This is a genomic window from Pseudomonas soli (assembly GCF_900110655.1).
GTDB lineage: Bacteria > Pseudomonadota > Gammaproteobacteria > Pseudomonadales > Pseudomonadaceae > Aquipseudomonas > Aquipseudomonas soli.
Genome location: NZ_FOEQ01000001.1, coordinates 792,388 through 847,131, shown reverse-complemented (window position 1 = coordinate 847,131; position 54,744 = coordinate 792,388). Strand labels below are relative to the sequence as shown.

53 protein-coding genes and 2 pseudogenes (2 of these 55 cut by a window edge) are annotated in these 54,744 nt (G+C 64.8%); 33 read left to right on the top strand and 22 right to left on the bottom strand.

Annotation, left to right across the window (positions count from 1 at the left end):
* From BMY03_RS03890 to BMY03_RS03855, 8 genes are all read left to right on the top strand, one after another.
* Window positions 1-1,074, top strand: the 3' portion of a protein-coding gene (locus BMY03_RS03890) for a fatty acid--CoA ligase (RefSeq protein WP_094010287.1). 609 nt of this gene lie to the left of the window's left edge; 1,074 of the gene's 1,683 nt are visible here — the last part of the coding sequence; its start codon lies off the left edge, out of view; it ends in the stop codon at window positions 1,072-1,074.
* Window positions 1,075-1,404: 330 nt separating this feature from the next.
* Window positions 1,405-3,294: a DUF1302 domain-containing protein gene (locus BMY03_RS03885; RefSeq protein ID WP_023630622.1), complete on the top strand. Its 1,890-nt coding sequence runs from the start codon at window positions 1,405-1,407 to the stop codon at window positions 3,292-3,294.
* Window positions 3,295-3,319: 25 nt separating this feature from the next.
* The gene (locus BMY03_RS03880) at window positions 3,320-4,684 is read left to right on the top strand and encodes a DUF1329 domain-containing protein (protein ID WP_094010286.1); all 1,365 of its coding nucleotides are present in this window, start codon (window positions 3,320-3,322) and stop codon (window positions 4,682-4,684) included.
* Between the two features lie 210 nt (window positions 4,685-4,894).
* Window positions 4,895-7,612: a winged helix-turn-helix domain-containing protein gene (locus BMY03_RS03875; protein WP_094010285.1), complete on the top strand. Its 2,718-nt coding sequence runs from the start codon at window positions 4,895-4,897 to the stop codon at window positions 7,610-7,612.
* Between the two features lie 310 nt (window positions 7,613-7,922).
* Window positions 7,923-9,530, top strand: coding sequence for a tetratricopeptide repeat-containing response regulator (locus BMY03_RS03870; protein WP_038707358.1), 1,608 nt, complete (start codon window positions 7,923-7,925; stop codon window positions 9,528-9,530).
* Window positions 9,527-10,219 carry a sensor histidine kinase gene (locus BMY03_RS03865; protein WP_023631285.1) on the top strand — a complete coding sequence of 231 codons (693 nt, stop codon included), beginning with the start codon at window positions 9,527-9,529 and terminating at the stop codon, window positions 10,217-10,219. The genes BMY03_RS03870 and BMY03_RS03865 overlap by 4 nt, the downstream gene beginning before the upstream one ends.
* Before the next feature lie 69 nt (window positions 10,220-10,288).
* Window positions 10,289-10,933 carry an MBL fold metallo-hydrolase gene (locus BMY03_RS03860; RefSeq protein WP_094010284.1) on the top strand — a complete coding sequence of 215 codons (645 nt, stop codon included), beginning with the start codon at window positions 10,289-10,291 and terminating at the stop codon, window positions 10,931-10,933.
* Between the two features lie 95 nt (window positions 10,934-11,028).
* On the top strand, window positions 11,029-11,748 hold the full coding sequence (locus BMY03_RS03855) for a YiaD family glycine zipper/OmpA-like lipoprotein (RefSeq protein ID WP_023631281.1): 720 nt from the start codon (window positions 11,029-11,031) through the stop codon (window positions 11,746-11,748).
* A gap of 48 nt (window positions 11,749-11,796) precedes the next feature.
* Here the strand turns inward: BMY03_RS03855 and BMY03_RS03850 are convergent, their stop codons facing one another.
* The 4 genes from BMY03_RS03850 to BMY03_RS03835 are packed head-to-tail and all read right to left on the bottom strand — an operon-like array spanning window position 11,797 to window position 15,966.
* The gene (locus BMY03_RS03850) at window positions 11,797-12,921 is read right to left on the bottom strand and encodes an agmatine deiminase family protein (RefSeq protein WP_094010283.1); all 1,125 of its coding nucleotides are present in this window, start codon (window positions 12,919-12,921) and stop codon (window positions 11,797-11,799) included.
* A gap of 4 nt (window positions 12,922-12,925) precedes the next feature.
* Window positions 12,926-14,020 (bottom strand): extracellular solute-binding protein, encoded by a 1,095-nt coding sequence (locus BMY03_RS03845; protein WP_094010282.1) that lies wholly within the window; start codon window positions 14,018-14,020, stop codon window positions 12,926-12,928.
* A 3-nt stretch (window positions 14,021-14,023) separates the two neighbouring features.
* A complete protein-coding gene (gene aguB, locus BMY03_RS03840; RefSeq protein WP_038707359.1) occupies window positions 14,024-14,920 on the bottom strand; it encodes an N-carbamoylputrescine amidase in 897 nt (298 codons plus the stop codon).
* Window positions 14,917-15,966 carry an agmatine deiminase family protein gene (locus BMY03_RS03835; RefSeq protein WP_094010281.1) on the bottom strand — a complete coding sequence of 350 codons (1,050 nt, stop codon included), beginning with the start codon at window positions 15,964-15,966 and terminating at the stop codon, window positions 14,917-14,919. Before BMY03_RS03835 ends, aguB begins: the two co-directional genes overlap by 4 nt.
* 134 nt (window positions 15,967-16,100) lie before the next feature.
* On the opposite strand from BMY03_RS03835, the gene BMY03_RS03830 reads away from it, so the two are divergent.
* The 4 genes from BMY03_RS03830 to BMY03_RS03815 all read left to right on the top strand — a co-directional run bounded on the left by BMY03_RS03830 (window position 16,101) and on the right by BMY03_RS03815 (window position 20,162).
* Window positions 16,101-16,952 (top strand): LysR substrate-binding domain-containing protein, encoded by an 852-nt coding sequence (locus BMY03_RS03830; protein ID WP_094010280.1) that lies wholly within the window; start codon window positions 16,101-16,103, stop codon window positions 16,950-16,952.
* Window positions 16,953-17,102: 150 nt separating this feature from the next.
* On the top strand, window positions 17,103-18,302 hold the full coding sequence (gene fabV / locus BMY03_RS03825) for an enoyl-ACP reductase FabV (protein WP_094010279.1): 1,200 nt from the start codon (window positions 17,103-17,105) through the stop codon (window positions 18,300-18,302).
* Between the two features lie 167 nt (window positions 18,303-18,469).
* On the top strand, window positions 18,470-19,156 hold the full coding sequence (locus BMY03_RS03820) for a GNAT family N-acetyltransferase (protein WP_023630526.1): 687 nt from the start codon (window positions 18,470-18,472) through the stop codon (window positions 19,154-19,156).
* A gap of 97 nt (window positions 19,157-19,253) precedes the next feature.
* Complete coding sequence (locus tag BMY03_RS03815) at window positions 19,254-20,162, top strand: alpha/beta hydrolase family protein (protein ID WP_094010278.1); 909 nt, start codon at window positions 19,254-19,256, stop codon at window positions 20,160-20,162.
* A 36-nt stretch (window positions 20,163-20,198) separates the two neighbouring features.
* On the opposite strand, the gene BMY03_RS03810 is transcribed toward BMY03_RS03815, so the two are convergent.
* From BMY03_RS03810 to BMY03_RS03790, 5 genes are all read right to left on the bottom strand, one after another.
* The gene (locus BMY03_RS03810) at window positions 20,199-20,540 is read right to left on the bottom strand and encodes a HopJ type III effector protein (RefSeq protein ID WP_023630528.1); all 342 of its coding nucleotides are present in this window, start codon (window positions 20,538-20,540) and stop codon (window positions 20,199-20,201) included.
* On the bottom strand, window positions 20,533-20,829 hold the full coding sequence (locus tag BMY03_RS03805) for a DUF1244 domain-containing protein (protein WP_023630529.1): 297 nt from the start codon (window positions 20,827-20,829) through the stop codon (window positions 20,533-20,535). The genes BMY03_RS03810 and BMY03_RS03805 overlap by 8 nt, the downstream gene beginning before the upstream one ends.
* Window positions 20,830-20,840: 11 nt before the next feature.
* Entirely contained in the window at window positions 20,841-21,533 is a 693-nt protein-coding gene (gene folM / locus BMY03_RS03800; protein ID WP_023630530.1) for a dihydromonapterin reductase, read from the bottom strand.
* 76 nt (window positions 21,534-21,609) lie between these two features.
* A complete protein-coding gene (locus BMY03_RS03795; protein ID WP_023630531.1) occupies window positions 21,610-22,182 on the bottom strand; it encodes a putative antibiotic biosynthesis monooxygenase in 573 nt (190 codons plus the stop codon).
* 147 nt (window positions 22,183-22,329) lie between these two features.
* Window positions 22,330-22,953, bottom strand: a complete 624-nt coding sequence (locus BMY03_RS03790) for a PilZ domain-containing protein (RefSeq protein ID WP_038707362.1) — start codon at window positions 22,951-22,953, stop codon at window positions 22,330-22,332.
* Window positions 22,954-23,137: 184 nt separating this feature from the next.
* Between BMY03_RS03790 and BMY03_RS03785 the strand changes: the two genes are divergently transcribed.
* Window positions 23,138-23,593, top strand: coding sequence for a flavodoxin (locus BMY03_RS03785; protein WP_038707363.1), 456 nt, complete (start codon window positions 23,138-23,140; stop codon window positions 23,591-23,593).
* Window positions 23,594-23,630: 37 nt separating this feature from the next.
* Here BMY03_RS03785 and BMY03_RS03780 read toward each other — a convergent pair whose 3' ends face one another.
* Entirely contained in the window at window positions 23,631-24,518 is an 888-nt protein-coding gene (locus tag BMY03_RS03780) for a LysR family transcriptional regulator (protein ID WP_094010277.1), read from the bottom strand.
* 102 nt (window positions 24,519-24,620) lie between these two features.
* On the opposite strand from BMY03_RS03780, the gene BMY03_RS03775 reads away from it, so the two are divergent.
* The 4 genes from BMY03_RS03775 (at window position 24,621) to BMY03_RS03760 (ending at window position 27,793) form a co-directional block, all read left to right on the top strand.
* Window positions 24,621-25,007, top strand: a complete 387-nt coding sequence (locus BMY03_RS03775) for a CidA/LrgA family protein (RefSeq protein ID WP_094010276.1) — start codon at window positions 24,621-24,623, stop codon at window positions 25,005-25,007.
* Window positions 24,997-25,683 (top strand): LrgB family protein, encoded by a 687-nt coding sequence (locus BMY03_RS03770; RefSeq protein ID WP_094010275.1) that lies wholly within the window; start codon window positions 24,997-24,999, stop codon window positions 25,681-25,683. Before BMY03_RS03775 ends, BMY03_RS03770 begins: the two co-directional genes overlap by 11 nt.
* A gap of 173 nt (window positions 25,684-25,856) precedes the next feature.
* On the top strand, window positions 25,857-26,762 hold the full coding sequence (locus BMY03_RS03765) for an alpha/beta fold hydrolase (protein WP_094010274.1): 906 nt from the start codon (window positions 25,857-25,859) through the stop codon (window positions 26,760-26,762).
* A gap of 116 nt (window positions 26,763-26,878) precedes the next feature.
* Window positions 26,879-27,793: an SDR family oxidoreductase gene (locus BMY03_RS03760; RefSeq protein WP_038707367.1), complete on the top strand. Its 915-nt coding sequence runs from the start codon at window positions 26,879-26,881 to the stop codon at window positions 27,791-27,793.
* 287 nt (window positions 27,794-28,080) lie between these two features.
* Here the strand turns inward: BMY03_RS03760 and BMY03_RS03755 are convergent, their stop codons facing one another.
* Window positions 28,081-28,860 carry an IclR family transcriptional regulator gene (locus tag BMY03_RS03755; RefSeq protein WP_094010273.1) on the bottom strand — a complete coding sequence of 260 codons (780 nt, stop codon included), beginning with the start codon at window positions 28,858-28,860 and terminating at the stop codon, window positions 28,081-28,083.
* 190 nt (window positions 28,861-29,050) lie between these two features.
* Between BMY03_RS03755 and hmgA the strand changes: the two genes are divergently transcribed.
* From hmgA to BMY03_RS03735, 4 genes are read left to right on the top strand one after another with little or no spacing between them, the layout of a single operon-like run.
* On the top strand, window positions 29,051-30,352 hold the full coding sequence (gene hmgA / locus BMY03_RS03750) for a homogentisate 1,2-dioxygenase (RefSeq protein WP_094010272.1): 1,302 nt from the start codon (window positions 29,051-29,053) through the stop codon (window positions 30,350-30,352).
* 3 nt (window positions 30,353-30,355) lie between these two features.
* Window positions 30,356-31,648 carry a fumarylacetoacetase gene (gene fahA / locus BMY03_RS03745; protein ID WP_046857087.1) on the top strand — a complete coding sequence of 431 codons (1,293 nt, stop codon included), beginning with the start codon at window positions 30,356-30,358 and terminating at the stop codon, window positions 31,646-31,648.
* A 13-nt stretch (window positions 31,649-31,661) separates the two neighbouring features.
* The gene (gene maiA, locus BMY03_RS03740; protein ID WP_094010271.1) at window positions 31,662-32,291 is read left to right on the top strand and encodes a maleylacetoacetate isomerase; all 630 of its coding nucleotides are present in this window, start codon (window positions 31,662-31,664) and stop codon (window positions 32,289-32,291) included.
* Between the two features lie 51 nt (window positions 32,292-32,342).
* Entirely contained in the window at window positions 32,343-33,692 is a 1,350-nt protein-coding gene (locus BMY03_RS03735) for an MFS transporter (RefSeq protein WP_038707371.1), read from the top strand.
* Here BMY03_RS03735 and BMY03_RS03730 read toward each other — a convergent pair.
* Window positions 33,681-34,487, bottom strand: coding sequence for a SirB1 family protein (locus BMY03_RS03730; protein ID WP_094010270.1), 807 nt, complete (start codon window positions 34,485-34,487; stop codon window positions 33,681-33,683). The two genes, BMY03_RS03735 and BMY03_RS03730, sit on opposite strands and share 12 nt — an antisense overlap.
* Window positions 34,488-34,610: 123 nt before the next feature.
* On the opposite strand from BMY03_RS03730, the gene BMY03_RS03725 reads away from it, so the two are divergent.
* Window positions 34,611-35,630 carry a Leu/Phe/Val dehydrogenase gene (locus tag BMY03_RS03725; protein ID WP_094010269.1) on the top strand — a complete coding sequence of 340 codons (1,020 nt, stop codon included), beginning with the start codon at window positions 34,611-34,613 and terminating at the stop codon, window positions 35,628-35,630.
* A gap of 78 nt (window positions 35,631-35,708) precedes the next feature.
* On the opposite strand, the gene BMY03_RS03720 is transcribed toward BMY03_RS03725, so the two are convergent.
* The gene (locus BMY03_RS03720; RefSeq protein WP_023631474.1) at window positions 35,709-35,972 is read right to left on the bottom strand and encodes a YebG family protein; all 264 of its coding nucleotides are present in this window, start codon (window positions 35,970-35,972) and stop codon (window positions 35,709-35,711) included.
* 218 nt (window positions 35,973-36,190) lie between these two features.
* On the opposite strand from BMY03_RS03720, the gene BMY03_RS03715 reads away from it, so the two are divergent.
* Complete coding sequence (locus BMY03_RS03715; RefSeq protein ID WP_031315617.1) at window positions 36,191-36,661, top strand: phosphate-starvation-inducible protein PsiE; 471 nt, start codon at window positions 36,191-36,193, stop codon at window positions 36,659-36,661.
* A 3-nt stretch (window positions 36,662-36,664) separates the two neighbouring features.
* Here BMY03_RS03715 and BMY03_RS03710 read toward each other — a convergent pair whose 3' ends face one another.
* The gene (locus tag BMY03_RS03710; RefSeq protein WP_094010268.1) at window positions 36,665-36,964 is read right to left on the bottom strand and encodes a DUF3509 domain-containing protein; all 300 of its coding nucleotides are present in this window, start codon (window positions 36,962-36,964) and stop codon (window positions 36,665-36,667) included.
* Window positions 36,965-37,093: 129 nt separating this feature from the next.
* Window positions 37,094-37,441 (bottom strand): HPF/RaiA family ribosome-associated protein, encoded by a 348-nt coding sequence (locus BMY03_RS03705; RefSeq protein WP_023630676.1) that lies wholly within the window; start codon window positions 37,439-37,441, stop codon window positions 37,094-37,096.
* A 251-nt stretch (window positions 37,442-37,692) separates the two neighbouring features.
* Here BMY03_RS03705 and BMY03_RS03700 point away from each other — a divergent pair, with 251 nt between their 5' ends.
* Window positions 37,693-38,796, top strand: a complete 1,104-nt coding sequence (locus BMY03_RS03700; protein WP_094010267.1) for an NADH:flavin oxidoreductase — start codon at window positions 37,693-37,695, stop codon at window positions 38,794-38,796.
* Here the strand turns inward: BMY03_RS03700 and BMY03_RS03695 are convergent.
* The gene (locus BMY03_RS03695) at window positions 38,765-39,976 is read right to left on the bottom strand and encodes a glycosyltransferase family 4 protein (RefSeq protein WP_094010266.1); all 1,212 of its coding nucleotides are present in this window, start codon (window positions 39,974-39,976) and stop codon (window positions 38,765-38,767) included. The two genes, BMY03_RS03700 and BMY03_RS03695, sit on opposite strands and share 32 nt — an antisense overlap.
* A 56-nt stretch (window positions 39,977-40,032) precedes the next feature.
* On the opposite strand from BMY03_RS03695, the pseudogene BMY03_RS26885 reads away from it, so the two are divergent.
* Both BMY03_RS26885 and BMY03_RS26880 read left to right on the top strand, forming a co-directional pair.
* Window positions 40,033-40,878 (top strand): annotated as a pseudogene (locus tag BMY03_RS26885) (PAS domain-containing protein); the annotation flags it as partial.
* 162 nt (window positions 40,879-41,040) lie between these two features.
* Complete coding sequence (locus BMY03_RS26880) at window positions 41,041-41,472, top strand: methyl-accepting chemotaxis protein (protein WP_371041508.1); 432 nt, start codon at window positions 41,041-41,043, stop codon at window positions 41,470-41,472.
* 77 nt (window positions 41,473-41,549) lie between these two features.
* On the opposite strand, the gene cysZ is transcribed toward BMY03_RS26880, so the two are convergent.
* Complete coding sequence (gene cysZ / locus BMY03_RS03685; protein WP_038707376.1) at window positions 41,550-42,278, bottom strand: sulfate transporter CysZ; 729 nt, start codon at window positions 42,276-42,278, stop codon at window positions 41,550-41,552.
* A gap of 327 nt (window positions 42,279-42,605) precedes the next feature.
* On the opposite strand from cysZ, the gene trxB reads away from it, so the two are divergent.
* Window positions 42,606-43,568 carry a thioredoxin-disulfide reductase gene (trxB, locus tag BMY03_RS03680; RefSeq protein ID WP_038707377.1) on the top strand — a complete coding sequence of 321 codons (963 nt, stop codon included), beginning with the start codon at window positions 42,606-42,608 and terminating at the stop codon, window positions 43,566-43,568.
* Between the two features lie 107 nt (window positions 43,569-43,675).
* Here the strand turns inward: trxB and nadC are convergent, their stop codons facing one another.
* A complete protein-coding gene (gene nadC, locus BMY03_RS03675) occupies window positions 43,676-44,524 on the bottom strand; it encodes a carboxylating nicotinate-nucleotide diphosphorylase (RefSeq protein WP_094010265.1) in 849 nt (282 codons plus the stop codon).
* A 245-nt stretch (window positions 44,525-44,769) separates the two neighbouring features.
* On the opposite strand from nadC, the gene BMY03_RS03670 reads away from it, so the two are divergent.
* From BMY03_RS03670 to BMY03_RS26870, 5 genes and pseudogenes are all read left to right on the top strand, one after another.
* Window positions 44,770-46,920, top strand: coding sequence for a DUF1631 domain-containing protein (locus tag BMY03_RS03670; RefSeq protein WP_038707379.1), 2,151 nt, complete (start codon window positions 44,770-44,772; stop codon window positions 46,918-46,920).
* A gap of 88 nt (window positions 46,921-47,008) precedes the next feature.
* The gene (gene ampD, locus BMY03_RS03665; RefSeq protein ID WP_038707380.1) at window positions 47,009-47,575 is read left to right on the top strand and encodes a 1,6-anhydro-N-acetylmuramyl-L-alanine amidase AmpD; all 567 of its coding nucleotides are present in this window, start codon (window positions 47,009-47,011) and stop codon (window positions 47,573-47,575) included.
* A complete protein-coding gene (gene ampE, locus BMY03_RS03660) occupies window positions 47,572-48,402 on the top strand; it encodes a regulatory signaling modulator protein AmpE (RefSeq protein WP_094010264.1) in 831 nt (276 codons plus the stop codon). The genes ampD and ampE overlap by 4 nt, the downstream gene beginning before the upstream one ends.
* A 254-nt stretch (window positions 48,403-48,656) precedes the next feature.
* Window positions 48,657-49,778, top strand: a pseudogene (locus BMY03_RS26875) (HAMP domain-containing protein); the annotation flags it as partial.
* 144 nt (window positions 49,779-49,922) lie between these two features.
* Entirely contained in the window at window positions 49,923-50,636 is a 714-nt protein-coding gene (locus BMY03_RS26870) for a methyl-accepting chemotaxis protein (RefSeq protein ID WP_371041507.1), read from the top strand.
* Window positions 50,637-50,849: 213 nt separating this feature from the next.
* On the opposite strand, the gene BMY03_RS03650 is transcribed toward BMY03_RS26870, so the two are convergent.
* From BMY03_RS03650 to cra, 4 genes are all read right to left on the bottom strand, one after another.
* Complete coding sequence (locus BMY03_RS03650; protein WP_094010262.1) at window positions 50,850-51,284, bottom strand: hypothetical protein; 435 nt, start codon at window positions 51,282-51,284, stop codon at window positions 50,850-50,852.
* Window positions 51,268-51,906, bottom strand: coding sequence for a DUF6036 family nucleotidyltransferase (locus BMY03_RS03645; protein ID WP_232888038.1), 639 nt, complete (start codon window positions 51,904-51,906; stop codon window positions 51,268-51,270). The genes BMY03_RS03650 and BMY03_RS03645 overlap by 17 nt, the downstream gene beginning before the upstream one ends.
* A 157-nt stretch (window positions 51,907-52,063) precedes the next feature.
* Window positions 52,064-52,840 carry a TatD family hydrolase gene (locus tag BMY03_RS03640; protein WP_094010261.1) on the bottom strand — a complete coding sequence of 259 codons (777 nt, stop codon included), beginning with the start codon at window positions 52,838-52,840 and terminating at the stop codon, window positions 52,064-52,066.
* A gap of 2 nt (window positions 52,841-52,842) precedes the next feature.
* Window positions 52,843-53,838, bottom strand: a complete 996-nt coding sequence (gene cra, locus BMY03_RS03635; protein ID WP_094010260.1) for a catabolite repressor/activator — start codon at window positions 53,836-53,838, stop codon at window positions 52,843-52,845.
* 296 nt (window positions 53,839-54,134) lie between these two features.
* Between cra and ptsP the strand changes: the two genes are divergently transcribed.
* Window positions 54,135-54,744, top strand: the start of a protein-coding gene (ptsP, locus tag BMY03_RS03630; RefSeq protein WP_094010259.1) for a phosphoenolpyruvate--protein phosphotransferase. 2,240 nt of this gene lie beyond the right edge of the window; only the first 610 of its 2,850 coding nucleotides appear in the window; it begins with the start codon at window positions 54,135-54,137; its stop codon lies off the right edge, out of view.

Below are 54,744 nucleotides of genomic sequence, written 5' to 3'. Positions count from 1 at the left end.
CGCCAGCTGGTGCTGCATACCTTGGCCGAAACCTCGGTCCTCGGCAGTCTGGACAGCGTGAGGCTGCTGAGCAGCAACGATGTCTACATGCCGATCACGCCGATGTTCCATGTGCACGCCTGGGGCATCCCCTACGCGGCGACCATGATGGGGATCAAGCAGGTCTATCCGGGGCGCTATGAGCCGGACATGCTGATCAGGCTGTGGCGTGAAGAGAAGGTGACTTTCTCCCACTGCGTGCCGACCATCCTGCAGATGCTGCTCAACTGCCCGTCGGCAGCTGGCCAGGATTTCGGTGGCTGGAAGATCATCATCGGCGGCAGCGCGCTCAACCGCGCCCTGTACCAGGCCGCACTGGCCCGTGGTATCCAGCTCACCGCCGCCTACGGCATGTCTGAAACCTGCCCGCTGATCAGCGCCGCGCACCTGAACGACGAGTTGCAGGCCGGAAGCGAGGATGAACGTACCAGCTACCGGATCAAGGCCGGCGTGCCGGTGCCCTTGGTCGAAGCCGCCATCGTCGATGGCAATGGCAACTTCCTGCCCGCCGATGGCGAAACCCAAGGCGAGCTGGTGCTGCGTGCGCCCTGGCTGACCATGGGCTACTTCCGCGAGCCGGAGAAGGGCGAGGAACTCTGGCAGGGTGGCTGGCTGCACACTGGCGATGTTGCCACGCTCGATGGCATGGGCTTCATCGATATTCGCGACCGCATCAAGGATGTGATCAAGACCGGTGGCGAATGGATCTCGTCGCTCGACCTGGAAGACCTGGTCAGCCGCCACCCGGCGGTGCGCGAGGTCGCGGTGGTCGGGGTGCCCGATCCGCAGTGGGGCGAGCGCCCGTTCGCGTTGCTGGTGGTGCGCGAGGGGCAGAGTATCGATGCACGTGCGCTCAAGGACCACCTCAAGCCTTTCGTCGAGCAGGGCCACATCAACAAGTGGGCGATTCCCAGCCAGATCGCCCTTGTTACTGAAATTCCCAAGACCAGCGTCGGCAAGCTCGACAAGAAGCGCATCCGCGTGGACATCAGCCAGTGGCAGGCCAGTAACAGCGCATTCCTTTCCACCCTGTAACCCAGGCGGGGGTCGCGCTTTGTCGGCGCGACCCCGCAGGCTAGACAGTATGCCGCCTTGTCAAACAGCAGAATTGAGCCATGCTTGAGCACTGCCAGCGCGCAGGCCGGCCGATCGGGGTGGGCCGCAAGCAGGACGCGCAAATCACACTTTAGAGGGATCAAGCACCTGTGACCGCTGGCTATAGTCGGGTCAGGGGATTTTCAGGAATGGGGGAGGGCGCCGCACGGCAACGCGCGGCGTCACGGGCAGGAGCCTGCTTCACCAGGCGCTCGAGCCGTTTCTGAAAGGACTCACTGCCATAACAAAAAAGTACATGGAGTAGCGTCGATGACATCTGCAAACCCGTTCTGGCGCCGGGCGAAACTGCCCCTGGCCGTCAGCCTCGCTTCCACGCTCGCAAGTCCTGCTTTCGCGGTCAGCTTCAACATCGGTGAAATCGAAGGCCAGTTCGACTCGTCGCTCTCCGTTGGCGCCAGCTGGTCGACGGCCAACCCGAACAAGAACCTCATCGGGGTCAACAACGGCGGCAAAGGCTTGTCGCAAACCTCCGACGACGGCCACCTGAACTTCAAGAAAGGCGAGACGTTCTCGAAGATCTTCAAGGGCATCCACGACCTCGAGCTCAAGTACGGCGATACGGGCGTGTTCGTCCGCGGCAAGTATTGGTACGACTTCGAGCTCAAGGACGAAGGCCGCGAGTTCAAGGACATCAGCGACTCCAACCGCAAGGAGGGCGCCAAGTCCTCCGGTGCCGAACTGCTCGACGCCTTCGTCTATCACAACTACTCCATCGCCGACCTGCCGGGCTCGGTGCGCCTGGGCAAGCAGGTGGTGAGCTGGGGGGAGAGCACCTTCATCGGTGGCGGCATCAACTCGATCAACCCGATCGATGTGTCCGCATTCCGCCGTCCGGGTTCCGAGATCAAGGAAGGCTTGATCCCGGTCAACATGTTCTACATCTCCCAGAGCCTCACCGACAACCTGTCGGCCGAAGCGTTCTACCAGATCGAATGGGACCAGACGGTCGTCGACAACTGCGGCACGTTCTTCTCGCAGCCCGACATCATTGCCGACGGCTGCACCGACAACCTGCGCGTGTTGAACAGCAGCCGTACTCTCAATGCCTTGCCGGCGGTAGCTCGGGGCGTACTCGCGGCCAATAATGTCAACTACAACGAGGAAGGCGTGCTGGTACGCCGCGGTGCTGACCGGGATGCCCGTGACAGTGGTCAGTGGGGCCTGGCGTTCCGCTACATGTACGAGCCGCTGGACACCGAGTTCGGCGCCTACTTCATGAACTACCACAGCCGGGCACCGATCTTCAGCGCCACCGGCGCCTCGCCTGCTGCCTTCGCCCGCGCCCGTGCGCTGGCGACCGGCCCATTGGCGGGGCTTGCGCCCCTGGTCGTGGCCGGCAACTCGCAGTACTTCGTCGAATACCCCGAGGACATTCGTCTCTACGGCCTCAGCTTCTCCACCACCCTGCCCACCGGTACCGCCTGGAGCGGCGAGATCAGCTACCGTCCTAACGCGCCTGTGCAATTGAACAGTACGGACATCCTGTTTGCCGGTGTCAAACCGCTGGGCGGTCCGTTGTTCGGCAATGCTTCGGTACTCAACGGCCAGCCGGGGGAAGACCTTCACGGTTACAAACGCAAGGAGATCACCCAGTTCCAGACCACTTTCACTCACTTCTTCGATCAGGTCATGGGTGCCAGCCGCATGACACTTGTCGGTGAAGTCGGCGTCACCCATGTGGGTGGTCTGGAGAGCCGTGACAAGGCCCGCTATGGCCGCGACCCGGTCTATGGTCCAGGTGATCTGCCAGGCAATGCCTGCCGCCTGCTCAATACCAGCACCATCGGTGGTTCAGGCCTGGGCAGCTCTACCGCCAACCTGACCCGCAATTGCGAGGGAGATGGTTTCACCACCAGCACCTCCTGGGGTTACCGCGCACGCGCCATCTGGGACTACAACGACGTCTTCGCTGGGGTCAACCTCAAGCCCAGCGTGGCCTGGTCCCATGACGTCTCGGGTTACTCGCCTGGCCCTGGCGGCAACTTCGAGGAAGGGCGCAAGGCCGTCAGCCTGGGCCTGGACGCCGAGTACCAGAACACCTACACGGCGAGCCTGTCGTACACCAACTTCTTCGATGGCAAGTACACCACCGTGGATGACCGCGACTTCGTCGCGCTCAGCTTCGGCGTGAACTTCTAAGAACATTGATCCAGGACGACAAAGAATGAAAATGACCACACGTCTGCTGCAAGCCGGTGTACTGGGCATGTCCCTGCTGGCAACCAGCGTCATGGCTGCGGTTTCCGCTGACGAGGCCGCCAAGCTGGGCGCGTCGCTCACCCCGATGGGCGCCGAGAAGGCCGGTAACGCCGATGGTTCCATCGGCCCGTGGGAGCCGCTGTCCAAGAGCGCCGGCAGTGCCGACGCCAAGGGCTTCCTCTCCGACCCTTATGCCAGCGAAAAACCGCTGTTCACCATCACCGCGCAGAACGTCGAGCAGTACAAGGACAAGCTTTCGCCTGGCCAGGTGGCGATGTTCAAGCGTTACCCGGATACCTACAAGATTCCGGTGTACAAGACCCACCGCGGCTCCACGGTGCCGGACGATGTCTTCGCCGCCATCAAGGAAAACGCCACCAAGACCACCCTGGTCGGAGGTGGCAACGGCCTGGAGAACTTCAAGACAGCCGTACCGTTCCCGATTCCCAAGGATGGCGTGGAGGTGATCTGGAACCACATCACCCGCTACCGTGGCGGCAGCGTGACCCGTCTGGTCACCCAGGCCACCCCGCAGCAGAACGGCTCCTACAGCCTGGTGTACTTCCAGGACCAGTTCGTCTTCCGTGACAAGATGAAGGACTACGATCCGGCCAACCCCGGCAACATCCTGTTCTACTTCAAGCAGGAAGTGACCGCTCCGGCCCGTCTGGCCGGGACCGTGCTGCTGGTCCACGAAACCCTCGACCAGGTCAAGGAACCGCGCAAGGCCTGGATCTACAACGCCGGCCAGCGCCGTGTGCGCCAGGCGCCGCAAGTGTCGTACGACGGCCCGGGTACCGCCGCCGACGGCCTGCGCACCTCCGACAACCTGGACATGTACAACGGCGCGCCAGACCGTTACGACTGGAAGCTCGAAGGCAAGAAGGAGATGTACATCGCCTCCAACGCCTACAAGCTGGACGATCCGAAACTCAAGTACAGCGACATCATCAAGGCCGGGCATATCAACCAGGACCTGTCGCGTTACGAGCTGCGTCGCGTCTGGCACGTGGTCGCCACGCTCAAGCCGGGCCAGCGTCATATCTATGCCAAGCGTGACTTCTATATCGACGAGGACACCTGGCAGGCCGCGGTGATCGACCAGTATGACGGTCGCAACCAGTTGTGGCGTGTTTCCGAGGCTCACGCCCAGCCGTACTACAACGTGCAGGTGCCGTGGTACACCCTGGAAGCCATCTACGACCTGCAGTCGGGTCGCTACCTGGCGCTGGGCATGAAGAACGAAGAGAAAAGTGCCTACAACTTCGGCTTCAGCGCCAGCAAGGCTGAGTTCCAGCCGGCAGCACTGCGTCAGTCAGGTGTCCGTTGAACCGTTAAACGCAAACTCCGTTTGATCTCCCAGAACGCCCCGGCTTGCCGGGGCGTTTCTGTTCCAGAGGTGTCCGCCGATCAGCATTGTTTCTTTTTGTTGTAGTCTTTTTCGCTCGATGCGTTTCCATCATCTTCAAATGCGCCGCGTTTGCCGCTAGTCTCGCAACCATCCGTACTGCCGCATTACTCCAATCAGAACGAGCCGGCCATGACAGATTTGTCCCGTACGCATGGAGTCGCCAGCCAGGCCCTGGGCCTGCTGGACGGGCGTTTCTTCCGTCCACCCCTGCCGGAGGCTCACGTCCTCCGAGCGCGCTTGTGCCAGCGCTTGCAAGGCGGGCTGGGCGGGCGTCTGCTGTTGGTGAACGCACCGGCCGGGTTCGGCAAGAGCTCGCTCGCCATCGAATTCTGCCAGGAGTTGCCCGGCCATTGGCGCAGCCTCTGGCTAGGGTTGAGCCAGCGCGATGCCGACCCGGGCCGTTTTCTCGAGCGCCTGCTCGAAGGGCTGCAGCAGTTCTGCCCGGCGCTCGGCGGGCAGGCCATGGGCCTTTTGAAAATGCGCCAGCGTCATCAGCCCTTCGCCTTCGAGGAATGGCTCGATGGCCTGCTTGATGAGCTCGCGCTCTATCTGCAGCCGGACACCCCCCTGCTGCTGGTCCTGGATGACTACCATCTGGCCCAGGGCCCGGTGCTCGATCGATGCCTGCAGTTCTTCCTCAATCACCTGCCTGCCGGGCTGGTCCTGCTGGTCACCAGCCGTCAGCGGCCCGACTGGCATTTGGCACGCCTGCGCCTGTCGCGCCAGCTGGTCGAGCTCAACGAGCAGGACTTGCGCCTGACTGCCGATGAAGCGTTGGCGGTGATTGGTCGTCAGCCTACCGGTCTGCGCGGCCAGGCCTTGGATAATCTGATCCAGCGCAGCGACGGCTGGGTGGCCGGGCTGCGTTTCTGGCAGCTGGCGGCCAGCGAATCCGGCGATGACAAAGCCTTGCCCCAGGCACTGCATGGCGGCGAGGGACTGATTCGTGACTACCTGCTCGAGGAGGTGATCGAAATCCTGCCGGCGCCCGTGCAGGCGTTTCTCTACGACACCGCCTGCCAGGAACGTTTCTGCGCCGAACTGTGCGATGCCCTGCGCGAGCGGCACGACAGTGCCGAGATCCTGCGCTACCTGCAGGCCCACCAGGTGTTCCTGGTGCCGCTGGATGAGCATGGGCTGTGGTTCCGCTATCACCATCTGTTTTCCGACCTGTTGCGCAGCCGGCAGGCCAGTGGCCCCCAGGCGGGGTTGCACTTGCGTGCCTGCCGCTGGTTCGAGGGGCAGGGCCTGTTGGATGAGGCGGTGGAGCAGGCCCTGCGGGCCGGCCATCTGGATGTTGCGGCGGACCTGGTACAAAGCCTGTCGGAGGAGCAACTGCTCGCCGAGCAGAATGTCGGCATGCTGCTGCGCTGGAAAATGGATCTGCCCGACAGCCTGCTGATCAGCACGCCCAGGTTGATTGTCCTGTACAGCTGGGCCTTGGGGCTTGCCTGCCAGCTGGACGCCGCCGAGGAGCTGGCGGCCTACCTGAGCCGGTTCCTGCCCGCGCCTTCGGCCACGGCGCAAAAATCGATGCTCGCCCAGTGGCTGGCCTTGAGTGGGGTCATCGCCCGCGGCCGTGGTGATCGCGAGCGAACCCTCGCCTATTGTGGCGAGGCGCTGCAGAGCTTGCCGAGCAAACGTTATGGGCAGCGCCTGGTGTGTCTGTCGACCTTGTCGAACCTGGCCATCGCCGATGGCGATTTCTGGCGGGCGCGGGGCTGGAACCGAGAGGCGCTCGAGCTGGCGCAACGGGTCGGCAATCCGCTGTTCGAGGCATTGGCCCATTACGACCGGGCGCGGGTGCTGCACGCTCGAGGCGAGATACTGCGGGCACTGGATGAAGTGCGCCAGGGGCTGCAAAGGTTGCAAGGCCTGTCGGGCCAACGCCTGTATGCGGTGCGCGCCCGCCTCACTTTGTACGAAGGCTACCTGTTGGCCACCCGCCTGCACTGTGCCCCGGGCCGTGCGCGTTTGCGCGCCGGGCTCAGCGAGGCGCGGAGCTGTCGCGATATCAGTGTCCTGATCGGGCATTGCGTGATCGCGTCGCTCGATGGGCGCGAAGGGCGGTTCGCCGAGGCATTCTCCGAGCTGGCCGAGGCCGAGCGGCTGATGCATATCTGGGATGTGCCGCCGATCTTCTACCTGGCCATGATTACCCTGGTGAAGTGCGAGCTCTGGTTGGCCCAGGGACGTACGGACCTGGCGGAGTCGTGGCTGTTGCGCCTGGGGCAGACCTACGGTGGCGAGCAGCCTGCCGCCGCGCCGGAGTTCCACCCCTTGTTGCCGCTGCATATCGAGTTGCAGCAAGCGTTGCTGGAGCGGGTGCTGGCCCGTGTCGACGATGCCGAAGCGAGGCTGCACAGGCTGATCGAGCGCGGGCAGGCCAGCGCTGGCATGACGCTGATGGTCAGCGCGCAGTGCCAGTTGATCGCGTTGCTCTTGGCCCAGGGGCGTGAGCCCGAGGCGGCCAAGCTGCTTGCGCAGGCACTGGAGGCCGCGCAGGGCGGTGCCTTGCAGGCATTCCAGCGCTTGATCGAGGAGCAGCCGCAATGGCTGCGCGAGCAGTTGGCCGGCCGTGCCGCCTGCCCCGTGCAGCGCGATCTGCTGACGCACCTGCCGCAAGCCCTCGTCGCCAGCACCTGCACCACCGAGGCCCTGAGCAGCCGTGAGTTCGCCGTGCTGGAGCTTATCGCCCAAGGTTGTTCGAACCAGCAGATCAGTGAGCGGCTGTTCATTTCCCTGCATACGGTCAAGACCCACGCCAGTCATATCAACAGCAAGCTGGGTGTGGAACGGCGTACCCAGGCGGTGGCCAGGGCCAAGTCCCTCGGGTTGCTCGTCTAGTGTCCTGTCTCGGAAATAAGCTGTTCACTTTTGGCGGCGTCTTGGGCGCCCGGCCCGCGTTGCCACTCCTCGCCAGAGCACTGCTATGACTCGTCGCGGCGCCTTGGCCGAACACCCAAGCCACTCGCCAAAAGAGAACGTATTTTTGAGACAGGACACTAGTGATCTGCGGCATGGGCGGCCGTTAACATAGCGGCACAAGGCTATCGCCGTTCCGGGCTCATCTTTCCCGATCCGCTGCCGATACACTTTTCGGCGATACGCATCGCCGTGCGCCACTTCCCCACTTCTTCCAATACAGGTCGTGTTGATGCTGCAGTATGGGCAAAAAAGCTTTCTGATCGTCGACGACTTTACCGACTTCCGCACCTCGACCCGCTCGATGCTTCGCGAGCTGGGCGTACGTGACGTGGACACCGCCGACAGTGGCGAACAGGCGCTGCGCATGTGCGGGCAGAAACGCTACGACTTCATCCTCCAGGATTTCCACCTGGGCGATGGCAAGAAGAATGGCCAGCAGGTGCTCGAGGACCTGATTCTCGACAAGCTCATCAGCCATGAGTGCGTGTTCATCATGGTCACGGCCGAGAGCAGCCAGGCCATCGTGCTCAGCGCCATCGAGCACGAACCCGACGCCTACCTGACCAAGCCCTTCAACCGTGTGGGCCTGGCCCAGCGTCTGGAGAAACTGACCCAGCGCAAGACCTTGCTAAAGCCCATTCTCCAGGCCCTGGATCGCAGCCGCCCGGCCGAGGTACTCGCCGCCTGCGCCGAGCTGTGCAAGAAAGACCCGCGGTTCGCCCCGTTGTGCCTGCGCTATCGCGCCGACGCCCTGCGCGACCTCAATCGCTTTGATGAGCTGGAGAAGTTCCTCAAGAATATCCTGGCCAGCCGCCCGCAACCCTGGGCCTACGCGGCGCTCGGCAGCCTGTTGCACAAGCGTGGCCAGAACGCCCAGGCCCAGGGCGTCTACGAGCAAGCCCTCAAGGCCTTCCCGATCATGCCCAACCTGTACGATGGCATGGCTGATGTGCTGGTGGCCCAGGGCGAAACCAAGCGCGCCCAGCACATGCTCGAGGAGGCCGTGCGCCTGTCGCCACTCGCCGTGCGCCGCCAGGCCGCGCTGGGCAAGCTGGCGCTGGATAACGCCGACTTCGAAAGCGCGTCCAAGGCCTATCGCCATGCGGTCAACCAGGGACAGAGCTCGCGCTACAAAGACGCCGAAAGCAATCTCGGCCTGGTCCAGGCGCTGATGAGCAAGAACACCGGCAACGGTCTCGATGCGCGCACCCGGGTGGAAATCAACACCGTGCTCAGCGAGGTGGCCAAGGAGAACGTCGAGGACCAGGGCCTGCAGGTGCGCGCCCGCCTGATGAAGGCTGCCAGCCTGCAGCAGGCCGGAGACCCGGATACCGCCGCCAAGCTCACCGAGCAGGCCATGCTGCGCCTGGAAAAAATGGATCAGTTTTTCTCCGTCGAGGCGGCGCTGACGGTGGCCAAGCAATTGCAGCAACTTGGTCAGGACGCGGCGGGCACCTCTATCCTCAAGGGCTGCGTGGAAACCTACGGGGACGACCCCAAGGTCATGCAGAGCGTCGCCAAACTCACCGACGACCCGCTGGTGCTGGGAGCGGTGACCGAAGCCGTGGACCTCAACCGTCAGGGCGTGCGCAGCTACCAGGGTGGCCAGCTCAACGAGGCGCTGGGCATGTTCCGCAAGGCGCTTTCGCTGCAGCCGAAGAACATCAGTATCGCCCTGAACACCGCCCAGGCCCTGCTGCGCATCGGCGGCGAGACGCCACCGCCGGCGTTGATGCAGGAGTGCCGCGACTGTCTTACCAGCGTGGCCGGCATTCCCGCCAGCGACAGCCGCTACGACCGTTATCGCAAACTGCACATCCGGGTCTTTGGCGCATGAACCAGGACAACCAGGGGCTGGATTTTTCCACGGTGATCGCCTCCACCGTGCACGACCTGAAGAACTCCCTTTCGGCACTGACCCACGCACACAGCCAATGGCTGGCGCGCCTGCCCGAGGAGCTGCGCGGCGGTACCGAGCAGGGCGTGGTGGAGCACGAGCTCAGCCACCTGAACGGCATGCTGGTGCAGTTGCTGGGGCTCTACAAGCTGGGCGTCAACCAGTTGCCCATCTGCCCGGACTACCACGAGCTGGACGACTTCATCGAGGCCCAACTGGCGGCCCAGGAAGATGTGATCAAGCATCGCGACATCCTCGCAACCTGGCGCATCGAGACCGAAAGCCCGTTGGGTTTCTTCGACCGTGAACTGGTCGCCTCGGTGGTGGCCAACGTCCTCACCAACGCCATCCGCTATGCCGGCCACGCCTTGTTGATCAGCATCGAGGAAGAGGGCGAGCAGCTGGTGATCAGCGTCAACGACGACGGCGCCGGTTATCCACAGCGTATGCTCGAACGCCAGCATGACTACGTGCAGGGCATCGATTCGCAGAGTGGCAGTACTGGATTGGGGCTGTATTTCGCGGCGCGGATTGCCGCGTTGCACGAGCGCAATGGCGTGCGCGGGCGGATCGAGATCGCCAATGGCGGGACGCTGGGGGGCGGGTTGTTCCGGTTGTATCTGCCTTGATTTGGTGAGAGGCAAGCTGGACCATGGTCATATTTGCTCTCTCTATCGACTGTACCGAGTTCCAGAACGATGAACCCATTGCCCGTTAGCCTCATCCGCGAAACCTTCCCCGTCGGCCCCTTGCAGTGCAACTGCACCTTGATCGGTGACCCGGTCAGCAAGCACGCCATCGTCGTCGACCCGGGCGGGGACGAGCAGAAGATCCTCGCCCGCCTGCAGCATCATAGCCTGACCCTGGTGAGCATCATCCACACTCACGCGCACTTCGACCATTTCCTCGCCTCGGGCAGGCTCAAGGAGCTGACCGGCGCCACGCTGCACCTGCACAAGGCCGACCAGCCGCTGTGGGAAAACCTGGAAATGCAGTGCCAGATGTTCGGCGTGCCCTATACGCCGGTACCGTCGCCGGACCAATGGCTGAGCGACGATGAGGCGCTGGCCTGCGGCTGCGGCGTGGCGTTGCACACCCCCGGGCACACGCCGGGCTCGATGAGTTTCTGGTTCGCTGAGCACAAGTTGCTGATCGCCGGCGATACCTTGTTCCGCCGTGGTGTCGGACGCACCGATTTGTGGGGAGGCGATCAGCGGGCTATCGTTCGTTCCATCAAGGAACGGCTGTACCGCCTGGATGAGGACGCCATCGTGGTGACCGGCCATGGCCCGGACACCCGCCTCGGCGACGAGATGCGCGAGAACCCCTTCGTGCGCGCCTGAGGTTTCATGGAATTTTTCCGCTGCGCTGCAATCCAAGGCTGGCATAGATCCGTAGTCGATCCGCTGCACTTTCGAATTTCAGTAGGAGCTTGTCCATGTTCACCATGCGTCGTCTGATTATCGTCGCTACCGCCGCCGCGCTGATGTCTGGTTGTGCCAGCCCCAACCCGTACGACAGCCAGGGCCAGGCGCAGGGCTCCACAGGGATGAGCAAGACCGCCAAATATGGTGGCCTGGGCGCGCTGGCCGGCGCCATCGCCGGTGCCGCCATCGACCACAACAACCGTGGCAAGGGGGCGTTGATCGGTGCCGCCGCGGTCGGTGCCGCCGCTGCCGGTTACGGTTACTACGCCGACAAGCAGGAAGCCGAGCTGCGGGCGCAGATGGCCAATACCGGCGTCGAAGTGCAGCGCCAGGGTGACCAGATCAAACTGATCATGCCGGGCAACATCACCTTCGCCACCGATTCGGCGAACATTGCCCCAAGCTTCTACTCGCCGCTGAACAACCTGGCCAACTCGTTCAAGCAGTTCAACCAGAACACCATCGAAGTGGTGGGCTTCACCGACAGCACCGGCAGCCGCCAGCACAACATGGACCTGTCGCAGCGCCGCGCCCAGGCAGTCAGCACCTACCTGACCTCCCAGGGCGTGGATTCGTCGCGGGTCAGCGTGCGTGGCATGGGCCCGGACCAGCCGATCGCCAGCAACGCCGATGCCAACGGCCGTGCGCAGAACCGTCGGGTCGAGGTCAACCTGAAGCCGATCCCGGGCCAGCAGTATGACCAGCAAGGGACCGTGCAGCAGTATCCATAAGCGCCGGATTGGCGATGCCGGGGCTGCGCGCCAGCCCCGGCAATTGCGCTAGATCGCCGGGCACTGGTTGGTCACGCAGTGAATCCCGCCCCCTCCCGCCGCAATGGCGTCGATGTCCAACTGCACCACCTTGCGCCCCGGGTACAGCTTCACCAGCAACGCCCGCGCCTGCTCATCGGCACTGCGGTCGCCGAACTGCGGGGCGATCACCGCTCCGTTGATCACGAAATAATTGATGTACCCCGCCGCGAAATCCGGATTGTCCTCGTTGAACTTGCTGCGCCTTGGTTTCAAGGGCGGCGACATCGTATGCACTTGTAGCTTGCGCCCGTCGGCATCGGTGGCGTTGCGCAGGATCTCGAGGTGCTTGAGTGTCACCTCGTGGTCGTAGGAGTCCGGATCGTTGTCCAGGTTCGCCACCACCACGCCGGGCGCGGCAAAGCGAGCATAGAAGTCCACGTGGGCATCAGTGATGTCCTTGCCCTTGATGCCCGGCAGCCAGATGATCTTGCGCAGCCCCAGCCGCTCCTTCAGTTCCGCCTCGATCTGGGCCTTGCTCCAGCTGGGGTTGCGGTTGCTGTTGATCCAGCTGCTCTCGGTCATGATCCCGGTGCCATGGCCGTCCACTTCGATACCGCCGCCTTCGCCCACCAGCTCGCTGCGCTGGTACTGGGCACCAGCCAACTTTGCAACGCGGGCTGCGAGCTTGGCGTCATGGCGGTGTTGCTGCTTGCCGCCCCAGCCATTGAAGTTGAAGTCCACGGCGCCCAGCGCGCCATCGTCATCGACCACGAAGTTGGCGCCGATGTCGCGCATCCAGATGTCGTCCAGCTCGGTCTCGACGTAGGTGATGTTGTGGCTGCCGCATTCCTCCTCGGCAATGTCGCGTTCGCTGGCGCGGCAGAACACTGTCACCGGCTGGTAGGCAGCGATGGCGCGGGCGATGCGCCCGAGGGCAGCCTGGACGTCTTCGGTGAAGTCTTCCCAGATGGCGTCCTGGGCGCCGAAGGCGATGTAGGCGCGCTGGTGCGGCTCACCCTCGTCGGGCATGAACCAGCGGCCTGCTTCGCTGGCGCGGGCGCTGCCGCTGGCGAAGGGTAGGCCGAAGCCGGCGGCGGCACCGAGGCCGGCGACGACGCTCATGTGTTGGAGGAAAGTGCGGCGAGTGGGCATGGGGTCAGTCCTGTGCGGTCTTGAAACGGGTCCAGACACGCATGCGCGCGCGCATGTCGGCCTGGGGGATGTCCTTGCCCGGGATCAAGCGGGTGAAGGTGGCATCGCTGAGGTAGATGTCCGGGTTGTCACGCAGGCGCGCGTCCACCTGCGACCGGGCCTTGGCACTGGCAGTGGGGTAGCCGGTGAAGTTGCTGATCGCGGCCATGTTCTCCGGGCGCATGACGAAGTTGATGAAACGATAGGCGTACTCCGGGTGCTTGGCATCGGCGGGGATAGCCATGGTGTCCATCCACACCGTGGTGCCTTCGCGAGGCACGCGGTACTGGAAGTCGATGGCCTTGCCCGCGGCCTCGGCGGTGCGCTGGGCCTGGATCACGTCGCCGCTGTAGCCCAGCGACAGGCAGGTGTTGCCATTGACCAGCTCGGTGACCGGTTGTGACTGAAGCTTGCGCACGTACGGGCGGATGCCCTTGAGCAGCTCGCTGGCGGCGGCCAGGTCTTCACGCTTGGCGCTGCGCGGTTCGCGGCCCAGGTAGTGAAGCACCACGGCCAGCACTTCGTCGGGCGAGTCGATCATCGAGATGCCGCAGTCGGCGAACTTGGCCGCCAGCTCCGGCTTGAACAGCAGGTCGAGGCTGTCGAGCGGGGCGCCGGGCATGCGCTCGCGGATCTTCTTCGCGTCCATGGTCAGGCCGATGGTGCCCCAGGTGTAGGGCACGGTGGCCTGGCTGGCCTTGGGGTAGCGGTCGTGCAACTGGCGCAGGCCAGGCTCTATATCATCGAGCGCGCTCAGCTGCTTGCGATCCAGGGGCCGCAGGCTGCCGGCGCGCATCAGCCGTTCGGCCACGGTGTCGCCAGGGAAGACCAGGTCGTAGCCGCTGCGCCCGGACATCAGTTTGGCCTCGAGCACCTCGCTTCCGTCCATGACGTCGTAGATCACCGGGATGCGGGTTTCGGCGGTAAAGCGCTTGAGGGTGTCTTCGGCAAAATAGTCGGCCCAGTTGTACAGGCGCAGGGCGTCCTGTTCGGCCTGGGCAATACCGGCACAGGCCAGCAGGGCGGCGATGGCGAGCAGTTTCGATGGACGGCTTGGCATGGTTCAGGCCCTCGCAGTCGGTGGGGTACGGCCGTCAAGGGTCAGCAGCGGCGCATACATGTCGGGGCGGCGGTCGCGGTAGATGCCCCAGCTCAGGCGGTCTTCGCGCATGCGCGCCAGGTCCAGGTCGTGCAGCCAGACGCCGCTGTTGTCGCGGTCGGCCTCTTGCAGCATCGCGCCCTTGTGGTCGCAGATGAACGACGAGCCGTAGAAGCGCATGCTCAGGCTGTCGTCGCTGCGCGCCACTTCATGGCCGACGCGGTTGGCGGCCACCACTGGCAGCAGGTTGGCGGCGGCATGGCCACGCATGGCCATCTGCCAATGGTCGCGTGAATCCAGTTCGGCGGCGCCAGGCTCCGAGCCGATGGCAGTGGGGAACAGCAGCACTTCGGCGCCCATCAGCGCCAGGCAGCGGGCCGTCTCGGGGAACCACTGGTCCCAGCAGATGCCGATGCCCAGGCGACCGAAGGCTGTGTCCCAGACCTTGAAGCCGGTGTCGCCGGGGCTGAAGTATTCCTTTTCCTGGTAGCCGATGGCGTTGGGGATGTGGGTCTTGCGATACACACCCAACAGGCGCCCGTCGGCATCGGCCACGGTCAGCGAGTTGAAGAAGGCGTTGCCGGCCCGTTCGTACCAGCTGAGCGGGAGCACCACGCCCAGTTCCTTGGCCAGCGCGGCGAAGCGCTTGAGCAGCGGGCTGTCGTGGTAGTCCTGGGCCAGGGCCTGGTGGCTGTGGCACTGCTCGATGCAGAAGTACGGGGTGGCGAACAGCTCCTGCAACAGGATCACCTGGGCACCCTTGGCAGCGGCCTGGCGCACCAGTTGTTCGGCGTGGTCGAGGTTGGCGGGCAGGTCCCAGCTGCAGGCCATCTGCGTGGTGGCGATGCGCAGCGTGCTCATGGGCGCGCTCCTTGCCAGGCCGGCTGCTGCTGGGTGATGCAATGGATGCCGCCACCGCCGTGGGCGATATGGTCGATGCGCACCGGTACCACTTCGCGACCGGGGAAGGCCAGGGCCAGTTGCTGCGCCGCGGCCTGGTCGGCGTCGATGCCATAGGCCGGCATGATCACCGCGCCGTTGGCCAGGTAGAAGTTGGTGTACGAGGCGCAGAACACCTCGGCTTCGGTGTCCACGGCCGCGGTGGCCTCGAACAGCTCGAGCAGTTCGAACGAACGGCCCTGGGCGTCCGTGGCCAGTTCCAGCGCGCGGCGGTTTTCGCGGGCCACTTCGGCATACACCGAGCCATGGTCGTGGGTGGCGTCCACCAGTAGCACGCCGGGGCGGGCGAAGGCGCACACGCCATCGACGTGACCGTCGGTCATGTCGCCGGTGACGTACTGCGGGTCGCCCGGCAGCCAGATGGTCTTGCGGATGCCCAGCAGGCGGGCGAAGCAATCCTCGAAGTCAGCCTTGCTCAGGCCCGGGTTGCGGTTGGGGTTGAGCAGCACCGATTCGGTGGTGATCAGGGTGCCTTCACCGTCCACATGGATGGCGCCGCCTTCGTTGCACAGCGGAGTGCTCAGGCCTTCCAGGCCAAGGTGGTCGAGGATGCGCCGGGCCAGGCTGCGGTCCTTGCCGTGATCGGACTTGCCGCCCCAGGCGTTGAAACGCCAGCTCAGGCCCGCCACGCCGTGTTGCGGGTGGGTCAGGAAGGTCGGGCCGCTGTCGCGGCACCAGCTGTCGTCCACGGCCAGCTCGACCAGCTCGATACCGGCGCCGCACAGTTCGCGGGCGATGGCCATGGCCGACGGATCGACCACCATCTTCACCGGCTCGAAGCGGGCGATGGCGGAGGCCACTCGGGCGTAGTCGCGCTGCACGTCGGCCAGGGTCACGCCCCAGCCCGACTCCCACAGAGGTTGGTTGTGCGGCCAGATCATCCAGGTGGCGGCGTGGCGGGCCCATTCGGCGGGCATGCGCCAGCCGCTGTCGAGGGACAGGGTCATAGTGAACTCCGATCTATTAGGGATTGTTATCAACGAAGCCCGCCGTCGCGGGTGTTGTTGTCCATGTTATGACTGGGAATCCAGGGCGACAAACGATAGATTTAGCGTATTTCTGATCAGTCAGGCTTATCAGCATGCTCAAGCATTGGCCCCCGCTCAACGCCCTGCGCGGCTTCGAAGCCGCTGCCCGGCTGGGCAGCTTCCACAAGGCCGCCGAGGCCCTGAACCTCACCCAGTCGGCAATCAGTCAGCAGATCCGCAGCCTGGAGGGCTACCTGGAACAGCCGCTGTTCCACCGCAGTGGCCGTAGCGTCAGCCTGACCGACGCCGGGCACGATCTGCTCAGCACCACTCAGGCCTTGTTGCAGCAACTGGCGGTGGGCATCCGCCGCCTGGAGCAGTACCGCAAGCCCAACCAACTGGTGGTCAACACCACCCCGGCGTTCGCCCGGCACTGGTTGCTGCCGCGCCTGGCGGACTTCCACCAGCGCTGCCCAGACGTGGACCTGTGGCTGTTCACCAGCTTCGAGGTGCCGGACATGGCCAGCGAGACCATCGACCTGGCGATCCGCGACGATATCGGCGCCCAGGCCGAATGCAGCTTTACCGTGCTGCACCAGGACCAGCTGTATCCGGCGTGCCGTCCGGACCTGCCCGAGCAGGGGCGGACCACCCTGCATGGCGAGCGGGAGATGGACTGGAGCCATTGGCAACTGGAGGGCGGGGAGGACGTGGGGCAGCAAGGCAAGGGGCTGAACTTCTCCGACCCGGGGTTGCTGCTGGAGGCGGCGGGCGAGGGGCTGGGGATCGCCCTGGTCAGTCAGTTGCTGGCGCGGCGGATGGTCGACGAAGGGCGCCTGCGGCCCTTGTCGGTACAGCGCGTGCGCGGGCCGGTGTGGAGCTGCCTAGTGCATTGGGAAAGCCAGGAGGATCCGTTTGCGCGGCAGTTCCTGGGATGGTTGAAGGCGGCGCTGGCGCAGGTATAGCGTTTATCAGAGCCGCTGCGATTTTTCATTGCTCCGATCACCCCGTAATATGTGTCGGATGACTTGCGAGGGTAGTCTCACCCTCTAGATCAAACGGCAGCACCCCGAATCCGGGCGCTGCCCCAGCCTAAACCTGACGAGGTACAGACATTGGCCATCATTCATCCCAAGGTTCGCGGTTTCATCTGCACCACGACTCACCCCAAGGGCTGCGAGCTCAACGTCCGTGACCAGATCGAAGCCACCCGCAAGCTGGGCGTGCGCGAGGATGGTCCGAAGAAAGTCCTGGTGATCGGTGCCTCCAGCGGCTACGGCCTGGCCGCCCGTATCACTGCGGCGTTCGGTTTCAAGGCCGATACCCTGGGCGTGTTCTTCGAAAAGCCGGGCACCGAGACCAAGGCCGGCACCGCTGGCTGGTACAACGCCGCCGCCTTCGACAAGTTCGCCAAGGCCGAAGGCCTGTACAGCAAGTCGATCAACGGTGACGCCTTCTCCGACGAAGCCCGCGCCAAGGTCATCGAGCTGATCAAGAACGAAATGGGCGGCCAGGTCGACCTGGTCATCTACTCCCTGGCCTCGCCGGTGCGCAAGCTGCCGCAGACCGGTGAAGTGATCCGCTCGGCCCTGAAGCCGATCGGCCAGCCGTACAAGTCGACCGCCATCGACACCAACAAGGACACCATCATCGAGGCCAGCATCGAACCGGCCACCGAGCAGGAAATCGCCGATACCGTCACCGTGATGGGTGGCCAGGACTGGGAATTGTGGATCGACGCCCTGAATGCCGCCGGTGTTCTGGCGCCACAAGCCCGTACCGTGGCCTTCAGCTACATCGGCTCCGACATCACCTGGCCGATCTACTGGGACGGCGCGCTGGGCAAGGCCAAGCAGGACCTGGACGAAACCGCCCAGCGCCTGGCCGGCAAAGTGGGTGGCAGTGCCAACGTGGCCGTGCTCAAGTCCGTGGTTACCCAGGCCAGCTCGGCCATCCCGGTGATGCCGCTGTACCTGTCGATGGTGTTCAAGATCATGCAGGAGAAGGGTATCCACGAAGGTACCCAGCACCAGCTGGATCGCATGTTCCGTGACCGCATGTACCGCGCCGATGGCGCCCCGGCGGCGCTGGACGAGAAGGGCCGTCTGCGTCTGGACGACTGGGAGCTGCGTGATGACGTGCAGAACGCCTGCCGTGAGATGTGGCCTAAAGTGACCACCGAGAACCTGTTCGAGCTGACCGACTACGCCGGTTACAAGAAGCAGTTCCTCAACCTGTTCGGCTTCGAGCGTGCTGACGTCAACTACGACGAAGACGTGGCCACCGACGTACGGTTCGACTGCGTCGAGCTGTAAGCAAGTCCTTGACCGCGCAGCCGTTCATGACGGCTGCGCGGTTCCCGCCGACGACTTGTTAATATTCTGAAACAAATCCCTCGCTGGCCCTTTGCCATGGCCACCCTCCGCCTGATCTATACACCAGCTATTGGCCTGGCAATTTCGCTGGCGCCGAGGAGGGAGCAATGGGTGTACTGCAAAAACTACAAGAACGCATCCGCCAGAAGGGCCTCAAGCGCACCTTCAAGACTTTTTTCGAGCGCTACGTGTTTTTCCATTGGGAACTGCTGTGGATGGAGCGCGACCTGATCAGTCCGGTGCCGCCGCACAGCCTCAAGGCGCATGCGCCGGTCACCCTGGCGCAGATCACCACGGCCAATGCCGATGCCTTCGCCCGACATTTCGGCGACCGTGTCGAGACCATGCGCGAGCTGGCCGCCGAGGGCCATACCGGGCACATGTACCTGGATGAGCAGGGCGATGCCGTGGCATTCATCTGGGCCAGCGTGGTCGATTACCACGACAAGCATTACTATGGTTGCACCTTCCCGGTGAAACCCGGCGAGTTCTTCGAGTTCGGCGGCGAGATGACCCGGCCGTACTTTGGCAGCGAGTTGTCGGTGACAGCCCAGGTCGAGCTGTGGAACACCATGCGCGAGAAGGGCTGCCACAAGGTGGTGGACGTGGTGGAGACCCACAACGTGCCAGCAATGAAACTGCACCTGCGCATGGGCTACCACGAGCAGGGCCGGGTGATGCATGTGTACGGCCTGTTCGGTCGCTGGAAGCTGTTCCGCGAAACCCGCTACCACGGCTCGCGCCTGGCGGTGCTGCGAAAGCCGGGCGTGGCGCGGGCGCTGCCGACCACCTGAGCCTGTCCCGCGATTACAGGCAAGGTTTTTTTTGCTAGCGTTGGCGCACGACAACAGCCCGTCCGCCAGCATGGCGCGACGCCGCAGGGAACGCGCCATGAGCAGCCTTACCCAACCCTCCTGTGCCTTTCGTCATGTCGCCGCCGACGGCTATGGCCTCGGCGGATTTCGCTGGCGCCACGCTAAGCCCGATCCCCTGCGTCCCCTGGTGATCATCAATGCCGCCACTTCGGTGCGTTGCCGCTATTACTCGCGTTTCGCCGACTACCTGTTCGCCCAGGGCTTTGACGTGCTCACCTACGATTATCGCGGTATCGGCGAGTCGCGCCCGGCCACGCTGCGCGGTTTCCAGGCGTCCTGGAGCGACTGGGGCCGGCTGGACTTCGAAGCGATGTTGCAACTGGCCGCCGCCGAGCATCCGGGCCAGCCGATGCATGTGGTCGGCCACAGCTTCGGCGGCTGGGCGCTCGGGCTGGCGCCGTCGGCGGGGCAGGTGCGCCATGCACTGCTGGTGGGCGCGCAGTTCGCCTATTGGCGCGATTATGCGCCGGAGCAGCGTTGGCAGCTGTTCGGCAAATGGCACGTGGTGATGCCGCTGTTGACCCGGATGTTCGGCTATTTCCCCGGCAAGCGCCTGGGCTGGCTGGAGGATACCCCGGCCGGCGTGGTACGCGATTGGGTTGCCCGTACGCCGCGTTACGAGCAGCGGCCCAGTGGGCGTCTACTGTCGGCGACGCCATTTGCCCAGGTACAGGCGGCGACCCTGGCCATCAGCCTGACTGACGATCCGTTCGGCACGGTGGCGGCCACTGAACGATTGTTGGGGTACCTGCAAACGGGCGAGCGGCGGCATCTGCGGGTGGCGCCTGTGGATATCTCGGTCGGGGAGATCGGGCACTTCGCGTTCTTTCACGATCGGTTTCGTGAAAGTCTGTGGCCGATTGCGCTGGAGTGGTTGCACAAGGGGCGCCTTGAGGCTGGAACACCAGGCCGGCTCATCAGTTGATGTCCGGTTGGGGCCGCACAGCGGCCCCATCTGCTATCAGCCCAGGCGCGCAAGTGGCTGGGTGGTGAACTTCACCCCGGCCAGCCCATGCTTGATCAGCGCACGGATATTGCCATGGTCGCTGCCCTCGGGCGTGGCGACCACGCTGCGGTAGTGCTCACCGAAGGCCAGCAGTGCCTCCTGGTCGCTCAACCCTTCGAGCAGCGCCAGGCCCAGGGTCTTGCACGAACCTTCGTTCTGCCCGGCGGCGTTGTGCACGTCGCCATTGTCGAAGGCCTGGGGCTGGTAGCTGTAGTTCGCGGCGATGAAGGCCAGGGTGTCGGCAAAAACGTGTTCGCCGCTGGCGAGGCTGCTGCGCAGGGTATTCAGGTCAGTCACGCGGTTTTCCTTGTTCGAACGCCGCTTTCTGCTCGGCGCTGGCTTCGTTCTGGTATTGGGCTTTCCAATCGGCATAGGGCATGCCGTACACCTGCTCGCGGGCATCGTCCAGGCTCAGCTCGATCTGGCGATCATCGGCGGCGGCCTTGAGCCACTTGGACAGGCAGTTGCGGCAGAAGCCGGAAAGGTTCATCAGGTCGATGTTCTGCACGTCGGTACGTTTTTGCAGGTGGTCGACCAGGCGCCGGAACGCGGCGGCTTCGAGTTCGAGCTGTTGTTGCGGGGTCATGGGCGATCTCTTCAGGTCATGCGGTTCTTCAGATGGCGGCCACCGTTGATGACCACCTGGCTGCCGGTGCTGTACTGGCTTTGCAGCAGGAACAGCACGGCGTCGATCAACGGGCGGGCGCCGGGTTCGAATTCGAGCAGGGCCTTTTTCAGCGTCTGCTCGCGGTACTGCTCGTCGCCGCCTTCCTTGAGGATCAGCAGGCCAGGCAGGATACCGTTGACCCGCACCTTGGGCGCGTATTTTTCGGCGAACGACAGCACCATGTTCTGCAGCGCGGCCTTCGTCGCGGCATAGCCGATGTGGCTCTTGCTGCCGCGCGAGGAGGTCTCGTCGCAGATGTGGATGATGTCGGCTTTGTCCACCTTGTCCAGCAGCTCGCCGAGGGCGAGGTTGAGGTGGTAGGGCGCCTCGACGTGCAGGCGGAACATGGTGTCGAGGTTGTCCAGGCCATCGTCGAGCCACAGCGAGGCGTTATGGATGATCGCACGCAGGCCGTCGTACTCGCGTTGCAGGTACTCGATCAGGGCCTGGCGGTCTTCGCTGCGGGTCAGGTCGGCCTGGAACTGCCGGATGTTCGGGTGGGCAGCCTGCCCCTGCAAGGTGCGGCTGGCGCTGACCACCGTATGGCCGGCCTGGGCTAGCTCCATGGCCAGGGCCAGGCCGACGCGCTGGCTGGCGCCGGTGATGAGGATTGGGCTGTTCATGTTCGGGCGGTCTGTTCGTCTGTCCGTGCGTGATGCCCCAGCATACCCGAACTGCACGGCCTTGCGAGCCCGTGCCTCAGCGGCTGCGCAGCCCCTGGGAACGCTCGGTGGCGGCGCGTGGCGTGGCGTTGAGCCAGCCGGCCAGCAACCGGGTGGACAGAGGGATGAACAGGTACACCATCAATGGCGTCAGGGCCAGGGTACTGAGCAGCACTCGAGGCAGCAGGTCGAGTGGCGCCAGCCAGTGGCCGAACAGCAGGTTGAACAGTAGCGAAACCGGAAAGAACGCCAGCCAGATGGCCGTTGCCTGCTTCCAGCGCGGTGGTTTTTGCACTGTATTGGTGCCGAACCAGTCGTCGATACCGCTCACGCGCCTCTCTTTGGGGCGCTCGAACAGGCCGTTGCCGCGTTCCAGCCAGGCCCTGCGCGAGGCGGAATGCTCCCAGGCGTGCATGGTCTGTTCGCTGGCGAAGCGGAAGATGATCTGGAATTCGTCGCCCTCGCTCGGCGGGGCGAGGATGCCCGAGCCCAGGTAGCCGGGAAAGTCGGTGGCCAGTTGTTCGCCTTCGTGCAGCCAGGCCAGCAGGTCCTGGTAGCGGCCGCAGGCGGCGCGGCGCGACACCATCAAGGTGACGGGTGGGGTAGACATCGTGTATCTCCTGGCGACGGGGCTGGCGGGTAGCCGGCCCCTGGCTTGCGGCCCGGGGTGATGGGCGGCGCAGGCGGGCTTGCAAGAATCGGGCACGGATTATCGCCGATCAATCATGACCGGTCAGTTTCAATGGCTGGACGGTCGTCAGAAGGTGTTGGGTGCCTGGGCGTGCAGCTCGGGGTGGGCCTTGCGGTGGGCCTGGAGGATATATTCGCGCAGGCGCTCGACCTCTTCGGCCGGAGTGTGGGTCAGGTCGTAGGCGGCGAGGCGCGGGGTGATGCGCCGGCGCAGTGCGCCGTGCAGGCCGATCGGCGGGATGTCCTCGGCGGCGAAGCGCAGGTTGAATTGCGCAGGGGCTTCAGCCCCACCGCGCACTTCCAGCAGCACACCCTTGAAGGAAATGTCGCGTACCCACAGGTCGCTGGCCTGGCCGTGATCGTCCAGCAGCGCGGTCGGCTGCTGCAGCGAAAGGCGCCATGGCCGCAGCATGGGGCCGTCCTCGTAGATGTCCGGCGAGCCCAGTTGCAGGTGCAAGGCGTGGAACTCATCCTCGACCAGTTGCAGGGGGAAGCTCAGCTGCTGATTATTGAAGCTGGCTTGCAGCGTCACCTGCTCGTTGGCCACCAAGCGGGTGAGCAGGTCCTTGAGATGACGGTCGCCATTGACCAGCAGGCTCGACATGGGGTCAGCCAGGTTCAATTGGGGCGAATGCTGCATGTCCTGGATGAAGTCCAGTTCGTCCTGGGAGAGTAGGGCGTCTGCTTGCATGGTCTGACTCGAAGGGGCAATCGGTAACGGCGATTTTGTTCACGGCGGTGGACAGTGGCTAGTCCGTTTCGTTCCGGGCATTCGTCGGATAATTCTCAAGCTAGTGACTTTAGGCGGGGCGGCCTTTTGCCACTGTCGAGTGCTAGTATCCTACGTTTTCACTCAGTTTCGGAATCCTCACCCGATGAAAGTCGCCATTATTTCCGGTTCGGTGTACGGCACCGCCGACGAAGTCGCCCGCCACGCCGAGTCGTTGCTCACGGCCGCCGGCCTTGAAGCCTGGCACGCGGCCCGCGCCACCCTGCAGGACATCGAGGGCTTTGGTCCCGACGCGTTGCTGGCGGTGACCTCGACCACCGGCATGGGCGAGCTGCCCGACAGCCTGATGCCGCTGTACAGCACGATCCGCGATGTGCTGCCGGCGGCCTGGCGCGGCTTGCCAGGGGCGGTGATCGGCCTGGGCGACTCCAGCTACGGCGATACCTACTGCGGCGGTGGCGAGCAGATGCGTGAGTTGTTTGCCGAGCTGGGGGTGAACGAAGTGCTGCCGATGCTGCGACTCGATGCCAGTGAGACCGTGACACCCGAGGCCGATGCCGAGCCGTGGCTGGCGGAGTTTGCGGCTGTGCTGAAAGGCTGATGTTGCCTGGACCGGCCCCGCGATAGGGCCGGTCGCCTCAATGCATGGCTGAGTCTTCACGCAACAATGCCAGCCACGCCTGCGCCGCCCGTGACAGATACGCCCCGCGCCGCCAGATGAAGGCGATATCCCAACGCAGGTACTCCGGCGCCCGCAACGGCAAGCGCACCACCCCGGGCCGTTCCAGCGCCCGTGCGACGATCGCCGGCAGCAGCACCACGCCTTGCCCGGCCGCCACCAATGCGGCAAGAAAGTCTGCCTGGCCGCTACGCCCACCCTCCTTGGGCGTGAAGCCTTCCTGCTGGCAGGCGCTGAGCAATCGATCGTTGAGCACGAAACTGCGCTGGTACAGCAGAAACGGCGTGTCGGCCAGCTGTGCCAGGGCGACGTCGACCTGCCCGGCCAGCGGATGGCCGGCGGGCAGCAAGGCCTCCAGTGGCTCATTGCAGAACGGCTGGTAGTCGAACGCCGGGTCGCTCGGGGTGAGGCTACCGCCCAACTCCAGCTCGCCACTCTTGACGGCTTGCTCGACCATGCGGCTGCCACCTTCGAGCAGTTGGATCGAGATATTCGGATGGCGCCGCCGGTACTCGGCGAACAATCCGGCGAACAGCGCATCACTGCCCAGCAGCGGCAGGCCCAGGCGCAATTCGCCGCGGGCCATCTGGCTGAGGTCGTCCAGTTCGCTCAGCAGTTCCTGGCGCTGGCGCAGTAGCGCCTCGCCGCGCTCCAGGACGATGCGCCCGGCGGCAGTCAGCAGCAGCTGTGAGCCCTGGCGTTCCAGCAGCGGCTGGCCGATGTCCTGTTCCAGCTGGGCGACCTGCTTGCTCACCGCCGACTGGCTGATGTGCAGGGTACCCGCCGCCTGGGTGAAGCCGCCTTTGTGGACGACTTCGATGAAACTGCGCAGCTGTTTGAATTCCATGTATGCCGAATTCCGTTTTGGAATGGCTGTTAGTCTAACAATTCGCTTCTGGCCTAGGGGGCCGACTTTTACAATGGGCTCGTTGTCGAGGAACTCCCGCCCATGAATCCTGCATTATTGAAAAAGACCTTGCGCCTGCTCGCCGAGCTGACAGTGTTGCTGGCGCTGTTCCTGATCGGTGGCCAGCTGGCCGCCTGGCTTGGCTGGCCGATTCCTGGTGGCGTAATGGGCCTGGCGCTACTGCTGGCACTGTTCGCCACCGGCCTGCTCAAACCGGCCACGTTGCAATTGGCTGCCGGCTGGCTGATGGCCGAGATGCTGCTGTTCTTCATTCCCGCGCTGATGAGCCTGCTGGACTACGGCAGCCTGCTGCGCAGCGAGGGCTGGCGCATCCTGCTGGTGATTGCGCTGAGTACCCTGCTGGTGATGGTGGTCACCGCGGTCACCGTCGAGATGGTGTGCCGTTGGAGGCTGCGCCATGAGCCTTGAACCCATGCCGCTGTTCTGGCTGGCCCTGACCCTTGGCGCCTACCTGGGCAGCCGCTGGCTGTACCGGCGCAGCGGACGCTACCTGCTGTCGCCGCTGATCCTGGTGCCGGCCTTGCTGCTGGCGGTGGCCGTGCCGCTGCACACCGCCTACACCGAGTACGCCCGCAACACGCATTGGCTGATGGGCGTCCTCGGCCCGGTCACCGTCGCGTTCGCGGTGCCGATCTGGCAACAACGGGCACTGCTGGCGCGGCACTGGCCGGCGCTGCTGGTCGGCATGCTCGCCGGCAGCGTGGCTTCCATCGGCAGCTCCTGGGCGCTGGCGCACCTGCTCGCGCTGGACGATGCGGTCAGCCTGTCGTTGCTGCCACGCTCGATCACCACACCGTTCGCCATGCCCGTGGCCCAGGACCTGGGCGGCGTGCCGGAGCTGACGGCGGTGTTTGTGATGTTTACCGGGGTGCTCGGGGCGATGTTCGGCGGCATTCTCCTGCGTTGGCTGCCCTTGCGCACACCGCTGGCACGGGGCGCTCTGTTCGGGGTTGGCGCCCATGGCGCGGGGGTGAGCCGCGCCCAGGAAGTAGGGCGCGAGGAAGGCTCCGTGGCTGGCCTGGTCATGGTCCTGACCGGGCTGCTCAACCTCTTGGCCGCGCCGTTGCTGGTGATGCTGGTCTGACCGTTCGTGCCACTGACTCGCACGGTCATCAGGCTGGCTGCCAAGGCGACTTATCACCTTCGTATAGGCCTCTAGACTGAGCCTCGACATAGAGAGCACATGTATGTGCCGAGGTGACATGCAATGAACGCAGCCTTGCCCTCTTCCGACACTTATCCACCGGGACGACCGTGATGCCACTGGCCGAAATTCCATTGTGCGTCTGGCGCACCCGGAGCCAGGGTTTCACTTTCCGGGGCCAGAGCATCCGCTACTGGACGGCAGGGCAAGGAGAGCCCCTGCTATTGCTTCACGGTTTCCCCACGGCCAGCTGGGATTGGCACTACCTGTGGGCACCCCTTACCCAGCGTTTTCGCGTGGTGGCCTGCGACATGCTTGGCTTCGGCGATTCGGCCAAGCCTGCGGACCACGACTACAGCCTGCTCGAGCAGGCCGACCTGCAGCAGGCCTTGCTGGCGCACCTGCATATCGACCAGCCGGTGCACCTGCTGGCCCACGACTACGGCGGCAGCGTTGCCCAGGAGCTGCTGGCCCGGCACCACGAACAGCGGCTCCAGGTGGCCAGTTGCGTGTTCCTCAACAGCGGGCTGTTCCCCGAGAGCTGCCGGGTGCTGCTGGTCCAGAAGCTGCTGCTCAGCCGCCTGGGCTGGCTGGTCGGGCGCTCGTTCGGACGCGATGACCTGGTGCGCAACGTCACCCAGGTCTATGGCCCGTGCACGCATCCCAGCGAGAGCGCCCTGGATGACTACTGGAGCCTGATCGTTTCCAACCGTGGCCCACGGATCCTGCATAAACTGGTCAGCTTCCTGCCGGAGCGCCGGGCCCAGCGCGAACGCTGGGTCGCCGCGCTGCAGCGCCCCGGCGTGCCGCTGCGCTTCATCAATGGCGCGGTCGATCCTTTGTCTGGCGCGCACATGGTCGAGCGCTACCGCGAACTAGTACCGCAGCCGGACACCGTGGTGCTGCAGGGCATCGGCCATTATCCGCACACCGAGGCGCCGGTGCAGGTGCTGCGCCATTACCTGGCGTTTCGTGAACAGCCGCTGAGCTATATCCCACTGAAGGTTGCCTGGTCCTGACTGGGCGATCATCGCCGGTCGTTATAAAGCGGCATTCGCCACGGTGCGCTTGATTGCCCGGCCCAGGCGGCTGGCGGAGACTGCGTTGCATCCCTTCATTGCCAGGAGCCTTGAGCATGAGCGAGCCGGTACGTCTGCAGGATCGAGTGGTGATCGTCACGGGGGCCGGCGGTGGCCTGGGCCGGGCCCATGCGCTGTTGTTCGCCGCGCGCGGCGCTCACGTGGTGGTCAACGACCTGGGTGGGTCGACACATGGTGAAGGCGCCAACACCTCGGCGGCCGACCGCGTGGTGGAGGAGATCCGCGCCGCGGGCGGTTCGGCGATCGCCAACCATGACTCGGTCACCGATGGCGCGCGCATCGTCGAGCAGGCCCTGGATACCTTCGGCCGGGTCGATGTGCTGGTAAACAACGCCGGCATCCTGCGCGACAAGACCTTCCACAAGATGGAAGACGGCGACTGGGAGCTGGTCTACCGCGTGCATGTCGAAGGTGCCTACAAGGTCACCCACGCCGCCTGGCCGCACCTGCGGGCGCAGAACTGGGGGCGGGTGATCTTCACTTCGTCCACTTCGGGCATCTACGGCAATTTCGGCCAGGCCAACTACGGCATGGCCAAGCTCGGCCTCTACGGGCTGACCCGTACCTTGGCCATCGAGGGCCGCAAGCACGGCATCCTGGTCAACGCCATCGCCCCGACCGGTGGCACGCGCATGACCGAGGGGCTGATCCCGCCGCAGGTGTTCGAGCGTCTGCAGCCCGAGCTGATCAGCCCGTTGGTGGTGTATCTGGGCAGCGAGCAGTGCCAGGACAGCGGCGAGCTGTTCGAGGTGGGCGGCGGCTGGGTGGGCAAGGTGCGCTGGGAGCGTAGTCAGGGCGTGGGCTTCGATCCGCGTGAAGGGTTCACCCCCGAGCAGGTGGCGGACAACTGGGCGCGGATCGGTGATTTCGAAGGCGCGCAGCACCCGCAGGACAGCTTGCAGGCGTTGCAGCAGATGATGGCGAACCTGCAGAAGTATCCGTTGGGTTGATTGGCGCCGACCTTGCAATTCTTGCAGAAATAAAAAAGGCCGCTGCAATCGCAGCGGCCAATCGAGACGTTAGATCAAGGAGCTTCAAAATCAACGTCGGTGAACCTGGGCGGGCGCGAAAAGCAGGGGGGAGAGCCCTTCGTGCCGGCCAGTGAGATCAGAATAAGCGCATGATCCCGTGGGAAAAATACCCGCTTATGACATTCACCTTTACGTTTCGAGCAAAAGTGCGAGGCGGACTATAGGCCGCTCTCGCAGGAAAAGTCCGTAATGCTTTGTAAGCCCTTTTACTGATCCGCGCCGTATCCCATTCGCCAGCTGGTGGCCTGGGTGGCGGCGAGCAGGCGCCGGGCGGCCGGGCCATGCTCGTCGGCGTGGAAGATCGAGGTCGGGCCGACCACGGTCATCACTGCGGCGACCTGGCCCATGGCGTTGAACACCGGCGCGGACAGCGCGTCCACCCCTGGCATGAGCAATCCGTGCACATGGTGCAGGCCGCGCTGGCGGATCTGTTCGAGCAAGGCGGCATAGTCGTCCGCCGTCTGGCCGAGCGCTGCCAGTTCCCGGTCGCGCAGCTCCACGGTCTCGCGCTCGGGCAGGTGCGCGGCGAACACCAGTCCGGTGGAGGAGCTGAGCAACGGCAGCACCGAGCCGATCTGGGTCACCACCGTCACCGCCCGCACCGCAGGCTCGATGCTCACCACGGTCGCCCCCTGGTTACCCCACACGGCGATGAAGCAGCTTTCGTTCAACTCGTCGCGCAATTGCGACAGTGGCAGCGCCGCCACCTTCAGCACATCGATGCTACCCAGGGCCGCCATGCCCACCCGCAACGCCTCGCGCCCCAGCCCGTAGTGGTTGGTGGCCGGGTCCTGTTCGGCGAAGCCGCTGGCGATCAGCGCCTGCAGGTAGCGGTGCACCTTGCTCGCCGGCATGTCGACATGTTCGGCCAGGCGCGACAGCGAGGTAGAGGGGGAAAGTTCGGCCAGGGCCTTGAGGATGTCGGTGCCGACTTCCGCCGAGCGGACCTTCTGTTTGCCGTTGTCGGTGCTGCTGGCTTTGGCCATGGGGGACTTCTATGCAGATTTCATGGGGTGGCGCCTTTATAGCTTGACGCCTGCGCGCGGGCAAATTACGTTATTCGTAATCTGATTACGATAAAAACAATGCAGACGCGCTGCCGCCCTTGGTGCCGGTTTCAGGATCGGGCTCCGCAGCCAGCTGCCCGAAACGGCTCCCTGTAGCCCGGAGGCACCGATGACCCGCGACACATCCCCTGAACTCCAGTACCTGAGCGGCTTCGGCAACGAATTCGCCAGCGAAGCCCTGCCCGGCGCCCTGCCGGTCGGGCAGAACTCGCCGCAGAAGGCTCCCTATGGCCTGTACGCCGAGCTGCTGTCGGGCACCGCGTTCACCATGACCCGCAGCGAACTGCGCCGTACCTGGCTGTACCGCATTCGCCCCTCGGCCCTGCACCCGCGCTTCGAGCGCCTGGAGCGCCAGCCGCTGACCGGGCCGTTGGGAGGCGTCAATCCCAACCGCCTGCGTTGGAGCCCGCAACCGATCCCGTCCGAACCGACCGACTTCATCGACGGCTGGCTGCCAATGGTGGCCAACTCGGCATCGGAAAAACCGGCCGGCGTGAGTATTTACATCTACCGCGCCAACCGTTCCATGGAGCGGGTGTTCTTCAACGCCGACGGCGAGTTGCTGCTGGTGCCCGAGCAAGGCCGCCTGCGCATCGCCACCGAACTGGGCGTGCTTGAGGTCGAGCCGCTGGAGATTGCGGTGATCCCGCGTGGCATGAAGTTCCGGGTCGAACTGCTCGATGCCCAGGCCCGGGGCTACATTGCCGAGAACCACGGCGCGCCGCTGCGCATCCCTGACCTTGGCCCGATCGGCAGCAATGGCCTGGCCAACCCGCGTGACTTCCTTGCCCCGGTTGCCCATTACGAAGAGAGCACCGGCCCTATGCAGCTGGTGCAGAAGTTCCTCGGCGAACATTGGGCCTGCGAGCTGCAGCACTCGCCCCTGGACGTGGTCGCCTGGCACGGCAGCAACGTGCCGTACAAATACGACCTGCGCCGCTTCAACACCATCGGCACGGTCAGCTTCGACCACCCCGATCCGTCGATCTTCACCGTGCTGACCTCGCCTACCAGCGTGCATGGCATGGCCAACATGGACTTCGTGATCTTCCCGCCGCGCTGGATGGTGGCCGAGAACACCTTCCGTCCACCATGGTTCCACCGCAACCTGATGAACGAGTTCATGGGCCTGATCCAGGGCGCCTACGATGCCAAGGCCGAAGGCTTCCTGCCCGGCGGCGCTTCGCTGCACGGGGTGATGAGCGCCCACGGCCCCGACGCCGAGACCTGCGACAAGGCCATCTCGGTGGACCTGGCGCCGCACAAGATCGACAACACCATGGCCTTCATGTTCGAGACCAGCCAGGTGCTGCGCCCGAGCCGCCAGGCCCTCGAAAGCCCGCAGTTGCAGGCCGACTACGATAGTTGCTGGGCCACCTTGCCGAGCACCTTCAACCCGAACCGGAGATAACCGATGAACCACACCGCCATTGCCCGTAGCTGGGTCGAGCACGCCAACGGGCACCGCGACTTCCCGTTGCAGAACCTGCCCTTGGGCATCTTCAGCCGCCCAGGGCAGGCGCCACGTTGCGGCGTGGCCATCGGCGACGCGATCCTCGACCTCGAGGCCGTGCTGGCCGCCGGGTTGTTCGAGGGGGCGGCCAAGGCTGCCGTCGAAGCCACCGTCGGTGGTGCGCTGAATGACTTCTTCGCCCTTGGCCGCGAGGCCCGTGTCGCCTTGCGCGAGCGCCTGCTGGCACTGCTGGGCGAGGGCAGCGAGCACCAGGCGGCCCTGAAGGCCGCGCTGTACCCGGCTGATGAATGCCAGCTGCACCTGCCGGCGAAGATCGGTGACTACACCGACTTCTACGTCGGCATCGAGCACGCCAAGAACGTCGGCAAGCTGTTCCGCCCGGACAATCCGCTGCTGCCCAACTACAAGCATGTGCCGATCGGCTACCACGGCCGCGCCTCGACCATCCGCCCGTCCGGCACCGACGTACGCCGCCCCAAGGGCCAGACCCTGCCGGCGGGCCAGACCGAGCCGAGCTTCGGCCCTTGCGCGCGCCTGGACTACGAGCTGGAACTGGGCATCTGGATTGGCCAGGGCAATGACATGGGCCAGCCGATCCCGATCGGTGACGCCGCCGAACACGTGGCCGGCTTCTGCCTGCTCAACGACTGGTCGGCGCGCGACATCCAGGCCTGGGAATACCAGCCGCTGGGCCCGTTCCTGTCCAAGAGCTTCATCACCACGGTGTCGCCGTGGGTGGTCACCGCCGAAGCCCTGGAGCCGTTCCGCTGCGCCCAACCAGCCCGTCCGGAGGGTGACCCGCAGCCGCTGTCGTACCTGCTGGACAAGCGCGACCAAGCCGCCGGCGCCTTCGACATCGAACTGGAAGTGCTGCTGCTGACCGAACGCATGCGCGAGCAGAACCTGCCGGCGCATCGCCTCACCTTGAGCAGCACCCGCAGCATGTACTGGACCGTGGCACAGATGGTCGCCCACCACAGCGTCAACGGCTGCCAGCTGCAACCGGGCGACCTGTTCGGCTCGGGCACCCTGTCGGGCGCGGCGCCAGGCTCGTTCGGCAGCCTGCTGGAGATCACCGAAGGCGGCAAGCACCCGGTGGAACTGGCCAGTGGCGAAGTGCGCAAGTTCCTCGAGGACGGCGACGAGATCATCCTGCGCGCCCGTTGCGTGCGCGATGGCGTGGCCAGCATCGGCTTCGGCGAATGCCGTGGCACCATCGTCGCGGCCGGCTGAGGAGGGCAGGGCGATGCAACTGTTCAGCTACTACCGCTCCACATCTTCGTATCGGGTGCGCATCGCCCTGGCGCTCAAGGGCCTGGAATACCAGGCCGAGCCTGTGAACCTGCTCAAGGGCGAGCAGCGCGGCACGGACTACCTGGCGCTCAATCCGCAAGGGCGGGTGCCGGCCCTGCGTACTGACGCTGGCGAGTTGCTGGTGCAGTCGCCGGCGATCATCGAATACCTGGAGGAAGCCTTCCCGCAAACGCCACTGCTGCCCCGTGAGCCCGAAGCCCGGGCCAGGGTGCGTGGCGTGGCGGCGATCATCGGTTGCGATATCCACCCGTTGCACAACGTCAGCGTGCTCAACCAGCTGCGTCATTTGGGGCACGACGAGGCCCAGGTCAACCAGTGGATCGGTCACTGGATCAGCCAGGGGCTGGCGGCGGTGGAGCAACTGATCGGCGATGACGGCTTCTGCTTCGGGGCGACGCCCGGCCTTGCCGACGTCTACCTGATCCCGCAGCTGTACGCGGCCGAACGTTTCAACATCGACCTTGGTGGTTACCCGCGCATTCGCCGGGTGGCCGCCCTGGCCGAGCAGCACCCGGCCTTCCAGCAGGCCCACCCGGCGAGGCAGCCCGACACGCCCGACTGATCGCCACCGCCCGCACCTGCACTCATAACAACAAAAGACAGGGACCTTGCGATGCACAACCAGATAGCCAGCTTTCGCGCGGCGCTAGACGCGCGCCCGGTGTCACCCTACCAGTGGCGCCTGCTGCTGCTGTTGATCCTGCTGTTGGTCACCGATGGTTATGACGCCCAGGTGCTGGGCTATGTGATCCCCGCGCTGGCCCAGGACTGGGGCCTGGAAAAGGCCGCTTTCGGGCCGGTGTTCAGCGCCAACCTGCTGGGGCTGACGGTCGGTTCGCTGGCGGTCACGCCACTGGCCGACCGCTTCGGCGTGCGCCGGGTGCTGCTGTGCTGCGTGCTGCTGTACGCCAGCCTGACTCTGCTGATGGTGTTCGCCACTTCCCTCGACAGCCTGATGCTGGCGCGCTTTCTCTGCGGTATCGGCATGGGCGGCGCGATGCCCAGCGCCATGGCGCTGATGGCCGACTACGCGCCGCCCCGACTGCGCACCTTGATGGTCACCCTGGCGGCCTGCGGTTTCTCGCTGGGTGGCGCTGCGGGGGGCTTCGTCGCCGCAGGCTTCATCGATCATTACGGCTGGCAGGCGGTGTTCCTCGCCGGCGGCGTGGCGCCCTTGCTGCTGTTCCCGTTCCTGGCGCTGTTCCTGCCCGAGTCACTGCCGCGCCTGCTGCGCGACGCCCCGCCCTATGCACGGTTGCAGCGGGTCACCGCTCGCCTGCTGCCGGGCTGGCAGGTACCGGCGGCGCGCATCGCCACCGACGAGCCGGCGGACAGCAAGCTCACCGTGGTGGCGCTGTTTCGCGAGGGGTTCGCCCGGCCCACGCTGCTGCTGTGGAGCACCTTCTTTGTCAGCCTGATCCTGTTGTACTTCATGATCAGCTGGCTGCCGTCGCTGCTGCAGGAAAGCGGGCTGGCGCTGAACCAGGCCAACCTGGTGACTTCGCTGTTCCTGTTCGCCGGCACCTTCGGCGCGGTGTGCCTGGCCTGGTGCGCCGACCGCATGGCCAACAAGGCCCATTTGTTGGCGGGCGTGCTTTTGGGGGCAGCGCTGTTCAGCGTGCTGGTCGGCATTAACCATGATGATCCGCGCTGGCTGGTGCCCAGTGTGTTCGCCGCCGGGTTCTGCATCATTGGCGGGCAGTTGACGCTCAATGCCTTCGTCAGCAACTTCTACCCGGCCCAGGTGCGCGCCACCGGTACCGGCTGGGCCTTGGGTGTCGGGCGCTTCGGCTCGATCCTCGGACCTTTGCTTGGCAGTCTGCTGCTGACCTTGCACATGCCTGTGGAGCAGATCTTCTTCTTCTGCGCCGTGCCGGCGCTGCTCGGCGCGCTGCTGATCAGCCGGGTACGCGCACCGCAGCAGCGCGAAGCGACGGTGAAGGGCGAGGCTTTAGTGGATTGAGCGTCTGCCGTTGGGCAACTGGCCAAGGCGTTCCGTGAGTTTCAGGCGCTGCACCGGGTCGTCGGTCAGCAGCAGTGCGTGCTCCAGGTCGAAGCGCTCTGCCTGGGGGCAGTCCAGGTGTTGGTACAACGTGGCCCGCGCCAGGTAGTCGCCGACCTGCACCGGGCCCAGTTGCATGACCCGCTCGGCGTCGATAAGCGCCGCGAGGTCGTTGTCGTTGCTGATATGCAACTGGCGAAGGTTGCGCGACAGGCGCTGGAGCATCTGCATCGGCGAGGCGCTGCGCAGGTGCTCGGCGGTCAGCGGCAGCTGTGGGCCGAACTGGCGGGCGAGCAGCTCGCGGCAGTCGTTGGGGTACAGGCGCCGGCCGCCGCAAGGGTCGAGCAGGTGGTCGGCACCGGGCACGCGCAGCAGGAAGTGGCCGGGAAAGTTCACGCCCTCCAGGGGAATCGACAGGCGGCGGGCCAGCTCCAGAGCAAGGATCGCCAGCAGCAGAGGTTGGCCACGCCGGCGTTGCAGCACTTTGTCCATCAAGGCCACGTGTGGACGCAACGGGTGGTACTCGTCCTGCTGGTAGCCCAGTGCGTTGAGCTGACGCAGCAAAGGCTGGGCCAGTTCGTTGACCGGCAGCATCGGCAGGCTGGTGCTGACTTCGCGTTGCAGCTCGTGCAGCCTGGCCAGGCTGGCCGCGGGCTCGACAGTGCGGTCATGCTCGGCAGCGATCCACAGCGAGGCTTCCAGCAGGGCGACCGGCTCGCGTTCCAGGCAGGCCAGGCAGGCTTGGCGTGGGTTCATGGGGCTTCTCCATCACGCTTAACTTGTAGCCCTGGCGCGGCTTTTCGTCCAGTGGTCCGCCCGCGCGGTGTGCGGCCTTGACCTGTTTATACTGGTAGGAGCACCTCTCGGGGGAGCCCGTCGATGTTCGCGCTCATGCAAAGCACCCGCACCCAGTCACTGCACCTGTTCATCGACCCGCCCACGGGTTTGAAGGCCGTGGTGGCGATTCACAGCGAACAACTCGGCCCGGCCATGGGCGGCTGTCGCTACTTGCCCTATGCCGACGACGAGAGCGCCATGACCGATGCCATCCGCCTGGCCCAGGGCATGAGCTACAAGGCGGCCTTGGCTGGCCTGCCGATGGGCGGCGGCAAGGCGGTGATCGTGCGCAATCCGCATGTGGAAAACCGTGCAGCGTTGTTCGAAGCGTTCGGGCGCTTCGTCGACACGCTTCAGGGGCGTTTCATCACCGCCGTGGACAGCGGCACCTCGACCCTCGACATGGACTGCATTGCCCAGGCCACCCCCTACGTCACCAGTACCACCGCCTCGGGCGATCCTTCGCCCCATGCGGCGCTGGGCGTGTTCGCCGGCATCCGCGCCACCTCGATGGCAAGGCTTGGCAGTGACAACCTGGAGGGGCTGCGAGTGGCGGTGCAAGGGTTGGGCAACGTCGGCTATGCGCTGGCCGAGCAACTCCATGCGGCGGGTGCCGAATTGCTGGTCAGCGACCTGGATGCAGGCAAGGTGCGGCTGGCCGTGGAGCAGCTAAATGCCCACCCGGTGGCCCATGAGGCCTTGCTCAGCACGCCGTGCGACATCTTTGCGCCGTGTGGCGTCGGGCCGGTGTTGAACGGGCAGAGCGTGATGCAACTGCGTTGCGCGGCAGTGGCGGGGTCGGCGAACAACCAGTTGACCACGCTGCAGGTGGCCGACCAGTTGGAGAGCCGGGGCATCCTGTATGCGCCGGATTATGTGATCAATGCCGGTGGGTTGATCTATGTGGCGCTTACCCATCGGGGCGAAGGGCTGGGGACCATTACCGCACACCTGGCGCGGATACCGTCGCGGCTGACCGAAGTGTTCGCCCATGCCCAGGCGGAGAAGCGTTCTCCGGCACGGGTGGCGCAGATGCTGGCGGAAAGATTGCTGTACGGCTGAAAGCCATTTCGCGGGGCAAGCCCGCTCCCACGAGATTTTCCATGGATGCGGGCCTTGCGGGCTTGCCCCGCGATGGCGTCATTCTACCGCGCCGCCTTCAAGCAGCTCCGCCAGCGCATCGGGCTGGCTCTTGAATGCCCGGGCGAACACATCGCGGTTCTTGGCCATGTAGATGCCGGCTTCCTCTACCTGCTGCTCGCTCATCGAAGGCACCGCCTTGTGCAGTACCTCGGCCAGGCGTTCGGCCAGCTCGAGCATCTTGTCGTGACGGTCTGCTTCGGCCTTATCCATGAACAAGCGCTCCGGGTCGCGGCTGCTGCGGTACACCACTTCGACGGCCATTCATCACCTCTGTGCCTTTTTGCTGATTGGGTTGCGGACAACTGTATTTTTATACAGTACATCGCCAGGCCATCACCCTGCAACTGCAATGATGGCCAGGCAAACTGAAAATCAGCGTAGCCCACAGGTGCCCTGCGGCAATCGACCGCCTTCCAAGACAGGAGCCATGGCCCTTTAACTGCATGGCACCAGACCTTCAGTATCAGGAATCGAACATCGTGAACATCAAATGGGCAGAAAAGCTGCGCAAGGGCCTGCACGGCTCCGCCGACTCGCTGGGCAACCTGTGTGTGGAGGCCTTCCACTACCTGGCGCTGTTCGGTATAGGCGCGATCACCGCCTATGCGGCGGTGGTGACCTTCCTGGACATGCTGGGCAAGGGCGGGGTGAGCGTCGATGACATCCTGCTGCTGTTCATCTACCTGGAGCTGGGGGCGATGGTGGGGATCTACTTCAAGACCAACCACATGCCGATCCGCTTCCTGCTCTACGTGGCGATCACCGCGCTCACGCGCCTGCTGATCGGCGACGTCTCGCACCACAAGGCGCCGGATGTCGGGCTGCTGTACGTGTGCGGTGGCATCCTGCTGCTGGCCTTCGCCATCCTGGTGGTGCGCTACGCCTCGTACCGCTACCCGTCGACCAAGGCGCTGGATGCCAGTGGCAAGGAAGTGGACGAGGGCAAATAGCCCTCAGTTGGCCAGGCCGGCGGCAGGGAAGCGGCGCTCGCCGTGCGCGGGGCGGGTCAGCGCGGCAAGCACTTCCAGCGGGTTCTGCCCCAGCTCGATGGCCAGGCCCAGGCGGATGCTGTCGATGACCCGCTGCAGGCGTACCGGGTCGTTGCGCTGGGCCTGGCTGATCAGGCGCTTGGCAACCACGCCACTGTCGTCGGAGAGGGTCAGCATGATGCTGCCGTCCAGGCGCTCGATGCTCAGGTTGACCCGGTACTCCGGGGCGAAGGCGGCGCTGATCTGATCAAAGGGATTGTTCATGGTCGGGGTCTGCAGTGAATGATTGCAGAAGTTGACCGGGCTCGGCCAAGGTTGGTTCAGGCCCGCTGATCGGCGAACAACGAAAACGCCCGGCGCAAGGCCGGGCGTTCTTGTCTGACCCGTTGCCGGTCAGGCGTCTGGGTCACTCAGTTCCAGGGCGCCGCGCTTGCTGCGCAACTTGCCGTAGAAGTGTTCCAGGGCGTGATTCAGTTTGCTGGCGGCGCCATCGACGGCATGTTCCAGCGAAGTGGCGGTGTGGGTCACGGAAATCGGCTGGTGACCCTTCGGGCGAGCCTCCATCTGGCAGCGTTTGTCGTGGGGACCGGGCTTGGCGCCGTTTTCGTCACGCAGGTGGACTTCAATGCGGGTGAGGTCGTCCTCGTAACGTTCGAGGCTGCTTTGCAGGGTACTGCGGACCCATTGGTCGAGACGGATGTTGCCTTCGATATGGTTGCTGCTGTTGACCTGGATTTGCATGATTCAATCCTTATTCAGCTTGCTCGCGAGAGGCGCGCCTAGGCCACTGAGGGCGTTGGTTTTCCTGCGCCTCTTGACTCTAAAGTCAGGCAAGCGCCGGACGAATTCAAGCCCTTTCTGAAAATAAATTTCCTGTTGCAATTCGCTCCGCTCACAACGATGACGGCCGATCACTGCAATCAATAATGCTGGGCCATCCGCCAGGCGACCCCTAAGCTCAGGCGCATTTCCTCACCCGTCGGGAGCGCCGCATGTCCAGCAACCCTCTGTTCCAGCCCTTTACCCTCGGCACCCTCGATCTGCCGACCCGTGTGGTCATGGCACCGATGACTCGTACCTTCTGCCCCGGTGGCGTACCCCATGACGCAGTGGTCGACTATTACCGTCGCCGCGCCGCCGCCGGTGTCGGGTTGGTCATCACCGAGGGCACCACGGTCGGGCACAAGGCCGCCAATGGCTACCCCAATGTGCCGCGCTTCCATGGCGAAGATGCCCTGGCCGGTTGGAAGCGTGTGGTCGACGCGGTCCATGCCGAAGGCGGGCGCATCGTGCCGCAATTGTGGCACGTGGGCAGTGTGCGCCGACTGGGCACCGAGCCGGATGCCGACGTGCCGGGTTATGGCCCGAGCGGCAAGGAGAAGGATGGCCAGGTACTGGTCCAGGAGATGAGCCACGACGACATTCGCGAGGTGATCGCCGCCTTCGCCCAGGCCGCGCGAGATGCCCAGGCCATCGGCATGGACGGTGTGGAAATCCACGGCGCCCACGGTTACCTGATCGACCAGTTCTTTTGGGAGGCCAGCAACCGTCGCGACGACGAATACGGCGGTGACCTGGCCGGACGCTCGCGTTTCGCCATCGAGCTTATCCAGGCCGTGCGCGCAGCCGTCGGCCCGGACTTCCCAATCATCCTGCGCTTTTCGCAGTGGAAGCAGCAGGACTACAACGCACGCCTGGTACAGACCCCGGAGGCACTGGCGGCATTCCTCAGCCCCTTGTGCGAAGCGGGTGTGGATATCTTCCACTGCTCTACCCGGCGCTTCTGGGAGCCGGAATTCGAGGGCAGCGAGCTGAACCTGGCCGGTTGGACCCGCCAGCTCACCGGCAAGCCGACCATCACCGTGGGCAGTGTCGGCCTGGATGGCGAGTTCCTGCAGTTCATGGTCGCAACCGACAAGGTGGCCAAGCCGGCCAGCCTCGAAGGCTTGCTGCAACGCTTGCAGGACCAGGAGTTCGACCTGGTGGCCGTGGGACGCGCCTTGCTGGTGGATGCCGAATGGGCGCGCAAGGTTCGCGAGGGACGTGAGGCTGATGTGCTGCCGTTCAGCCGTGAGGCGCTGACGACCCTGGCTTGATCACCAGGGGCGGCGACTGTTCGCGGGTAGCCTGCAACCCGCGGCAGGCATCGTACAGGTAACCCTCGAACTGCTCGATGATCGCCGGCCAGCCCTGGCGGCTGGCATGCTGGCGAGCATTGAGGCGCACCCGGCGCAGGGTTTCGCTTTCCTCCAGCAACCAGCAGGCGGCGTCGATGAACGCCGCCTGATCACCCGGCATGGCCAGTGCGCCGCTGTGGCCGTGACGGATGTGCTGGGCGGCCGCGGCTTCATCGTAGGCGACCACGGCAAGACCCGAGGCGAGCGCCTCGAGCACCACGTTGCCAAAGGTCTCGGTCAGGCTCGGGAACAGGAACAGGTCGCCGCTGGCATAGTGCTCGGCCAGCACCTCGCCGCGCTGCGCACCGCAGAACACCGCGTCGGGCAGCAGTTGTTCGAGCTGGCCGCGCAGTGGGCCATCGCCGACGATCACCAGGCGCAGCCGCCGGTGCGGGTAGGCCCTGCGCAGGGCTTCCATGCAGGGGCGCAGCAAGGCCAGGTTCTTCTCCGCGGCCAGGCGCCCGACGTGCAGCACAGCCAGGTCATCCACGGCCAGCCCCCACTGCTCGCGCAGGGCCTGGCTGCGCCTTGCCGGGTTGAACAGGCCGGCATCGACCCCGCGGGCCATCAGGCCAAGGCGTTCGAAGCCGCGGCGTTGCAGTTCCAGGCGCTGGCTGATGCTGGGCACCAGGGTGATGGCGGTACGCCGATGGAACCAGCGCAGGTAGTGGGTCAGCAGCCGCGACAGCAGCCCCAGGCCATACTGCCCAGAATACTGCGCAAAGTTGGTATGAAAGCCACTGACCACCGCCACGCCCAGGCGCCGGGCGGCGCGCAGGGCGCTCAGGCCCAAGGGACCTTCGGTGGCGATGTACAGCACGTCCGGACGCTGCCGACGCCAGCGGCGCCAAAGCTTGTGCATCGACACTTCGCCCCACTGCAGGCCGGGGTAGCCGGGCAATGGCCAGCCGCGGCACAGCAGCAGTTCGTCGTCGTTGCCCGATGCGCTGTCGGCAGCCTGTCGCGGGCGGATCAGTTCGACCTGATGCCCGCGCTGGCGCAGCCCCTCGCTGAGGCGGCCGAGGGTGTTGGCCACGCCATTGATCTCGGGTGGGAAGGTTTCGCTGACCAGGGTGATGCGCAAGGACGGTGTGTTCATGGCAAAAAGTGTCCGACGCCCCCATTGCGGTCATATGACGTCTTTGTGACGTGCGGATGACGCCTGATTTCCGGCAGTTCCATCCGTTTGAATATTTCCTTGCAACGCACTCAAGAACTCTCGGGACGCAGCCGATGCAGATGCATTCGACTACGGGAATACGCTCCGGGAGAGCGGCCATGTTCAACAGCAAACTGAAGAAAGAAATCCAGCAACTGCGCGAAGAACTGATGTCCATCGAGCAGGTCAAGAACAGCCTCGACAGCGAGATGCTGGTGCTCCAGCTCGACCCGCAGGGGCGCATCGAGTCGGTCAATGGCAACTTCGAGGCCGAAATGGGCTACCGCGCCGAGCAGCTCATCGGGCGCAACATCGAGGAGATCGTCCCGGCCCATGTGAAGAAGCTCGATTTCTATCAGCGCATGAAGCACGCCATCACCCGGGGCGAGCACCTCAACGGCGCCTTCCGCCTGCTGCGTGGCAACGGCGAAGAGGCCTGGCTGCGCTCGATCCTGCAACCGGTCAAGGACAGCGACGGGCGCATCAAATACTTCTCCCTGCATTCCAGCGACCTGACCCGCACCATCGAGACGTCTCGCGAGCATGAGAGCCTGATCAAGGCCCTGATGCGCTCCACCGCGGTGATCGAGTTCAACCTCGAAGGCCAGGTGCTGACCGCCAACGACCGCTTCCTGCAGACCATGGGCTACACCCTCGAACAGATCCGCGGCAAGTCGCACCGCATGTTCTGCGAGCCGGAAGAAGCCAATTCAGCGGGCTACCAGGAGTTCTGGAACAGGCTGCGCCGCGGCGAATTCGTTGCCGAGCGCTTCAAGCGCATCGATGCCCATGGCCGCGTGGTGTGGCTGGAGGCCTCGTACAACCCGATCATCGACGCCCACGACGTGCTCTACAAAGTGGTCAAGTTCGCCACCGTGATCACCGACCAGGTCAACCAGGAACTGGCCGTGGCCCAGGCCGCCGACATCGCCTACACCACCTCGCTGGAAACCGACGACAGCGCGCGCAAGGCCACCGACGTGGTGACCCAGACCGTCGAGGTGATGCGTGGGCTGGAAGGCTCGATGCAGGACGCCGCCGAGGGTATCCAGGCGCTGGACAAGCAGTCGAAGGTGATCGGCGCGATCATCAAGACCATCAGCGACATCGCCGGGCAGACCAACCTGCTGGCGCTCAACGCCGCCATCGAAGCCGCCCGCGCCGGCGAACAGGGCCGTGGTTTCGCCGTGGTCGCCGACGAAGTGCGCCAACTGGCCTCGCGCACCAGCAGCGCCACCGAGGAAATCGCCAAGGTGGTGCAGCAGAACGAACAGCTGGCCCAGGCCGCGGTGGACATCATCGACACCAGCAAGCGCCAGGCCGAGCAGGGCCTGGCCTTGGCCGCCGATACCGGCGGGGTGATCGTCGAGATCCAGGAAGGAGCGAAGAAGGTGGTGGATGCGGTGGGGCAGTTTTCCAGCCAGTTGAACCACTGACCGAACTCAAGCCATCGCGGGGCAAGCGCGCTCCTACAGATCTAGTGGGAGCGGGCTTGCCCCGCGATGGCGTTCATTCAGCCGCGTTCACGTACCCAGAACAACGTTGCCCCGGCCACCGCCGCCGGCATCATCAGCACGTTGACCCCCGGAATCATCAGCGCCAGGTAGGTGATCCCGCCAAAGCCCATCGATTGCCAGCGCTTGGCGCGCAGCCAGGCGAGCATGTCCTGCCAGCTCATCTTGTTGTTGTCCGCCGGGTAGTCGATGTACTGGATGGCCATCATCCAGATACCGAACACCAGCCACAGCGGCGCGGCGATCACGTTCACCACCGGGATGAACGACAGGATGAACAGGCCGATGGCCCGTGGCAGGAAGTAGCCAAGCTTGCGCATCTCGCGGCTGAGGGTGCGTGGCACCATGGCCACCAGCTCGCCCCAGCTAAAGGGTGGGAAGTTGTCCTGGCCGCGCACCACCACTTCGACCTTTTCCGCCAGGAAGCCGTTGAACGGCGCGGCGATAATGTTGGCCAGCAGGGTGAAGGTGAAGAACACCATCAACAGCACCAGGGCGACGAACAGCGGCCACAGGATGTAGGTGAGAAAACCCAGCCAGTCGGGCAGGGTGGGCATCAGCGCATCGACCCACAGGCTGAACTGGTGGCCGGCAAAGTAGATCAGGCCGCCGAACAGCAGCAGGTTGACCGCCAGGGGCAACAGCACGAACAGGCGCAGGCTGGGGCTCAGGACCAGTTTCAGGCCTTCGCGCAGGTACTGCGGGCCGGACAGGACGGGGGCTTGCATCGGAATGCTCCGCTTGAGGAAAACGCGCTGACCTTACCGAGTTTGGCGCGCCGACGAAAGGCACCGCGCCTTCGGGAAACGGCGTGTAACAAAGCGCTGGCATAATGCCTGTCGGTTTCCTCGGCGGATAGAGACTGTCTATAAGGTGGATTGTCGAAGGATATTTCCTTAATCTCTGCGGCCTCGCTACAGTGCGCTCAACTTTTTTGGTTTTGGACCAACGCGTTGTAGCCTTCCCCAAGTGCTGCGTGGGTCCCTTTTAATTCCAGCTGGCGCAACCGGCGCACCGACGCCGGCCCCGTGCGGCCCGCTCGACAGGAGTTCGACATGTCCGAAGTACGTCATTCGCGCGTCATCATTCTCGGTTCCGGCCCTGCCGGTTACAGCGCCGCGGTGTATGCCGCCCGCGCCAACCTCAAGCCGCTGCTGATCACCGGCATGCAGGCGGGCGGCCAGCTGACCACCACCACCGAAGTCGACAACTGGCCGGGCGACCCCCACGGCCTGACCGGCCCGGCCCTGATGCAGCGCATGCAGGAACACGCCGAGCGCTTCGAGACCGAGATCGTCTTCGACCACATCAACGCCGTCGACCTGGCCAACAAGCCGTTCACCCTGCGCGGTGACAGCGGCACCTACACCTGCGATGCGCTGATCATTGCCACTGGCGCCAGCGCCCGCTACCTGGGCCTGCCGTCGGAAGAAACCTTCATGGGCAAGGGCGTGTCGGCCTGCGCCACCTGCGACGGTTTCTTCTACCGCAACAAGCCGGTGGCGGTCGTCGGCGGCGGCAACACCGCCGTGGAAGAGGCGCTGTACCTGGCCAACATCGCCAGCAAGGTGACCCTGGTACACCGTCGCGACACCTTCCGCGCCGAGAAGATCCTGATCGACAAGCTGCACGCCCGTGTCGCCGAAGGCAAGATCGAACTCAAGCTCGACGCCACCCTGGACGAAGTGCTGGGTGACAACATGGGCGTGACCGGTGCGCGCCTGAAGAACAACGACGGCAGCTTCGACGAAATCAAGGTCGACGGTGTGTTCATCGCCATCGGCCACACCCCGAACACCTCGCTGTTCGAAGGCCAGCTGACCCTCAAGGACGGCTATCTGGTGGTCCACGGCGGCCGTGAAGGCAACGCCACCGCCACCAACGTCGAGGGCGTGTTCGCCGCCGGCGACGTGGCCGACCACGTCTACCGCCAGGCCATCACTTCCGCCGGTGCCGGCTGCATGGCGGCCCTGGACGTCGAGCGTTACCTGGACGGCCTGGCCAACGCCGCGCACTGATCCAGCCTTTGCGGGCCAGCCCGCTCCTGCACACAACGTGGGAGCGGGCTGGCCCGGCGATAAAAAAACCGGCCATCTGGCCGGTTTTTTTGTACCTGCGATTCAGCTCACAGACTGAGCCGCATCGACAGGTCCACCGCCTTCACATCCTTGGTCATCGCACCGATCGAGATGTAGTCCACACCGGTGTCGGCGATCACTCGCAGGGTGGTTTCGTTGACCCCGCCGCTGGCCTCAAGCTTGGCCTTGCCCGCGGTGATGCGTACCGCTTCGCGCATTTCATCCAGGCTCAGTTCGTCAAGCATGACGATATCGGCGCCCGCCACCAGCGCCTGGCGCAGCTCGTCCAGGCTTTCCACCTCGATCTCCACCGGCTTGCCCGGGGCGATGCGGTGCGCCGCCGCCACTGCCTCGGCCACGCCGCCACTGGCGGCGATGTGGTTTTCCTTGATCAGGAAGGCGTCATACAGGCCGATGCGGTGGTTGTGGCAGCCGCCGCAGGTAACCGCGTACTTCTGCGCCAGGCGCAGGCCCGGCAGGGTCTTTCGGGTATCGAGCAGGCGCACCTGGGTGCCCTCGACCAGGTCGGCCAGGAAGCGTGCGCGGGTTGCCACGCCCGAGAGCAGTTGCAGGAAATTCAATGCCGAGCGTTCACCACTGAGCAGCGAGCGCGCCGGGCCTTCGAGGTGGAACAGGGCCTGGTTGGCGGTGGCGCGCTCGCCATCGGCAACCTGCCAGTGCACCGCTACCCGCGGATCGAGTTGGCGGAAAACCGCATCGACCCATGCGGTGCCGGCGATCACGCAGTCCTCGCGGGTAATGATGGTCGCCTTGGCCAGGCGCTCGGCTGGGATCAGCTGGGCGGTGATGTCGCCGCTGCCGATGTCCTCGAGCAGCGCGCGGCGCACGTTGGCTTCGATTTCGGCGGTCAGGTCGGCGAGGCGTAGGTTCGGCATGGTCGGCTCCACAAGCTAGGTGCCGGCGATTATAGGGCAGGGGGGCGGCGTGTACAGCTGCCGTGCCGATGACCTTTGGTCAGGCGGTTTGAGCAATTGTGCAAATGCATTGTCCGTTGAGGCGTGCGAAAGGCGTGCTAGCAGCTGTCAGAATTTTCACCGATAATAGCGCCTTGTAATTGGCGTCATAGCTTTGACGACCACCCTTCCAATCGAACAACGCAACATCCACCAAGGAGTCCGGGATGCATGATGAAGGCAAGGTGGTGCCCTTGGCGGCTGCCATCGACCGGGGCGCGCGTGCGCCCTCGCCATGCCTTCCGGTCTTGCTCCTGCAAGTGCGCGACAAGGCTGCGCTGCAATTGCGCCAAGGCTTGCAGGCGCTGTTCGACAATGCCGACGACACCCTCTTCGAAATGGCCGATAAGGCCAGTGGCCGCCTCGACCAGAACCTCTACTTCGAGGCCATGCGTGATCTGCGCCTCAAGCGCAAGAGTATCGAGCGCGGGTTCCTCGACACCTTCTACGACGCCTTCGCGCGTATCGGCCAGGGCGGTGGGCTCGAGGCCCTGGTCAGGTCACAGACCCAGGACAGGTCGGCGCTGAAGCGAACCGTGGCCGTGCAGGCCATGGTCGATCGGGTGCTGTCGCGTGACGGGTTTCTGCTCGATCAACTGAACCTGCGCTTCACCACGTTGCTGGAAGTGCCGCTGGAAACCGCGCACAACCCACTCGGCCCAGGCAACCTCTGCGGTTACTTCCTGGATGCCGGGCGCAACCTGGGCGTCGGCGCCAGCGTCAAGATGGTGCTGGTCAAATTATTCGAGCGCTACGTGCTGCGCGACCTCGACCTGCTCTACGGCGAGGCCAGCCAGTTGCTCGCCAGTGCCGGCGTGCTGCCGGACCTGCTGCCCGCGCCACGGCGTCGTGCCGAGGACCGGCGCGGCATTGCCAGGCGCGTGCCGGCCAGCGCCATGCCGGGCGGCCTGCCCGACTCCGCTGGCCAGGCGTTCTTCGCCTCGGTGCAGGCGCTGCTGGCACCGGTGCGCGGGCGGGTCACGCCGCGTTTGCAGGCGGCCGGCGCGGCCCAGCCGACCAGTACCGGCGACCTGCTGCGCCTGCTCACCCACTTGCAGCACTATGTGCCGGCCCCTGGCGAGCCGGATGACTTCAACCTTGGCCAGCAGCTGGAGCAACTGCTGTTGCGGGTCAGCGTGCGCAGCGGCACGCGGCGGCGCATTGCCACCGACGACGAAGACACGATCAATCTGGTCGACCTGCTGTTCGCCTTCATCCAGGGTGACCACAACCTGCCGGCCAGCCTGCGCGCGTTGATCGTGCGCCTGCATATCCCTGTGCTCAAGGTGGCGCTGATCGACAAGGGCATGTTCAGCCGTGGCAGCCACCCGGCGCGCCGCCTGCTCAACGAAATCGCCGCCGCGGCCATTGGCTGGGAGACCGAGGCCGAGGGGCTGCGCGACAGCTTGCACCTGCGCGTCGAACGTATCGTGCAGCGCCTGCTCAATGACTTTTCCGACGATTGCGCCCTGTTCGACGAGCTGCTCGATGAGTTTCTCGCGTTCAGCCAGGATGAACGTCGGCGCAACGAACTGCTCGAGCAGCGCACCCGTGACGCCGAGGAGGGCCGCGCCCGTACGCTGCTGGCCCGCCAGCGTGTGCAGCAGGAGCTGAACGACCGCCTGCATGGCCGGGTGCTGCCGCAGGTGGTGGTGCAGATGCTGGTGCAATCCTGGAGCCAGGTGCTGCTGCTGGCCTGGCTGAAGCAGGGTGAGGCTTCGCCAGCCTGGGCCGAGGCCCTGGCGACAGTGGACGACCTGCTGGTCAGCATTGCCCCGTACCGTGAGCCACAACGCCTCTTGGAGCAGGTGCCGGGCCTGCTCAAGGCGCTGCGCGATGGTCTGGCGGGGGTGGCGCTGGACTCCGCCGCCACCCGTGATTTCTTCCTGCAACTAGAGAAGCTGCATCAGCGTGCCTGTGGCGGCACGCCGGAGGCGGATGCCGCGCTGGACGAAGTGTGGGTGGAGGACGATATCGTGCTGGTCGTCAGTGATGAGTCCGAGTTGGACGCTGGCCTGCCGCTCGACGAGCATGACCCTGCCGTTCATCAGGTACAGCGGTTGCAGGTCGGCACCTGGGTCGAGGTGATGGACGACGACGAGGCGCTGCGCTGCAAGCTGGTGGCGCGTGTCGACAGCAACGACCGGCTGGTCTTCAGCAACCGCACCGGCATGAAGGTGCGCGAATGGAACCGCATGGGCCTGGCCATGGCCCTGCGTCGTGGCGAGGTACGCCTGTTGGACAATGGCCTGCTGTTCGAGCGGGCACTGGAGGCGGTGCTGGAGCAGTTGGGTGGGCTGCAGGCGCAGCAAAGCTGAAGCTTCCTACACAATCATTTACATGCAAGCACTGGCCGCCCACGGCATACTGACCATCTGTCTCGGGCGTCATTTCAGGATCTGCACCATGCAATTGGACCGCGCGACCGGCTGGTTCACCGGCGTCAGCCACTGCCCCTCGCCGAACTTCAACGCCCGCCCCGAAGGTGAGGCCATTGCGCTGCTGGTCATCCACAACATCAGCCTGCCTCCGGCCTGCTTCGGCACCGGCAAGGTGCAACAGTTCTTCCAGAACCGCCTGGACCCGGACGAGCACCCGTATTTCGCGACCATCAACCACCTGACCGTCTCGGCGCACCTGTTCGTCGAGCGCGATGGCGCGGTGACCCAGTTCGTCTCGTTGCTCGACCGTGCCTGGCATGCCGGCGTGTCGCGCTTCGGCGAGCGCGAGGGCTGCAACGATTTTTCCATCGGCATCGAGCTGGAAGGCACCGACGAGCTGCCCTACACCGATGCCCAGTATGCCACCCTGGAGCGGCTGACCCGCGAGATCCGCGCGGCTTGGCCGGTGATCGACGCCCAGCGCATCTGTGGCCACAACGATATCGCTCCGCAGCGCAAGACCGACCCGGGCCCGGCCTTCGACTGGCCGCGCTACCGCGCCGCGCTGCAACGCAACGAGGACAAGGCATGAGTTTTCTGGTGTTGGTGCTGGCGCTGTGGGTCGAGAAGTTCTCGGCCCTGCGCCAGCGGTTGCAGCGCGACGGTTTCTACCTCGGCGAGCTGGTGCGCCTGGAGCGCAGCGGCAAGGTCCACCCGTGGTGGACGCTGAGCATCCTGATCCTGGCGCCGGTGGCGCTGCTCGTGCTGCTTTTGCATGTGCTGGAGCCGGTGGCCTACGGCTTGCTGGCGCTGCCGGTGCATTTGCTGGTGTTGGTCTACAGCCTGGGGCGCGGCGATGTGAAGGCGGCGCTGGGGCCGTTTCGCGACGCCTGGCGCCGGGGTGACGAACAGGCGGCGCTGCATGTGGCCGAGCGCGACCTGGGGCTGGCCGCCGACGACGCCCAGAGCTTGATCAAGCGGGTTCAGGGCCACCTGCTGTGGCAGGCCTACCAGAGCTTCTTCGCGGTGATCTTCTGGTACTTCCTGCTCGGCCCGGCGGCGGCGCTGGCCTACCGCCTGCTGGCGCTGACCATGGACAACAGCCGCCAGCCGGCCTTGCAGAGCCTGGCCGGGCAACTGCGCCACGCCATGGACTGGCTGCCGGTACGAGTGATGACGGTGAGTTTCGCCCTGGTCGGCAACTTCGTCGCGGTGACCCGCGTGATGCTGCACGAACTGCTCGACTGGCACATCAGCGCCGGACACCTGGTGGCCAAGGTTGGTCGGGTGGCCGACGACATCCCTGAGGAGGAGGACCGCCAGCGCGGCCTGGAGCGGCTGGACAGCCTGTGGGATCTGCTGCTGCGCTGCGCGGTGCTGTGGTATGCCTGCTTTGCCCTGTGGACCGTGCTGGTCTGAAAGACTTCTAGCACCTCCCTGTAGGAGCGGCTTCAGCCGCGATCACCCGCGAAGCGGGTGCCAGGCTCCGCGGTGTCTGCATCGCGGTTAAAGCCGCTCCTACCGAATCGCGCTTAACCATAAGTTACAAACCTTGATTCCAATCTGCGCTATACAAAGCCACTGGCCCTAGATGGCCTAGTGCTACCCCGCAGAACAACAAGAATTCAAGGAGGTGACCTGTGAAGCGTCTGCTCTATCCGGCCATCGCACTGATGAACCGGCTGAGCTTCGGCATGAAGTTCAGCCTGATCAGCGTCCTGTTCTTCCTGCCCATGCTGGTCACCAGTTTTTATCTGGTACGCGACGCCTACAACCAGCTCCAGGCCACCCGTGGTGAATTGCAGGGGCTGGCGCCGTTGTCCGAGAGCCTGACGTTGCGCGGCGACCTGGAGACCCTCGGCAACCTGCTGCAGATCAACGCCGTGCTGGGCCAGTCGGGCCAGGCCGGCGATGTGGAAAGCCGTATCGCGGCGCTGCAGGACAAGGTTCAGGCCCGGCTCGATGGCCTCAAGGGTAGCGACCCTGCGTTCGAGGCCAAGCGTGCAGAGCTGGCCGAGGCCTTCGCCAGTGCCCGTGACGAAAGTTCGCTGCAGAACAAGGCGGCGCTGTTCGACAAGTTGCTGGCCCAGGCCCAGGTGCTGGGCAAGCTGGTGGCCAGCCAGTCGGGCCTCAGCCAGGACAGCCAGGCCTCGGTGCGTCAGTTGAGCGAGTTGCTCGGCAATGCCACGGCCCAGGTGACCCAGGCCATCGGTGAGGGGCGGGCAATGGGCGCGGTGGCCCTGGGCCGCGGCTTCATGGACTCCTCGGGCAGCGCGCGTTTCGAAGACCTGCTGCAGCGCCTGGAGCGCTTGTCCGCCGATTACGCCATTCGCCTGGATGACGCCCTGGCAACCGATGCCGGGCTCAAGCTTGCGCTCGCCAGCAGCGCCCAGGCCAGCCAGGCCACCGTCAAGCAGGCGGCGACCCTGTTCGAGGACCAGGTGGTAGTGGCCGAGAGCCTGGACGCGCCGTGGGCCGGTTTCTACCAGCAGACCAGCGACCTGATGGCGCAAACCTACCGCTTGAACGATGCCGTGCTGGCCCATCTGCACGGGCAACTGGAAGAGCGCCTCGGCCAGCACCGCCTGCGCACGGTCGCGCTGGTGGCGGCCTTGGCCAGCGTCTTCGCATTGATCATCTACCTCTACAGCGGCTTCTACGTATCCACCCGGGAAACCCTCGGCAACCTGGGCACCGCCATGGACAAGGTGGCCGCAGGCGACATGACTATCAGCTTCCAGGCCAGCAGCCGAGACGAGCTGGGCGAGTTGGGGCGTGGTTTCAACGAGACCGTGCGGCGCATTCGCGGGCTGATCGAGCAGGTCGGCAAGACCGTGACCACGGTCGAGGAACAGGCCGGCCAGGTGCTGTCGGTGTCGAGCCGCAGCAACCAGGCGGTCAGTGGCCAGCGCGAGCAGATCGAGCAGGTGGCCACGGCCATGAACCAGATGAGCGCCACCGCGCTGGAGGTCGCCCGCAGCGCGGCCCTGGCCGCCGAAGGCGCGCAGCGGGTCAACCATGAGAGTGCCTCGGGCCGCGACCTGGTGGCGAGCCAGCAGGGCAGCATCGCCCGCCTGGCTGGCGAGATTGACCAGAGCGTGGCGGCGGTGAACCAGCTGGCGGGGGACAGCCAGGCCATCGGCCGAGTGCTGGAAGTGATCCGTAGCATCGCCGAGCAGACCAACCTGCTGGCCCTCAACGCCGCCATCGAAGCGGCCCGAGCCGGCGAGCAGGGCAGGGGGTTTGCCGTGGTTGCCGATGAGGTACGCACCCTGGCCAGGCGCACCCAGGACTCCACCGAAGAGATTGCGCAGATGATCCAGCGCCTGCGCGAAGGCGTGGGCGCGGCGGTGCGGGTGATGGGCAGCAGCCACCAGATGGCCGCCGGCACCGTGGACGAAGCGCGCCAGGTGCAGCAGGCGCTGGGCAATATCCTTGGCGCGGTCGGTGGGATCGTCGAGCAGAACCAGCAGATCGCCGCCGCCGTCGAACAGCAGACCGCCGTGGCCCACGACATCGACCAGAACATCGTGGCGATCAACCGTGCGGCGCAGGACACTACCGAAGGCGCTTGTCAGACCGAAGATGCTAGCCGCGCATTGTCGGCGCAGGTGGTGGAGCTCAAGCGGCTGATCGGGGCGTTTCGGGTCTAGTGACTAGGCTCTGTACGGAATGTATCTGCACTCGCCCATACTGCGTTGAAACGGGGCTCGGAATGCTCATGTACTCCAGTACAGTCGGGCGCGACCCCGGCCGTTCCTCCCCCCGTTTCGCCTTGTCTGGCCTTCGCGCAGACACATTTCGTACAGACCCTAGTGTTGCGGGGCTGAATGGACGAGGCGATTCGAATGGTTGGAGCAGCGGTTTCAGGAGTTGGTTTGCTTGGCTTCGTAATGGCGGGTCTGGTAAGGCAGCAGGGCTTGCGCTTTCAAACCGAGCCCTTCATCAAGCCCCCAGGATGCTGCCAGTTCATCACGGCGCTTGCGTACAGCGGTCGGTGACTGGGCAATTGGCATGGCGTGGGGAAACAGCTCAAGTGCGTGGCGGGTATCCATGACACGGTGGACCGAAGCACAGGAGAAGCGCGTCAATTTCTCCAACAAGTAACCCACTCGACGGACCTGAAGTTCATCGGGATGACACCTCAGAAACGCTCGCGCAGCGCTGACCAGGTCGACATCCGAATACCAGACAGCCTGCGCTACGTGGACAAGGGTTGAGTCATCCGCTTCATTCAAGGGAGATCTGGCCAGCTTGTCCAGCGCGGATGTGAAGAGGTTGCCGTCAAGACGCTTCGCCATCTTCGGGCTCCAGGAAGTCTTGCAAGAGATTGGTCAGTACGGTGGTCGGTGGTTCCTTGGACCCAACATACACATCGATTGCCTCCAGTGCCAGCCTCCGTAAGTCAGTGGTCAGGATGAGACCCGAACGGAGCAATGCGTGAATGTCACTCAAGTCTTGTTCGCTTGCCCTGGCCAGCTTCGATATGGCGATGTCGACAGGCGCTGCGATACGAATATGCAAGGGGGAGGTTTCCGGGAACTCTGCCAATGGCAGGCTGCGCTCCAGATAGTCTTCGTGGATCGGCCCGAAAGTTGTGGTGTAATGCAGGTCGTAGTGCAACTCCAGCATGCGTCCGGATTGGGCATCGAAGAAGGCTTGAGGGACTTCGGCGAGTAGAGCTTGCAAGTCGAACGGCTCGGCGAGGCTGTTCTCGTAACATTCGGCATCGACATCCACGGAAACGCGATGATGAGTATAGAGGTGGACAGCACACCCTCCGAATATGATGATTTTCAATGCGCCTGGCCCTGCTTGCTCTTGCACCATTTCCGCTTCCACTGACTTGAACATGGAAATCAGGGCTTGTCCCAGATCGCTCTGGGTGTTCAGGTGTGGAGGAGTTGCATTCAGACGGTCCATTGCCAACCTCGATATCCTTGTGACCAGCTCGTAGGCGTACTTGAGCAAGATTCACCCAAGCGCGTTCGGGGCATCAATCTAGTTGGACGGTCGAGGTGTCGGAAACAGAAAAGTAGCTTCTGGGTGTTGCCAAAGTGCAGGCTGGAACAGCGGTGATTTACCAGCCGAACAGTGCGCAGGCATTGTGGGTGCTGGTCTTCGCCAGTTGCTCGACATCGACACCTATTACTTCAGCCAGTGCCTGTGCAATCTCTGGTAAATATTCCGGGCTGTTGCGCTGCCCCGGGAACATCGCCGGCGCCATGTCCGGCGCGTCGGTCTCCAGCACCACGCTGTCCAGGGGCAACCGCGGCAGGGTCTTGCGCAGGCGCAATGCCTGGGGCCAGGTGCCGGCGCCGCCCAATCCCAGCTTGAAGCCGAGCTTGATGTACTCCCGCGCCTCTTCGTAGCTGCCGGCAAAGGCATGGATGATCCCCGCCCGCACCGGCTTGTAGCGCTTGAGCGTGGCGATCACCTGGGCGTGGCTGCGGCGCACATGCAGCAGTGACGGCAGCTCGAAGTCGCAGGCCAGTTGCAGTTGGGCCTCGAACAACGCCTGCTGGCGCGTCGGGTCCAGTTCGGGCAGGTAGAAGTCCAGGCCGAACTCACCCACCGCGCACAGCCGCGGGTTGCCGCGCAGGCGTTCGAGCCAGTCGCGCAACTGCGCCAGGTGCTCAGGAAGGTGCTGCTCGAGGTAGATCGGGTGCAGCCCCAGCGCCGCGTACACGCCTTCGTTGGCGCAGGCCAGGTCCCAGACTCGCTGGAAGTTGTCCTGGTACACCCCCAGCACCACCATGCGCTCCACCCCGCGCGCCGCCGCGTTGGCCAGAAGGCGCGGGCGGTCGGCGTCGAAATCGGCGAAGTCGAGGTGGGTGTGGGTGTCGATCAGGCGCATGCTCAGGCCTTGGCGATCCGCTGCTTGAAGGTGCGGCCGATGGCGTGCACGCCGGGCTCGTAGCGCTTGTCCTCGATGGCGGCCAGGGCCAGCTCCAGCGCGGTGGCGGCAATCAGGCCGTGCTGCTGGGCCATGGCGTTTACCGGCAGCGGCAGGAAGTCGAGCAACTGGTTGTCGCCGAAGGTGCCCAACTGCAGCTGGCGTGAGTCCTCGGGGCGCGCCTGAAGCGTGTCGAACACGCCTTGCAGCAGCACGTAGGACGTGGTCACCAATGCATCCGGCAGGCCACCCAGTTCATCGATCAGCTGTTGCATCAGGCGTTGGCCGCACTCGCGGCTGAAGGCTTCGCCCTGGCAGCGGCGCACTTGGCCGGCGAAACCTTGCAGGGCTTCGTCGAAACCACCGGCACGGGCCTGGCTCACCGACAGCTCGGGGCGGGCGCCGATCAGGGCGATGCTGCGCGGGCGGGTTTTCAACAGGCTCTGGGCCAGCTGGCGGCTGGCGTCGCGGTCATCGCTGATCACCGAGCAGAAGTGCGCCGGGTCCAGGCGCCGGTCGATGGCGATCACCGGCAGGCCCTTGGCCTGCAGTTCGCGGTAGCTCTCGTCTTCCGGCGGCAGGCAACTGGCGACGAACAGCGCGTCGCAGCGCCGGGCACGGAACAGCTGCTGCAACTGGCGTTCGCTGTCGGGCTGGTCGTCACTGCTGGCGATCAGCAACTGGTAGCCACGGGCACGGGCGCCTTGCTCCAGTTGCTTGGCAATGCGGGCGTAGCTGGGGTTCTCCAGATCCGGGAGAATGAAGCCCAGGGTGCGGGTGTGGCGGCTGCGCAGGCCGGCGGCCTGGGGGTTCGGGGTGAAGCCGTGGGCCTCGACCACCGCACGCACGCGCTCGACGGTGCTGCTGCTGATGCGCTGCTGTTCGGCCTTGCCATTGATGACGTAGCTGGCGGTGGTCACGGACACACCGGCCAGACGGGCGATATCGCTGAGTTTCACCGAATTTTCCTTGTTGTTTCCGGGACTGCCTGCGGGGCTTGACCGGCTAGTTTCACCCATCGACGGGCCCGCGCGCAGACGACCATTGTCGCAATTGTCCGACAGGATGGGGCTTTTTCGTTGGCAGATTATCGAGTAACGTGGCCGCTTGGTCAGATTAAACGTTTCAGCAAGGCGAATTTTCCTGCCTGAAAATCAGTCTTCGCCGGTTGTGCTGATCGTTTCGGCGGCTTTTGCCGTCGAATTCCACAACAATACCTCGGTAGCCGACGGGGCTGCCGCAAAAGGAGAGGGTCATGCTCGAGCTTGCCGTTGAGCAGATTGCCATGGGCCAGCGTGCCGCCGACAAGGGCGAGGCACTGGCGCTGCTGGCCGATCGACTGGTTGCCGATGGTCTGGTCGCCGAGGGTTACCTGGCGGGGCTGCAGGCCCGGGAGACGCAAGGCTCGACCTTCCTCGGCCAGGGCATCGCCATCCCCCACGGCACGCCGCAGACCCGCGAGCTGGTGTTCGCCACGGGCGTACGCCTGCTGCAGTTTCCCGACGGCGTGGACTGGGGCGACGGCCAGATCGTCTACCTGGCCATCGGCATCGCCGCCCGCTCCGATGAACATTTGCGCCTGCTGCAACTGCTGACCCGCGCCCTCGGTGAAACCGACCTGGCCGAGGCGCTGCGTCGCTCCGGCAGCGCCGAGGCACTGCTCAAGTTACTGCAAGGGGCGCCACGCGAGCTGGCGCTGGATGCCCAGCTGGTCGGCCTCAACCTGGCGGCGGAAGACTTCGACGAACTGGCCTGGCGCGGCGCTCGTCTGTTGCAACGCGCCGGTTGTGCCGACAGCGGCTTTGCCGCCGTGCTGCAGCAGACCGAGCCGCTGCCGCTGGGCGAGGGCCTGTGGTGGCTGCACA

What these genes read in the sequence shown, in the direction of transcription:
- BMY03_RS03885 (WP_023630622.1), top strand. Translation starts at nt 1,405, where the DNA reads ATGACATCTGCAAACCCGTTCTGGCGCCGGGCGAAACTGCCCCTGGCC.
- BMY03_RS03880 (WP_094010286.1), top strand. Translation starts at nt 3,320, where the DNA reads ATGAAAATGACCACACGTCTGCTGCAAGCCGGTGTACTGGGCATGTCC.
- BMY03_RS03875 (WP_094010285.1), top strand. Translation starts at nt 4,895, where the DNA reads ATGACAGATTTGTCCCGTACGCATGGAGTCGCCAGCCAGGCCCTGGGC.
- BMY03_RS03870 (WP_038707358.1), top strand. Translation starts at nt 7,923, where the DNA reads ATGCTGCAGTATGGGCAAAAAAGCTTTCTGATCGTCGACGACTTTACC.
- BMY03_RS03865 (WP_023631285.1), top strand. Translation starts at nt 9,527, where the DNA reads ATGAACCAGGACAACCAGGGGCTGGATTTTTCCACGGTGATCGCCTCC.
- BMY03_RS03860 (WP_094010284.1), top strand. Translation starts at nt 10,289, where the DNA reads ATGAACCCATTGCCCGTTAGCCTCATCCGCGAAACCTTCCCCGTCGGC.
- BMY03_RS03855 (WP_023631281.1), top strand. Translation starts at nt 11,029, where the DNA reads ATGTTCACCATGCGTCGTCTGATTATCGTCGCTACCGCCGCCGCGCTG.
- BMY03_RS03850 (WP_094010283.1), bottom strand. Translation starts at nt 12,921, where the DNA reads ATGCCCACTCGCCGCACTTTCCTCCAACACATGAGCGTCGTCGCCGGC.
- BMY03_RS03845 (WP_094010282.1), bottom strand. Translation starts at nt 14,020, where the DNA reads ATGCCAAGCCGTCCATCGAAACTGCTCGCCATCGCCGCCCTGCTGGCC.
- aguB (WP_038707359.1), bottom strand. Translation starts at nt 14,920, where the DNA reads ATGAGCACGCTGCGCATCGCCACCACGCAGATGGCCTGCAGCTGGGAC.
- BMY03_RS03835 (WP_094010281.1), bottom strand. Translation starts at nt 15,966, where the DNA reads ATGACCCTGTCCCTCGACAGCGGCTGGCGCATGCCCGCCGAATGGGCC.
- BMY03_RS03830 (WP_094010280.1), top strand. Translation starts at nt 16,101, where the DNA reads ATGCTCAAGCATTGGCCCCCGCTCAACGCCCTGCGCGGCTTCGAAGCC.
- BMY03_RS03820 (WP_023630526.1), top strand. Translation starts at nt 18,470, where the DNA reads ATGGGTGTACTGCAAAAACTACAAGAACGCATCCGCCAGAAGGGCCTC.
- BMY03_RS03815 (WP_094010278.1), top strand. Translation starts at nt 19,254, where the DNA reads ATGAGCAGCCTTACCCAACCCTCCTGTGCCTTTCGTCATGTCGCCGCC.
- BMY03_RS03805 (WP_023630529.1), bottom strand. Translation starts at nt 20,829, where the DNA reads ATGACCCCGCAACAACAGCTCGAACTCGAAGCCGCCGCGTTCCGGCGC.
- folM (WP_023630530.1), bottom strand. Translation starts at nt 21,533, where the DNA reads ATGAACAGCCCAATCCTCATCACCGGCGCCAGCCAGCGCGTCGGCCTG.
- BMY03_RS03795 (WP_023630531.1), bottom strand. Translation starts at nt 22,182, where the DNA reads ATGTCTACCCCACCCGTCACCTTGATGGTGTCGCGCCGCGCCGCCTGC.
- BMY03_RS03790 (WP_038707362.1), bottom strand. Translation starts at nt 22,953, where the DNA reads ATGCAAGCAGACGCCCTACTCTCCCAGGACGAACTGGACTTCATCCAG.
- BMY03_RS03785 (WP_038707363.1), top strand. Translation starts at nt 23,138, where the DNA reads ATGAAAGTCGCCATTATTTCCGGTTCGGTGTACGGCACCGCCGACGAA.
- BMY03_RS03780 (WP_094010277.1), bottom strand. Translation starts at nt 24,518, where the DNA reads ATGGAATTCAAACAGCTGCGCAGTTTCATCGAAGTCGTCCACAAAGGC.
- BMY03_RS03775 (WP_094010276.1), top strand. Translation starts at nt 24,621, where the DNA reads ATGAATCCTGCATTATTGAAAAAGACCTTGCGCCTGCTCGCCGAGCTG.
- BMY03_RS03770 (WP_094010275.1), top strand. Translation starts at nt 24,997, where the DNA reads ATGAGCCTTGAACCCATGCCGCTGTTCTGGCTGGCCCTGACCCTTGGC.
- BMY03_RS03765 (WP_094010274.1), top strand. Translation starts at nt 25,857, where the DNA reads ATGCCACTGGCCGAAATTCCATTGTGCGTCTGGCGCACCCGGAGCCAG.
- BMY03_RS03760 (WP_038707367.1), top strand. Translation starts at nt 26,879, where the DNA reads ATGAGCGAGCCGGTACGTCTGCAGGATCGAGTGGTGATCGTCACGGGG.
- BMY03_RS03755 (WP_094010273.1), bottom strand. Translation starts at nt 28,860, where the DNA reads ATGGCCAAAGCCAGCAGCACCGACAACGGCAAACAGAAGGTCCGCTCG.
- hmgA (WP_094010272.1), top strand. Translation starts at nt 29,051, where the DNA reads ATGACCCGCGACACATCCCCTGAACTCCAGTACCTGAGCGGCTTCGGC.
- fahA (WP_046857087.1), top strand. Translation starts at nt 30,356, where the DNA reads ATGAACCACACCGCCATTGCCCGTAGCTGGGTCGAGCACGCCAACGGG.
- maiA (WP_094010271.1), top strand. Translation starts at nt 31,662, where the DNA reads ATGCAACTGTTCAGCTACTACCGCTCCACATCTTCGTATCGGGTGCGC.
- BMY03_RS03735 (WP_038707371.1), top strand. Translation starts at nt 32,343, where the DNA reads ATGCACAACCAGATAGCCAGCTTTCGCGCGGCGCTAGACGCGCGCCCG.
- BMY03_RS03730 (WP_094010270.1), bottom strand. Translation starts at nt 34,487, where the DNA reads ATGAACCCACGCCAAGCCTGCCTGGCCTGCCTGGAACGCGAGCCGGTC.
- BMY03_RS03725 (WP_094010269.1), top strand. Translation starts at nt 34,611, where the DNA reads ATGTTCGCGCTCATGCAAAGCACCCGCACCCAGTCACTGCACCTGTTC.
- BMY03_RS03720 (WP_023631474.1), bottom strand. Translation starts at nt 35,972, where the DNA reads ATGGCCGTCGAAGTGGTGTACCGCAGCAGCCGCGACCCGGAGCGCTTG.
- BMY03_RS03710 (WP_094010268.1), bottom strand. Translation starts at nt 36,964, where the DNA reads ATGAACAATCCCTTTGATCAGATCAGCGCCGCCTTCGCCCCGGAGTAC.
- BMY03_RS03705 (WP_023630676.1), bottom strand. Translation starts at nt 37,441, where the DNA reads ATGCAAATCCAGGTCAACAGCAGCAACCATATCGAAGGCAACATCCGT.
- BMY03_RS03700 (WP_094010267.1), top strand. Translation starts at nt 37,693, where the DNA reads ATGTCCAGCAACCCTCTGTTCCAGCCCTTTACCCTCGGCACCCTCGAT.
- BMY03_RS03695 (WP_094010266.1), bottom strand. Translation starts at nt 39,976, where the DNA reads ATGAACACACCGTCCTTGCGCATCACCCTGGTCAGCGAAACCTTCCCA.
- BMY03_RS26880 (WP_371041508.1), top strand. Translation starts at nt 41,041, where the DNA reads ATGCGTGGGCTGGAAGGCTCGATGCAGGACGCCGCCGAGGGTATCCAG.
- cysZ (WP_038707376.1), bottom strand. Translation starts at nt 42,278, where the DNA reads ATGCAAGCCCCCGTCCTGTCCGGCCCGCAGTACCTGCGCGAAGGCCTG.
- trxB (WP_038707377.1), top strand. Translation starts at nt 42,606, where the DNA reads ATGTCCGAAGTACGTCATTCGCGCGTCATCATTCTCGGTTCCGGCCCT.
- nadC (WP_094010265.1), bottom strand. Translation starts at nt 44,524, where the DNA reads ATGCCGAACCTACGCCTCGCCGACCTGACCGCCGAAATCGAAGCCAAC.
- BMY03_RS03670 (WP_038707379.1), top strand. Translation starts at nt 44,770, where the DNA reads ATGCATGATGAAGGCAAGGTGGTGCCCTTGGCGGCTGCCATCGACCGG.
- ampD (WP_038707380.1), top strand. Translation starts at nt 47,009, where the DNA reads ATGCAATTGGACCGCGCGACCGGCTGGTTCACCGGCGTCAGCCACTGC.
- ampE (WP_094010264.1), top strand. Translation starts at nt 47,572, where the DNA reads ATGAGTTTTCTGGTGTTGGTGCTGGCGCTGTGGGTCGAGAAGTTCTCG.
- BMY03_RS26870 (WP_371041507.1), top strand. Translation starts at nt 49,923, where the DNA reads ATGAACCAGATGAGCGCCACCGCGCTGGAGGTCGCCCGCAGCGCGGCC.
- BMY03_RS03650 (WP_094010262.1), bottom strand. Translation starts at nt 51,284, where the DNA reads ATGGCGAAGCGTCTTGACGGCAACCTCTTCACATCCGCGCTGGACAAG.
- BMY03_RS03645 (WP_232888038.1), bottom strand. Translation starts at nt 51,906, where the DNA reads ATGGACCGTCTGAATGCAACTCCTCCACACCTGAACACCCAGAGCGAT.
- BMY03_RS03640 (WP_094010261.1), bottom strand. Translation starts at nt 52,840, where the DNA reads ATGCGCCTGATCGACACCCACACCCACCTCGACTTCGCCGATTTCGAC.